41 protein-coding genes and 5 tRNA genes are annotated in these 48,005 nt (G+C 60.2%); 6 read left to right on the forward strand and 40 right to left on the reverse strand.

Annotated elements, in window-relative coordinates; translation table 11 throughout:
* Positions 1-97: 97 nt before the first annotated feature.
* The 11 genes from PMW70_RS06725 to purF form a co-directional block, all read right to left on the reverse strand.
* Positions 98-721: a cytidylate kinase-like family protein gene (locus PMW70_RS06725; protein ID WP_118335718.1), complete on the reverse strand. Its 624-nt coding sequence runs from the start codon at positions 719-721 to the stop codon at positions 98-100.
* Positions 722-888: 167 nt separating this feature from the next.
* Positions 889-1,527, reverse strand: a complete 639-nt coding sequence (locus PMW70_RS06730) for an amino acid ABC transporter permease (protein WP_055285379.1) — start codon at positions 1,525-1,527, stop codon at positions 889-891.
* A 3-nt stretch (positions 1,528-1,530) separates the two neighbouring features.
* Positions 1,531-2,277 carry an amino acid ABC transporter permease gene (locus PMW70_RS06735; protein WP_271744323.1) on the reverse strand — a complete coding sequence of 249 codons (747 nt, stop codon included), beginning with the start codon at positions 2,275-2,277 and terminating at the stop codon, positions 1,531-1,533.
* A 25-nt stretch (positions 2,278-2,302) separates the two neighbouring features.
* Positions 2,303-3,175, reverse strand: a complete 873-nt coding sequence (locus PMW70_RS06740; protein WP_271744324.1) for a transporter substrate-binding domain-containing protein — start codon at positions 3,173-3,175, stop codon at positions 2,303-2,305.
* An 8-nt stretch (positions 3,176-3,183) separates the two neighbouring features.
* Positions 3,184-3,915: an amino acid ABC transporter ATP-binding protein gene (locus PMW70_RS06745; protein WP_117803476.1), complete on the reverse strand. Its 732-nt coding sequence runs from the start codon at positions 3,913-3,915 to the stop codon at positions 3,184-3,186.
* Between the two features lie 253 nt (positions 3,916-4,168).
* Positions 4,169-4,612 (reverse strand): GatB/YqeY domain-containing protein, encoded by a 444-nt coding sequence (locus tag PMW70_RS06750; RefSeq protein WP_006235801.1) that lies wholly within the window; start codon positions 4,610-4,612, stop codon positions 4,169-4,171.
* Positions 4,613-4,666: 54 nt separating this feature from the next.
* Entirely contained in the window at positions 4,667-5,887 is a 1,221-nt protein-coding gene (locus PMW70_RS06755; protein WP_271744327.1) for a peptidylprolyl isomerase, read from the reverse strand.
* Between the two features lie 224 nt (positions 5,888-6,111).
* Positions 6,112-6,576, reverse strand: a complete 465-nt coding sequence (locus PMW70_RS06760) for a PTS sugar transporter subunit IIA (protein ID WP_271744328.1) — start codon at positions 6,574-6,576, stop codon at positions 6,112-6,114.
* 125 nt (positions 6,577-6,701) lie between these two features.
* On the reverse strand, positions 6,702-7,403 hold the full coding sequence (gene purN, locus PMW70_RS06765; protein ID WP_055285383.1) for a phosphoribosylglycinamide formyltransferase: 702 nt from the start codon (positions 7,401-7,403) through the stop codon (positions 6,702-6,704).
* Positions 7,393-8,496 carry a phosphoribosylformylglycinamidine cyclo-ligase gene (gene purM, locus PMW70_RS06770; RefSeq protein WP_271744330.1) on the reverse strand — a complete coding sequence of 368 codons (1,104 nt, stop codon included), beginning with the start codon at positions 8,494-8,496 and terminating at the stop codon, positions 7,393-7,395. The genes purN and purM overlap by 11 nt, the downstream gene beginning before the upstream one ends.
* Positions 8,497-8,653: 157 nt before the next feature.
* Positions 8,654-10,324, reverse strand: coding sequence for an amidophosphoribosyltransferase (gene purF, locus PMW70_RS06775; protein WP_117564038.1), 1,671 nt, complete (start codon positions 10,322-10,324; stop codon positions 8,654-8,656).
* A 286-nt stretch (positions 10,325-10,610) separates the two neighbouring features.
* On the opposite strand from purF, the gene PMW70_RS06780 reads away from it, so the two are divergent.
* Entirely contained in the window at positions 10,611-11,840 is a 1,230-nt protein-coding gene (locus PMW70_RS06780; protein WP_117855488.1) for a putative ABC transporter permease, read from the forward strand.
* 90 nt (positions 11,841-11,930) lie between these two features.
* Here the strand turns inward: PMW70_RS06780 and PMW70_RS06785 are convergent, their stop codons facing one another.
* From PMW70_RS06785 to PMW70_RS06830, 10 genes are all read right to left on the reverse strand, one after another.
* Entirely contained in the window at positions 11,931-12,350 is a 420-nt protein-coding gene (locus PMW70_RS06785; protein ID WP_271744332.1) for a molybdenum cofactor biosynthesis protein MoaE, read from the reverse strand.
* 64 nt (positions 12,351-12,414) lie between these two features.
* Complete coding sequence (locus PMW70_RS06790; RefSeq protein ID WP_117646156.1) at positions 12,415-13,413, reverse strand: class B sortase; 999 nt, start codon at positions 13,411-13,413, stop codon at positions 12,415-12,417.
* 35 nt (positions 13,414-13,448) lie between these two features.
* Positions 13,449-13,913, reverse strand: coding sequence for a 5-(carboxyamino)imidazole ribonucleotide mutase (gene purE, locus PMW70_RS06795; protein ID WP_117776632.1), 465 nt, complete (start codon positions 13,911-13,913; stop codon positions 13,449-13,451).
* A 217-nt stretch (positions 13,914-14,130) separates the two neighbouring features.
* A complete protein-coding gene (locus PMW70_RS06800; RefSeq protein ID WP_271744333.1) occupies positions 14,131-20,544 on the reverse strand; it encodes a discoidin domain-containing protein in 6,414 nt (2,137 codons plus the stop codon).
* 512 nt (positions 20,545-21,056) lie between these two features.
* The gene (locus PMW70_RS06805) at positions 21,057-21,497 is read right to left on the reverse strand and encodes a MarR family winged helix-turn-helix transcriptional regulator (protein ID WP_158550938.1); all 441 of its coding nucleotides are present in this window, start codon (positions 21,495-21,497) and stop codon (positions 21,057-21,059) included.
* A gap of 104 nt (positions 21,498-21,601) precedes the next feature.
* Positions 21,602-21,928, reverse strand: coding sequence for a hypothetical protein (locus PMW70_RS06810; RefSeq protein ID WP_271744335.1), 327 nt, complete (start codon positions 21,926-21,928; stop codon positions 21,602-21,604).
* A gap of 195 nt (positions 21,929-22,123) precedes the next feature.
* Positions 22,124-22,951 (reverse strand): PTS system mannose/fructose/sorbose family transporter subunit IID, encoded by an 828-nt coding sequence (locus tag PMW70_RS06815; RefSeq protein WP_117646152.1) that lies wholly within the window; start codon positions 22,949-22,951, stop codon positions 22,124-22,126.
* Positions 22,951-23,808 (reverse strand): PTS mannose/fructose/sorbose/N-acetylgalactosamine transporter subunit IIC, encoded by an 858-nt coding sequence (locus PMW70_RS06820; protein WP_117843031.1) that lies wholly within the window; start codon positions 23,806-23,808, stop codon positions 22,951-22,953. Before PMW70_RS06820 ends, PMW70_RS06815 begins: the two co-directional genes overlap by 1 nt.
* Positions 23,809-23,880: 72 nt before the next feature.
* On the reverse strand, positions 23,881-24,369 hold the full coding sequence (locus tag PMW70_RS06825) for a PTS sugar transporter subunit IIB (protein WP_089572604.1): 489 nt from the start codon (positions 24,367-24,369) through the stop codon (positions 23,881-23,883).
* A 79-nt stretch (positions 24,370-24,448) separates the two neighbouring features.
* Positions 24,449-24,883, reverse strand: coding sequence for a PTS sugar transporter subunit IIA (locus tag PMW70_RS06830; protein ID WP_089572603.1), 435 nt, complete (start codon positions 24,881-24,883; stop codon positions 24,449-24,451).
* Between the two features lie 308 nt (positions 24,884-25,191).
* Between PMW70_RS06830 and PMW70_RS06835 the strand changes: the two genes are divergently transcribed.
* A complete protein-coding gene (locus PMW70_RS06835; protein ID WP_158550939.1) occupies positions 25,192-25,974 on the forward strand; it encodes a GntR family transcriptional regulator in 783 nt (260 codons plus the stop codon).
* Positions 25,975-26,190: 216 nt separating this feature from the next.
* Here the strand turns inward: PMW70_RS06835 and carB are convergent, their stop codons facing one another.
* The 12 genes from carB to rpsF all read right to left on the reverse strand — a co-directional run bounded on the left by carB (position 26,191) and on the right by rpsF (position 40,983).
* Positions 26,191-29,505 (reverse strand): carbamoyl-phosphate synthase large subunit, encoded by a 3,315-nt coding sequence (gene carB, locus PMW70_RS06840; RefSeq protein ID WP_271744337.1) that lies wholly within the window; start codon positions 29,503-29,505, stop codon positions 26,191-26,193.
* Position 29,506: 1 nt separating this feature from the next.
* The gene (carA, locus tag PMW70_RS06845; RefSeq protein WP_271744338.1) at positions 29,507-30,946 is read right to left on the reverse strand and encodes a glutamine-hydrolyzing carbamoyl-phosphate synthase small subunit; all 1,440 of its coding nucleotides are present in this window, start codon (positions 30,944-30,946) and stop codon (positions 29,507-29,509) included.
* A 207-nt stretch (positions 30,947-31,153) separates the two neighbouring features.
* Entirely contained in the window at positions 31,154-32,119 is a 966-nt protein-coding gene (locus tag PMW70_RS06850) for a hypothetical protein (RefSeq protein ID WP_117584038.1), read from the reverse strand.
* A 19-nt stretch (positions 32,120-32,138) separates the two neighbouring features.
* On the reverse strand, positions 32,139-33,911 hold the full coding sequence (locus tag PMW70_RS06855) for an ABC transporter ATP-binding protein (RefSeq protein ID WP_117756932.1): 1,773 nt from the start codon (positions 33,909-33,911) through the stop codon (positions 32,139-32,141).
* 247 nt (positions 33,912-34,158) lie between these two features.
* Positions 34,159-34,854 carry an NUDIX domain-containing protein gene (locus PMW70_RS06860; RefSeq protein ID WP_187361800.1) on the reverse strand — a complete coding sequence of 232 codons (696 nt, stop codon included), beginning with the start codon at positions 34,852-34,854 and terminating at the stop codon, positions 34,159-34,161.
* 21 nt (positions 34,855-34,875) lie between these two features.
* Positions 34,876-36,180 carry a phosphoribosylamine--glycine ligase gene (purD, locus tag PMW70_RS06865; RefSeq protein ID WP_117756931.1) on the reverse strand — a complete coding sequence of 435 codons (1,305 nt, stop codon included), beginning with the start codon at positions 36,178-36,180 and terminating at the stop codon, positions 34,876-34,878.
* A gap of 118 nt (positions 36,181-36,298) precedes the next feature.
* Entirely contained in the window at positions 36,299-37,585 is a 1,287-nt protein-coding gene (locus tag PMW70_RS06870; protein ID WP_022094075.1) for an adenylosuccinate synthase, read from the reverse strand.
* Positions 37,586-37,678: 93 nt separating this feature from the next.
* Complete coding sequence (dnaB, locus tag PMW70_RS06875; RefSeq protein ID WP_271744362.1) at positions 37,679-39,076, reverse strand: replicative DNA helicase; 1,398 nt, start codon at positions 39,074-39,076, stop codon at positions 37,679-37,681.
* Between the two features lie 218 nt (positions 39,077-39,294).
* Positions 39,295-39,834, reverse strand: coding sequence for a 50S ribosomal protein L9 (gene rplI / locus PMW70_RS06880; protein ID WP_022094073.1), 540 nt, complete (start codon positions 39,832-39,834; stop codon positions 39,295-39,297).
* 15 nt (positions 39,835-39,849) lie between these two features.
* Positions 39,850-40,116: a 30S ribosomal protein S18 gene (gene rpsR, locus PMW70_RS06885; protein ID WP_271744341.1), complete on the reverse strand. Its 267-nt coding sequence runs from the start codon at positions 40,114-40,116 to the stop codon at positions 39,850-39,852.
* Positions 40,117-40,188: 72 nt separating this feature from the next.
* Entirely contained in the window at positions 40,189-40,641 is a 453-nt protein-coding gene (locus tag PMW70_RS06890; protein ID WP_006235830.1) for a single-stranded DNA-binding protein, read from the reverse strand.
* A 48-nt stretch (positions 40,642-40,689) separates the two neighbouring features.
* Positions 40,690-40,983, reverse strand: coding sequence for a 30S ribosomal protein S6 (gene rpsF / locus PMW70_RS06895; protein WP_006235831.1), 294 nt, complete (start codon positions 40,981-40,983; stop codon positions 40,690-40,692).
* Between the two features lie 505 nt (positions 40,984-41,488).
* Here rpsF and PMW70_RS06900 point away from each other — a divergent pair.
* The 4 genes from PMW70_RS06900 (at position 41,489) to PMW70_RS06915 (ending at position 44,088) form a co-directional block, all read left to right on the forward strand.
* Positions 41,489-41,579: transfer RNA gene (locus PMW70_RS06900), tRNA-Ser, on the forward strand.
* A gap of 48 nt (positions 41,580-41,627) precedes the next feature.
* Positions 41,628-41,718, forward strand: a tRNA-Ser gene (locus PMW70_RS06905).
* 428 nt (positions 41,719-42,146) lie between these two features.
* Positions 42,147-42,836: a trimeric intracellular cation channel family protein gene (locus PMW70_RS06910; RefSeq protein WP_233539158.1), complete on the forward strand. Its 690-nt coding sequence runs from the start codon at positions 42,147-42,149 to the stop codon at positions 42,834-42,836.
* 106 nt (positions 42,837-42,942) lie between these two features.
* Positions 42,943-44,088 carry a bactofilin family protein gene (locus PMW70_RS06915; RefSeq protein ID WP_117564022.1) on the forward strand — a complete coding sequence of 382 codons (1,146 nt, stop codon included), beginning with the start codon at positions 42,943-42,945 and terminating at the stop codon, positions 44,086-44,088.
* Between the two features lie 129 nt (positions 44,089-44,217).
* Here PMW70_RS06915 and typA read toward each other — a convergent pair whose 3' ends face one another.
* The 7 genes from typA to PMW70_RS06950 all read right to left on the reverse strand — a co-directional run bounded on the left by typA (position 44,218) and on the right by PMW70_RS06950 (position 48,004).
* Positions 44,218-46,056 (reverse strand): translational GTPase TypA, encoded by a 1,839-nt coding sequence (gene typA, locus PMW70_RS06920; protein ID WP_055287536.1) that lies wholly within the window; start codon positions 46,054-46,056, stop codon positions 44,218-44,220.
* 120 nt (positions 46,057-46,176) lie between these two features.
* Entirely contained in the window at positions 46,177-46,626 is a 450-nt protein-coding gene (locus tag PMW70_RS06925; protein ID WP_089572580.1) for a hypothetical protein, read from the reverse strand.
* 30 nt (positions 46,627-46,656) lie between these two features.
* Positions 46,657-47,013: a hypothetical protein gene (locus tag PMW70_RS06930; protein ID WP_117647793.1), complete on the reverse strand. Its 357-nt coding sequence runs from the start codon at positions 47,011-47,013 to the stop codon at positions 46,657-46,659.
* 30 nt (positions 47,014-47,043) lie between these two features.
* Complete coding sequence (locus PMW70_RS06935; protein ID WP_195535197.1) at positions 47,044-47,544, reverse strand: bifunctional nuclease family protein; 501 nt, start codon at positions 47,542-47,544, stop codon at positions 47,044-47,046.
* A 159-nt stretch (positions 47,545-47,703) separates the two neighbouring features.
* Positions 47,704-47,780: transfer RNA gene (locus tag PMW70_RS06940), tRNA-Ile, on the reverse strand.
* A 4-nt stretch (positions 47,781-47,784) separates the two neighbouring features.
* A tRNA-Ala gene (locus tag PMW70_RS06945) sits at positions 47,785-47,860 on the reverse strand.
* 67 nt (positions 47,861-47,927) lie between these two features.
* Positions 47,928-48,004, reverse strand: a tRNA-Ile gene (locus PMW70_RS06950).
* Position 48,005 lies beyond the last annotated feature (1 nt).

The raw sequence follows: 48,005 nt of genomic DNA on the forward strand, positions 1-48,005 counted from the left end.
GGACCGGGCCCTTGCGGCGTAGTCGCTATTTATTCAGTCCAAGTTTCGGGGCGCAGTTCACTGTCCCCTTTGTGGTGATTTTCTCGGTCGTTTACGGCTAGCCCTCGAGCTGCGCCAGCTTGTAGCGGTAGGCCGCTGCGATGACGTCTTTGCAGCCCTCGCGACCCAGCTTGGCGCGATTGACGACGATGTCCTTGCCGCTCGTCATCTTCCACTTGCCGGCGCTATAGCGCTTGTAAAAAGCCTCGCGCGCCTTCTGCTGCTGTTTAACCAGCTTGGCGCCCTTCTTTTTGTTGAGGCCACGCTTCTTGCGAACGATCTCGACGCGGTCCTCAAAGGGAGCGGTCACCAGCACGGCGATGTGGTTGGGGTTGTTGCGCAGCAGATAATCGGACAGACGGCCCTCGATAATGCAGCTCTCGGTCTCGCCCAAGTCCAAAATCACCTGGCTCATCTTTTGGAACAACTTGTCCGAGTACGAGCGCGCATCGTAGCGGTCGGGCAGGAATGCCATGTTCTCCACGGCCAGACGCTCGTCGTAGGCGGCCATCTTGTCGAGCGACTCGCCTGCGCGCAGCGACGCACGTACCAGCAGCTCGTTATCGTACAGCGGAATCCCCAACTCGTCGGCAAGCATGCGGCCAATCTCGTGGCCCTCGGCGCCAAAGTCGCGCGCGATGGTAATGACCACAGGATTCTTCTTGTTCTCCAGATCGCTCATCGCGATTCCTTTCTAACAAATGAGAAAAGGGCTGTTTATCTCTTATTCCCACGATACCGTACCTGGGTTTTCCTGGTGCCCAAGATTGGCCTGAAAGAGGAGCGACGCGTACTTTGGTACGCGAGCGACGGTTTGAAGGCCAAGGTTGGGTGCCAGGGAAAGCCAGGCTATGCGGCTACGATGCGGCGTTGGTAAGCTCGGACCAGCAGCGAGATACCAAAGTTGAGCACAAAGTACATCGCAAACACCAGGCCGTAGAGCATAAGCACCTGCGACAGATCGATCGCGTGGGCCATCACGACGTTTGCCGTGTACATGAGTTCGGCCACGTTAATGCCCGAAAGATACGAGCTGTCCTTGATGACGGTCGTGCACTGGCTAAACAGCGCCGGAATGATCGTCTTAAACGTCTGCGGCAGAATGATGTAGCGCATGGTGGCAAAGAAGCCAAAACCCTGGCTCTGCGCTGCCTCAAACTGGCCGCGCGGAATCGAGTTGAGACCGCCGCGCACAATCTCGGCCATAACGGCGCTGGTAAACAGCGTAAAGGCGATGGTCGAAATCACAATGTCCAAACCCTGCACCGTAAAGTAGATAAACAGAATCCACAGCAGGTTCGGCGTGCAACGGAACAGCTCGATATAGGCGCTCACCAAAATACGGAACGGGCGGGGCGCATAGCTTTTAACAAGCGCCAGCACCGTGCCAAAGATGAGCGAGAAAAAGATCGACAGCGCCGAGATCTCGATTGTCTTAACAAAGCCGCCCCAAATGTAGAGCAGGTTGGTCGCGTTGAAGATTTCCATGCGCTAGGCCTCCTCTACGTTGTCGAGCCCCAGCTCGGCCAGGCTCACGCCGCGCGGACGCTCCTTGGAGCGGCGCTCGAGCCACTGCACCAGCATGGCGAGCGGAAAGCAGATGATGAAGTACATAAGGCAGCAGACGATGTATCCCTGCAGGTAGCCGTACAGACTCACAAAGTTGTCGGAACGATACATAAGATCGCCGCCGGCCACGAGCGCCAGTACCGACGTGTTCTTGACCAGATTGAGCGCCTGGTTACACAGCGGCGGCAGGATGATCTTGAACGTCTGAGGCAGCACGATGTACCAGTAGGCCTGCGCGCGGGTGAAACCCTGGCTCTGAGCCGCCTCCATCTGACCGCGCGGGACAGCCTCGATACCGGTACGGATGACCTCCGAGATATAGGCCGCGTGATACAGGCCCACGCCCAAGAAGCCCAGCACGAACGGCGCGATGCGCACCGGCTGGTCGGCACCGGTCATGGCCTGCAAAAACTGCGGGCCGGCCATGTACATAAAGAGCACCTGCACGGGCAACGGGGTGTTCTGATAAAACTCCACGTACACGCGGCTCATGCCACGCAGCACACGCGAACGGGTGGTCGAGAACACGCCCAGCAGCGTGCCCAGCACCAGCGACAGCAGCAATCCGGCAACAACCACCTGCAGCGTCACGCCAAAGCCCTCCCAGAAGGGCCCCATGTTTTGAAATGTCGTCGACCAACGGTCGGCGTCAAATAATCCTTCGAGCATTTGATTCCTTCCTTGGACGATGCGCCTATACAAGACCCCAGGTCTTGACCTCTTGGTCGAGCCAGCCATCGGCCAGGCGATCGCAAATCACCTGATCGACCACGGCCGAAAGGTCGCAGCCCTTCTTGGTCGCCACGCCGTAGCCCTGCTCGCCAAACTTGACCTCGGGCTGCAGCAGCTCAACGGTCTCGTTCATGTAGCCGGCCAGCGTGGAGCGGTCCATGGCAAAGACGTCGATATTGCCGGCGTCGAGGGAACTCTTGATGATGGGGTAGCCGCTAAAGGCCCTAAACTCGGGCTCGCAGCTAAAGCCGTTGTCCTTGATCATCTGCTCGATCAGGCCCTGCGTGTTGGCACCCTGGCTCACGCCGATGACCTTGCCGTCCAGGTCCTCAATCGAGGTAAAGCCCGAACGCTTCTTGACCATGAGGCCCACGCAGTCGGTGCGGTACGGCGTCGAGAAATCCCAGCTCTTCTTGCGTTCGTCGGTGATGGTGTAGGTCGCCGCGACCACGTCGAGCTGGCCGTTATCGATCAGCGGGCCGCGCGTCTTGGGCGTTACGTCAGTAAACTCGACCAGTTCCTGGGCACGGGCCTCCTTGTAGCTCACGCCAAAGACAGCGGCGGCGATCTGGTAGCACAGATCGACTTCCATGCCTTCAAAGCGACCCTTGGCGGTGTCGTAATAACCGTAGCCGGGAACGTCCTTCTTAACGCCGGCATTCAGGTGGCCACGCGACTTGATGGCCGCAAGCTTGGAGCCCTTGTCGGAGCCGCCGCCGGCGGAGTTGCCGCAACCGGTAAGCGCGGTCCCCGTCAGCGCAAGCATGCCGGCGCCCGCCAGCTGCAAAAAGTGACGGCGCGACACGGCCGCCCTCGTCATATCCGTCATGTCCATCACCGCGCCTAGTGCAGAATCTTGGACAGGAACTCGCGGCAGCGCGGGTTCTCGGGGTTATCGAAGAAGTGCTCGGGCGTGCCCTCCTCCAGGATGCGGCCGTCCTCCATAAAGATGACGCGGTCCGCCACCTGGCGCGCAAAGCCCATCTCGTGCGTCACGCAGATCATGGTGATGTCTTCCTGCGCGAGCTCAATCATTACGTCCAAGACCTCCTGGACCATCTCGGGATCGAGCGCCGAGGTCGGCTCGTCAAACAGGATGATGGGCTGCTTGGTGCACAGGGCACGGGCGATGGCGATGCGCTGCTGCTGACCGCCCGAGAGGTTCTGCGGATACTCGCCGGCCTTATGCGCCATGCCGACGCGCTTGAGCGCGGCGACGGCGATCTCGGTCGCCTCCTCCTTGCTCTTCTTTTGCAGCTTGATGGGCGCGAGCGTCAGATTGCCCAGCACCGTCATGTTGGGATACAGGTTGAACTGCTGAAACACCATGGAACTATACTTGCGAGCCATCTCCAGGTGATTCTTTTTGGTAAGCGGCGTACCGTCGATGATGACCTCGCCCGACGTGGGCTCCTCCAGATAATCAACACAGCGGATGAGCGTCGACTTACCCGAGCCGGAAGGCCCGATCATTACGAGCTTCTCGCCGCGCTTGACGGTGAGGTTGATATCTTTGAGCACATGCAGGTCGCCAAAGTACTTGTTGAGATGCTTGATCTCGATCATGTCTGCCATGAATGTCCCTTCCCTGCGTTTACACGAGTTGAACTATTGTACGGAAAGAACCACGTTTCCGCAGCCCACACTACATTCCCGTAAAGAACCCGCAATCTTCCACCCACTCATTGGGGACAGACTTAAATGAGTACCCGGGAAGTGGGCACTCATTTAAGTCTGTCCCCAATGAGTGCCCTTCAGCTGCCATCAAAAAAGGGGCGCGACCGCAATGGTCACGCCCCCTCAAAATCAACTATATGCCGCTCGGTCCCTACGCGAGTTTGGCTCCAACGATCTTTGCTGCTGCCGGCTTATCGAAGTTGCCGCCAGTGGCCTTACCCAGAGCGCCCATGACCTGGCCCATCTGCTTCTTGGACGTGGCGCCCAGCTCAGCGATGACCTGCTCAATCAGAGCCTCGAGCTCCTCGCCCGAAACCTGCGCGGGCAGAAGGCTCTCCAGAATCTTGACCTGCTCAGTCAGGTTGTCGGTACGCTCTTGGTCGGTGCCGGCCTTGATGGACATCTCCAGCGTCTCGCTCGTCTGCTTAATCAGACGCTTGATCATGCTGTTGACGTCTTCCTCGGTCACATCGCGGCGCTCGTTAACCTCGATATTCTTCACCTCGGCCTTGACCTGGCGAATGATGGACAGGCGAACCTTGTCCTTAGCCTTCATGGCCGCGATCATTTCCTTCTGCAGCTCTTCGTTGGTCATCTGCAAATCCTCTCTAATAGCGTGGGCGGCACTCGCGCGAGCACCGCCCCATGATTACTCAGTCGTCGACGAATCGTCGGTCGAGCTCTTGGTGACGCCCTTCAGGCTCACGTTGTAGGGCACATCCTTGGGCATGGGGTTGACGGTAATGTCGGCGTCTTTCTTGTACTGCTCCAGCCACTCGCTGTATGCAGTACTGGCCGCCTGCGTCTTCACCACGTTGGAAACGTACTTCTTGATGTCCTTGGGCACCTGCTTGATGTCATCGACCTGGCTATCGACATGGAAGTAGTCGGTGCACTTGATGATGTGGTAGCCATAGGTCGACTCGACGACTTCGCTCACGTCGCCCTTGTTGAGCCCCTCGAGCGCCGTCTGGTAGCTGTCGACAAAGGTGGTGAGCTTATCCCAGCCCACATCGCCCTTCTTCTCCTTGGAACCGGTGTCCTCGGAGTACTGTTCAACGGCATCCTCAAAGCTCAGCTCACCGGAGTTGATCTTGTCCAGGCACTCCTGCGCCTTGGCCTTGGCGGCAGCCTTGTCCTCGTCGGAAGCGTCGGAATCAACCTTGATCAGGATGTTCGACGAGCGACGGGCATCGTTGTAGTTGGACAGGTTCTCGTTGATGTAATCGACGATCTCGCTGTCCTTGGGCTTGCTGGTGGGCGCCACAGCATCCTTAAGCTTTTGCTGCGCCAGGCTCTCCTTGAGCGAGTCCTTGTAGGTGTCCTCGGTGTAGCCGTAGGTCTTAAGGGTCTTCTTAAAGGCCTTGGCACCGCCCGCGCTCTTGCACGCGTCCTTCCAAGCCTTCTCGACCTCCTCGTCCGACACCGTCACGCCGTTCTCCTTCTGTGCCTGTTGAAGCAGAATCTGCTGCGTGTAGGAGTCGATGAGTTGCTTGCGGTACTTCTTGGGCGTGAGGTCGTTGTCGACCAGATACTGTGCCCAGTCCTTGTCCTTGGTGTAGCCGTAGGACGTGCGCATGCTCATGATCTGCTTGGTCACGGTGTCCTCGGTGAGGTTGGTGCCGTTGATAGTGGCAGCTACACCGCCGGTAAGCTTGTAGCCCGAGGTATCCTCTGCCTGCGACATCAGGCCGGAGCACGCCATGGCCGAGACGGAAAGCAGCATTGCCAGCACGCCGATGACCACCAGAACGATCTTGACGGTCTTGGACACGCGGGTCTTGCGCTGCTTCTTGCGAGAGCTGGAGGCGGCGCGAGCCTGCTGCTCGGGCGTCGGCTCGGGTGCGGGGTTCTTTTTCTTATTTGCCATAGTTGGCCTTTCGCATAACGAATCGAACAAACGCCATTGTGTCACAACGCAGCCCCCGCGGCACGCTTGGTGCATTGGGGACAGGTTAATCTGCACCATTTTGGTGCAAAGGGGACAGCTCTGGCAGCCAGCAGTTAGGGACGTTCCTTTTCTGCCGGCAGTTAGGGACAGTCCCCAAGTGCCGGCACATAAGGAACGTCCCTAGGTGCCGGCTTAGCCCCGCCTTAGAAGTGACGGCGGATGGCGTCGACCATGCCCTGGGACGTGGTCTGGCCGAGCACGTCGGCTGCGGCATCGGCGTCCATAAAGATGTTCATGAGCGCCTGCAGGGCCTCGACCTGGCCGCCCGGCTCGGCAATACCCAAATTGATGACGATCTGCGCCGGCACCGGAGCGCCCATGCCAGCCATAGCGTTAAATGTCACGGGCGCGGCGGGCTTCACCACCGCGATATAGGGCTTGGCCACAAACCCCGGATCGGTATGCGGAATGGCAATGTTTGCCGCCGGCATGGCAAGACCCGTGGGATAGGCATCCTCGCGCGTGCGAACGGCATCGAGCCAACCGTCGGCAATGTAGCCGCGCGGGGCAAGCTCGCTCTCAAGCCGCGCGAACACCTCATCCGGCGTCGCACACTCCCAATCAAAAAACACCAACTCAGGCGTAAACAGCGCTTCGTTATCCGCCATGCGCTCACCTCTCTCACCTAGTCATTCAAGAACGTCCCCGATGACTACCCAAAACAAAAGGTGGCCACGCGCGCCTTGGCACCAATGACCACCTTGACCACTCAACTAAATTGTACTGTGCGCCGCTAGCCGCGGGGCGCATCAATTGCGACCTTGCCGCTCTCCAGCACGTGGACGCGGCCGTCGGCGAGCATTTGCACGACCTCGGGATACAGCACGTGCTCAATCGCGTGGATATGCTCCTCGAGCGTGTCGACGTCCCAACCTTCCTCGACAGCCAGCGCACGCTGGGCGATGATGGGGCCGTTGTCGTAAATCTCGTTGGCAAAGTGCACGGTCACGCCGGTCACCTTGACGCCACGCGCAAACGCATCGTCAATCGCATGGGCACCGGTAAAGCTCGGCAGCAGCGCCGGATGCAGGTTGACCACGCGATTGGGGAACGCCGCCAGCAGCGGCGTGTGCACCATGCGCATATAGCCGGCCATCACCACGTACTCGCAGCCACGTTCGAGCAGCTCATGCGCGATGATCTCGTCAGCCGCGATGGGGTCGGCATAGACATCCTTGGACAGCGTGAGCGTCTGGATGCCCGCACGCTCGGCGCGCTGTAGGCCCTTGGCCGAAGGACGGCTCGACACCACGAGCTCAATCGAGGCGTTGAGCTTGCCGGCGGCGATTAGGTCGATCAGCGCCTGCAGGTTGGTACCCGAGCCGCTGATAAGCACGCCAATCTTAAGCGGCTCGGCCGTATCGGTGCCGGTCGGACGGGTGTAGGGCACAAAGCCCAGGCCCTCGGCAGCAGCCATCTGCTCGTTAGCGCTCATCGGAGTACACGACCTTACCGGAACCCTCGACGCACTCGCCCACGCGGAACGGTTTCTCGCCCAGCGCGACCAGGGCCTCGGTCACGGCAGCCTCGTCCTCGGGGGCGACGATCAGGCACAGGCCAACGCCCATGTTGAAGGTCTTGCATGCCTCGTTAGGCGCAAGCTCGGCCTGGCGCGACACGTAGGTGATGACGGGCGGAACGTCCCAACCCATCTCGGCGCCGTTGCGGGTGACCACGGCGTCGACGTCGTCGGCGAGTGCGCGGTTGAGGTTCTCGGTAATACCGCCGCCAGTGATGTGGGCGATGGCGTGCACCGGAGCGCCGCCGCGGAGCAGCTCAAGAACCGGCTTGACGTAGATGCGCGTGGGGGCCAACAGAGCGTCTGCCAGCGATGCACCGCCGAGCTCCTCGAGCGGACGGCTCAGCTCCTCGGCCTTAGCGGCGGCCTCGGGCGTGCCCGGCTTGATGCCGTCGACGCCAATGACCTTGCGCACGAGCGAGTAGCCGTTGGAGTGCACGCCGGTGGAAGGCAGGCCCAGGATCACATCGCCCGGGCGGACGTTTGCGGGATCGAGCATCTTGGGACGGTCGACGACGCCCACGGTAAAGCCGGCGAGGTCGTAATCAGCGGGGGCCATGACGCCCGGGTGCTCGGCCATCTCACCGCCCACGAGCGCGCAGCCCGCGAGCTTGCAGCCGTCGGCCACACCCTTGATGATCTTTGCCATGTGCTCGGCCTCGATGTGACCGATGGCAACGTAGTCCAGGAAGAACAGCGGCTCGGCGCCCGAAGCCAGAATATCGTTGACGCACATAGCGACCAGGTCCTGGCCAACCGTCTCGTGACGGTCCATGATCTGGGCGAGCACGAGCTTGGTGCCCACGCCGTCGGTACCGCTAATCAGGATCGGGTCTTCCATATCCTTGAGCGCGGCGGCCGAGAACAGGCCGCCAAAGCCGCCGATGCCACCGATAACCTCGGAACGGTTAGTGTCCTTGACCATCTGCTTAATCGCGTCGACGGCGCGACCGCCCTCGGCGGTGTCGACGCCGGCGTCCTCGTACGTCACATGCTTGCTGTCGCTCATCTGAGCCTTCCTCTCCCACTACCGTGGCGCCGCACGGGCGCCAAACGGTGCTCATAGTTGCGTTCATTTCGGCGCGCGCCATAACAGCACGCGCCGTCATATCAACAAAACAGCAGGTAAAACCTACCAAAATAAACCTGTCCCCATATGGCAGGTTTTATGCCTCGCCGTGCTCCTCTTCCCAGCTGCGGTCGTCGTATTTCTCGATCACGGCGTCGTCGTCAAAGTGCAGCGGCTTGTCCAGGTTGCGGGGCTTAAAGCCCTCCATAAACTTGTCGCGGCCAAAGCTCTCGGGAATCGCCACGGGGTAGCGGCCGGTAAAGCACGCATCGCAGTAACCGCCCTTGGGCATGACCTTAAGCAGGCCCTCGACCGAAAGGAAGGCCAGCGAATCGGCGCCGATATACTCGCAAATCTCGTCGACCGTCTTGTTGGCGCTGATAAGCTGCGACTGCACGTCGGTATCGATACCGTAGAAGCACGGCCAGATGACCTCGGGCGAGTTGATGCGGATATGAATCTCCTTGGCGCCGGCGTTGCGCAGCATCTTGACGAGCTGCACCATGGTGGTGCCGCGCACGATGGAGTCGTCGATGACGACCAGGCGCTTGCCCTCGATGTTGTCGCGCAGCGGGTTGAGCTTCATGCGCACGCCCATGGCGCGCAACTCCTGCGTAGGCTCGATAAACGTACGGCCCACGTAGCGGTTCTTGATAAGGCCCTCGCCAAAGGGAATACCGCTCTCGTGCGAATACCCCTCCGCAGGCGGCAGGCCGGAGTCGGGCACGCCGATGACCAGGTCGGCCTCGACAGGCTCCTCATGTGCCAGCTGACGACCCATGTCGTAACGGCAGGCATAGACGCTCTTGCCGTTCATGATGGAGTCGGGGCGGGCAAAGTAGACCTGCTCAAAGATGCAGTTGGCGGGCTCTTCGGCTGCAGGCACGCCCTGCTCGGATACCAGGCCCTCGGCGCTGATGCGCAAGATCTCGCCGGGACGGACGTCACGGACGTACTCGGCACCCACGATGTCGAGTGCGCAGGTCTCGGAAGCAACGACCCAGCCGCCGGCGCGCGTGACACGGACGGCGGAGTCGACCGTCGCGGCGCCGTCCTGCGACGGCAGCTGCGAAACGGCTGCGGCATCGGCCTGGTCCAGACCCTCGTCCACCAGCTTGCCCAGCACGAGCGGGCGAATGCCGTGTGGATCGCGGAATGCGTAGAGCGCCTGCTCGTTGATGAGCGTCATGGCGTAGCCGCCGCGCACGAGCTCCATGGTCTTGCGAATACCCTCGCGCAGGTGGCCCGTACGCTGGGTAAAGTAGCCGATAAGCTTGGTCGCGACCTCGGAATCCGAATTGGAGAGGAACGGCACGCCCAGCTCGATCAGCTGACGGCGCAGCTCGTCGGTGTTGACGAGGGTGCCGTTGTGCGCGAGCGCGATAATGACGCTATTGATGGTAGAGAGGTGCGGCTGAGAGGCTTCCCAGCTCTTGGCGCCGGCAGTGCCGTAGCGCACATGACCCACGGCCAGCTGGCCGGAGAGCGTCGACAGGTCGGCGTTGGAGAACACGCGGTCGAGCAGGCCCAGATCTTTGCGGACCATAACCGTGCCGCCGTCACCCACGGCGATTCCAGCCGATTCCTGGCCACGGTGCTGCAGCGCACGCAGGCCAAAGTACGTCAGTCGAGCCACGTCGCGATCGGGCGCCCATACGCCGAAAATGCCACATTCCTCATGCAGCTGGTCGGAGTCCGGATCATACGTCGACATGGTGTTCACCTGTCCCGCGGCACGCTCGGCCGCGCGGATGGTTTCTTGAGACATGGTATCCCCTCAGAGCCTCGTATTTTTGGCGTTACCCGCCTTATTATACGCACGGCGCGACGTGCTCCCCAGCGCATGAGCAGCGCTTTTTAAAAGCCCACCGAGCTAATAATCAGTTTTGTTGCCAAACATTTTATCGGTCTGTCCAGTGTAAGTGCCCGCGCCCCCAGATGGCCGCCGCGTCCGCCGTTGGGGATTACAAAGTTGCAATTGGGACGTTCGCCCTGTCTTTTGGCAGGTCGGCGGCGTATCCTTATAACCTACAACAAAGCGAGAAAGGTTCTGTATGGATCGAAACGAACTCGACCCCAGCGTCCCCAGCGCCACAGAGGTCAAGAAGATTCCCCTCATCATTAAGGTGTACGCCGTCCTGTGCATCCTTTCCGGCGTGGGCACGCTCCCGTCGGTCGCTGCCTTTATGTGGCAGGTCATCACGGCACTTGTTAACGGCAACGCCACCGAAAAGCTCGGCGACAACACGCTCGTCGCAGTCGGCCTTATCGTCGCCGGCATCATGCTCTCTGCGGCAAGTGCCGTCATCTTAATCATCTTTGGCCTGGACCTTATCAAAAACCAGCGCCGCAACGCCGCCCGCCTGTCCTACATCCTTATTGCATTCACCGTCGTCGAGCTTTTGGTCGACGTGATGCTCCAGGGCATCGGGCCCTTCCTGCTGCGTCCCGCGATCCAGCTCGGCATCCTTGTTGCACTTTCGGCAACCGTCGACCCCACGCTGCGTCAGGAGCGCGAACTGCAGCGCCGCCTGCAGGAGATGCTCGACCGCGACGCCGCCGCCGAGGGCATGCTCGGCCGCGATGAAACCGGCGAGGGCTACATCAAGCTCAACTACTTCAACCTGTTCTGGGTGTTCTTTGTCTGCTGCATACTCGGCCTGATCGCCGAGGACATCTGGCACATGACGGTCGACGACCCGGGCGTCTATCAGAACCGCGCCGGCATGCTGTTTGGCCCCTTCAGCCCCATCTACGGATTTGGCGCCGTGCTCATGACCATGGTGCTTAACCGCTTCTACAAAAAGAACCCCATCATCATTTTCCTGGTGAGCGCCCTGCTCGGCGCCAGCTTTGAGGTGTTCGTGGGCTGGTTTATGCAGACCGCGTTTGGCGTGGTCTCGTGGAGCTACTCGCACATAACGCTGTTCGGTTTGCCCGATCCGCTCGTGGTCCTCACGGGCGGACGCACCTGCACGGGCTTCGCCTGCCTGTGGGGCCTGGGCGGCCTCATCTGGATCAAGCTGCTGCTGCCGAGGCTGCTTAAGCTTATCAACAAGATCCCCTGGAAGAGCCGCTACTCGGCCACCGTCATCTTTACCGTTATCATGCTGGTCGACGGCGTCATGACGCTGCAGTCGCTCGACTACTGGTACCAGCGCGTTAACGACACGGAGCCGGACATTCCCGTCGCACAGTTCTACGGAGAGCACTTCGATAACGAGTACATGGAAAACCGCTTCCAGAGCATGACCATGAGCCCCAAGGATGCGACGCGCGTGTAGCGCCCACCGCGCCCAAAACGCAAAATGCCCGCCGGTATCACACGTACCGGTGGGCATTTTTATAAACGATCCTTCTATCGACGCAAGCCTCTACGCCTCGCGCTCGACCTCACTCACGCATTCGTTCTTAATGGTGCCAACGAGCGCCTGCAGCGCATCGACCACGTGCGGGCGAATGTCCCCGCCGATGAGCACGAGCATGATGTCGTCACCTACGGCAAGCTCGCCGCTTGCCAGCCACACACGCACATAGCCGATACCCGGCATCGCACGCGTCGCCTCGATAGCAGCCTGCACCTTCTGAGCATCGAAGCCAAACACCATGCCGCCCACCTTATGCCCAGGCGCCACGCCATCGGCCTCGACTCCGCGCACCTCAGCCTTGGGCGTCGCGCGCACCACACCGTTATGCGTCAGATACATCCCACAGCCTGCCGCCGAAGCATCGGCCTTGGCCTCGCGCAGCCAAGCATCAATCGAAGGCATCAATTTGCCACTCTCGAGCATCATTTCTCCCTTACCGTCGTCGAGTAGCCAATTTGGGACGGGGCCTTTTTAGCTACTCTCGAACAACTTATTCCTCGACCGGCGTGAGCACCATGACGGCGCGTGTGTTGCTCAGCGACAGCGAACGACAGGTCACAAGCGTTACAACCTTAGTTGCCGAAGCGGCACGATCGGTGGCATCACTCGCCACGGCAGAAGCGCCGTCGAGCATCTCGGACAGGTAGTTCTTGAGTCCGTCGTCGCCCTCAAAATTGGTCGTGCGCGCCTTGGCATACGTGTCCTCGACCACCTTGGTCGCCAGCGGACGCAACTTATACGTCGCATCGCGCGTGATGTAGTACACATATTCAATGCTATCGAACGTTGCCTGGTCAGTCGTATCCGAAATCACGTTGAACATCGACCCATCGTTCATATGGTGGCCGTAGATCGTGGTCTGCTGGTCGACCATTCCCGGCGCGGTGTCATCGCTATCCAAGAAGATGGCACCCGAGGCGTTAGACGTGCCATCGAACAGCGTGTTGAGGTATTTGGAGTTGTTGTTGGTCTGCACCACGGGATAGTTGATGTTGGTTCCCGGCACGTAAATCCAACCCACAATCTCGGGGTTCGTCTGAGCAAGCGCATCAAAGTCGATAATCGGCACGCCGCTGGCGTCCTTATCGCTTACATATTGCTTCTCGATTTTCTGATACGAATCGCTCGCCTGCTTATAGCCAATCTGGGCATTAATAAAAATAGCGGCGGCGGCGACAATCAGACCGATACCGATGATGATGAGCAGAATGGGAATAATGGAGTGGCGCTTTTTGCGCGGCGGCTCGGTGCGATCCGACGGCGCGGCATGCGATGAAGACCGGGGCGGCTTCTTAGCGGAGCTATAAGACGAAGGACGATATGCGGCCGGCGCGTCCTGTCGACGATGCGTCGCCGGTGTCACGGGGCGCGGCGCGCGCGGCTGCTGAGGAGAGGATGTCCGACCCTGCTGTGCCGCACGGGCAGCACCCGGCTTCGACGGATCGGGAATCTGAGAAGCCTTGAATCGTTTTCCCTGATAATCGGACATGGCTCTCCTTATACTGCGGTGAAACGGCGGAACGCTTAGGCGTCAGCCATCTCCTGCTTCATCTTCTCGATAACCTTGCGGTACTCGGGGTCGCAAGCACCCAGAATCTGTGTGGCATAGATGGCGGCGTTCTTGGCACCGTTGATGGCAACGCAGGCCACGGGCACGCCCGAAGGCATCTGCACCATCGACAGCAGCGAATCCATACCGCCCAGGTCACTCGTCTTCATAGGCACGCCGATAACCGGCAGCGGCGTAAAGGCAGCCACGACACCACCCAAGTGAGCGGCCTTGCCGGCGGCGGCGATAATCACTTTGATACCGCGATCGGCGGCAGTCGAAGCCCAGTCGTGGACCTTCGCCGGCGTGCGGTGCGCGCTCGCAATGACGAGCTCATAGGGCACACCCAGTGCCTCGAGCTCGGCGGTGCAGCCTTCCATAACGCCCAGATCGGACTTGGAACCCATGATGATCCCGACAACCGGCTTCTGATCTGCCATAAACATAGACCTCCTGTTGAGAGCGGTGACGCAGCGAATCCGCGACCCTTAACTGCAAATAATTCAAGTATAGCCACCGATGCCGATGTGTTCGGTGAGAGACGGAATGCTTTGCGAGATTAAGGCCGAAGGGTCGGAGCTTTCCGCCTACATTCAAAAAGCATGCCCACCGTCCTTGGGTGGGACGGCGGGCACGCTTGCTTAGCTGTTGCTGGGGCTACTTGGCCTTGCTGCGACGATGGAAGAAAGCGCCGATCGCGGCGATGATGGCGCCGAGACCACCGACGGTCACGACGGTCGCCGCCGTCTGGTCGCCGGTATTGGGGATCGCCGAACCGTTCTTCTTGCTGCCCTGGGCCTTGTCGCCTGCGGGCTTGCCCGCCTGGTTGCCGCCGTTCGAGCCATTGCCGGAACCCTGGTTGCCCGAGCCGCCCTGGTTGCCGGAGTCGGCATCCCTGAGGCTCTCAATGGCCAGCTTGAGCTGGTCATAGGCCGCCTGGAGCTGGGTGTCGGAAGCATTCTCATCACCCAAGATGTCCTCGGCGTAGGTAATGGCATCCGTCAGGGCCTTGACAGACTCGTCCGTCTTGCCCCTGGTGTCAGTCTCCTTCGCCTGCTTGACCAGGGCCTTGAGCTGCTTCTTAGTCGGATTCTCGACCGGGACCACCGGGGTCTTCTCGAGCGCGCCGCGGGCGCTCTCGAGCGCCCTGAGCGCCTGGTCGACCTCGTCCTGCGTGGCGTCCTCATCGCTCAAGATGGCGCGGGCGCTCGCCAGGGCGTTCTCGAGCGCCGTCCAGGAGGCCTCGGTGTAGTCACCGGCCTTGAGGTCGCCGGCAGCAACCTCGGCATCAACCTTTTCGATCGCGGTAGCGAGATCATCCTTCGCCACCGGATCGGGGACGGCCGTACCGTAGAACTTGAGCTCCGCCATGCTGCAGTAGGCATCAACGTCGCCACCGCCGGCGTGAATCACCTTGACGGTCACGTAGCGACCGCGCGCGGCGCCAAAGCTCATCTGCTTCCAGTCGCCACGGTCGGTGAGCACGCGGCCGTCGTTGTCGAAGGCGAACGTACCCATCGACGCGGCGGTGCCCATCTCATAACCGTCGGCAGTGTCGGAGACCAGTATCTCGGCCTCGAAGATATCGCCGTTAGTGCCGCCGTCCTGGCGCGGCAGGAATGTAACGTCGGTGAGATCGTAGTCGCGGCCCAGGTCGACACTCAGATACTGGGGCATACCGGTCCCATGGGCCCAGTCGCTGTGCCAAAGCGTCCGCTCGTCGCCGTCGAGAGCGTTGACGGCGTTGCTGCCCTCGTAGTCGGCCTCACTCGAGAAGTCGGCCACCTTGACGTTCTTGCGGTTCTCGGGCGTGTTGATGAGGATCTTCTCATCGACAGGGCGCATCTTGAGGCCGTCGATTGCCTTCTCGATCTTGGCAGTGGCGTCTGCGACATCCTTCTTGCTATAGCTGCCCTGGCCGCTGTCGAGGAGCTTCCGAGCCGCCTCGACCGCAGTGGTGAGAGCTGCATAGGAATCCTTGGTGTAGACGGACTCGCTGTAGCCCGCGGCCTTGGAAAGCGCTGCCACGAGCGCAGAGGTATCGACACCAGCCTTGACCTCGACCTCATAGGATGCGGTCTTGGAGGGGTCGAGTACCGACGCCACCGTGATCTTTGCCTTGCCGGCCTTGTTGGCACGCAGGTAGTAGCTCACGCTATCGCCAGCCTGAACAGCGGAGACGCTTACCACAGAGGGGTCGGAGCTCTCGACCGTCACATAGGGGTAGCCAGCGCTCTCAGGCGTAGCCTTGGCGTCGACGGGCGTAATGTCGCCTTCAAAGAACTCGGTCTGGTTCTTGCCTAGCTCGACACCCTCGATGGCCTCGACACCCTGCGTGTAGTTGAAGTTGACCTCACGCAGTGTGAGCATCTGGTCACCCGATGCCTCAAGCGGCGTGACCTCGACCTTGGTCGCCTTCTTGCCCTTGTTCTCGGCAGAGAGGTCAAAGGCGTAGCGAGCCAGGAAGGAATCGTACTCCCCGCCCGCGAACTCTTGGATCGAGCCATCCTCGAACGTCACGACGGCCTTGATCTTCTGTACGGTTCCGTTGCCGCCGTTGCGGTTAACGACCTCGACGCTATCGAGTTTCGACGGCGTCTTAAATGCGAATGTCATCGTGGTGGGAAGCTTCACGTAACTCGGTAGCTTACCCTCGCTGTCCCAGTTGCCACTCCAGTTCCACAGGAACTCAAAGCCGTTGTCGCCCTCGTTATTATCGAACAGCGCGTTATAGCTCTTCTGCTGGATAAGTTTCTCGACGTTGGTCCCGTCGTCGGTCGTGAGCTCATCGTTGGTCATCGTGATGTTGAAGGCATCCTGGGCGTACTCGGCGACCGTTGGCTGAGGAACGTCCGGCATCGTCACCGTGCCGTCGCTCGCAAACTCAAGTGCGTCGCATGCCGGGCCGATAAGCCAAGATGTCGAGGGCAGTTCGACCTTTCCAGCGGTCTTGGCCTTGAGCTTGAAACTCGCCACCGCGCCAGTACCGTTGTAGAGCTTGCCATCGCCGCGGTTGGCAAAGGCGAGATTGATAGTCTGCGTTCCGTCCACGAACTGGACCTTCTCGCGAGACAGGTTCTCCATGCCGGCAGTCGAGCCGTCCTGCGCGATGCTCTCGGACACAAACTCGAACTGGTCGCTCTTGAAGTTGACGAGGGCGCCCAGGGCGTTGACGTTCTTGGCGTCGGCCGCATAGACATCAACGGTGATCTCATCACCGGCCTCGACCTCGGTCTTGCTCGGAATCACCGCGAGCGAACCTGCGACCTTGCCCTTTTGTTTAGTGCCGCCGTCAAGACCCGCCATGGTGAACGAGTAATCGTAGACGTCGTAAACGCCGTTATCGTTGAGGTCGGCGAAGTGGTCGCGGATCTGCGAACCGAACGTCGGGGTATCGGGCTCGCGATTCTCGAGGCCCAGATAGTTCTTCATGTTGGAGTAGTCTCCGTCGGAGATCGTGGCCTTGTTGAGGTTGGAGCCCACGGCGAAGCCATCCGTGCCGTCGGTCTTGTAGATGGCAATCTCGGACGCGGAGAAGAAATTGCCGACCGAGGCGAGCGGTGTCATGCGCACGTAACGGGCGGCCACGGTGCCGTCAAACGCTACCGTCTTACAATCAGCGGAACGTGCCCAATCGACCTCCTGGCTCGTCCAGTGGACGCCATCGAGACTCGTCTCAACACGCATCTTGGTCACGGTGCCGTTGCCGGCGTCATCGCGCGGATAGTACTCGAGCTTATCGAGCTTGTAAGCGCGTCCATAGTCAACGGTAAGCGCCTTGCCCAGATCGTTGCCACCGGAGTGGAAACCGCCGTCGCCCGACTGGAACTCATGGTCGAAGGCGAGCTCGGCCTTATGGCTGCCGTAAAGTGAGCCCTCCCAGGTGATTTCCTCGGCGTCGGGGACGTTCCGCCACGGATCGAGTGCGGAGTTCGCCTCGAGCACATCGCTCCAGGCGGAGTAACCTTCGGCGTTGCGCGAACGAATCTGGTAGGTGTGCTTGCTATTGTAGGCGAGGTCGGTGTGCGTGAACTCGGCCGCATCACCCACGGCAAACACAGTGCCGTCGACCTTAAGGTCGTAGGAGGTAGCACCATCGACCTTTCCCCAGGTGAGCTTGATGCTCGTTGGGGTCGTGGCGTCCTCGGGGGCAGCAAGGTTCGTGGGTGCGGAGAGGTTCTCGTTGAGGCGATCGGCTGTGAGCGTGGCGTCGGCGTTCACGAAACCGCCCAGCTCAAGCGTCTGCGCCGCTGCAGCAACATCGGTCTTCGCGAACTTGACGTAGACCTTGGGGTTCGTGGTGATCTTGGTGTTGTTGAAGCTCTCGCCCTGCTCGGCCTCGGTGCCGTCCGCATCGCTGCCGTAGTGGTTGAGGTTGGGGGTCTCGCTGTAGAAGTAGACCGCCTGGCCGGCCTCGGGGGTCGCGGCGTCAAAGGTCTCCTGCGAGTCGACCTCAACCACGTTGAGTGCGGATCCGCCGTTCTTGGCGACAACGCTCGTGGGCTTGGCGGACACATTGGCCACGAAGGTCGTGGTGCGGTTGGAGTCGTAGCCGTTGTAGCCGCCCTGCGAGGCCTCGGCGGTAAAGGTCGCGGTGCCGCCTGCGGCCTTGGAGCTGTAGACGGTGCTCACATGCTCACCGTAGGAGATATTGTCGCTCGTGCCGTAGGAATCGTCCTCAGTCGTGTTGTTTTCGATGGAGGAGCCGTCGTCCTCGTACTGCGTAAAGGTGCCGTCGCCCTCGGTGGCGAAGAACTCGACGATACGCTGACTGCGGTCGGTACCCTTGGTGTTGGTGTCGCTCACTGCCTCGGGGTTGTTGTTCTCGGCGTACATCGGCACGATAGCGTTGGCCTTCACAAACAGCGGCAGCTTCCAAAGCGGAGCCTCGTAGTTGTTGAGAACCTGGCCGCCGCGATACTGCTTACCCGAGAAGTAATCGATCCAGATGGTGGGATTCTCGTCGGTGCCGTAGTTGGGGAGGTAAATCCCATTGCGAATGTCGTTGCCGTTCTCGTCTGCCTGGGTATCCTGATACACCGGTGCCACTAGGAAGTTCTCACCGAACATATACTGGTACTGCGTCGAAGTGCTTGCGGCGTACTCGGAGTTGTCGGAAAGCAGCATGGCGCGGATCATGGGCAGGCCGGCATCGCCGTTACCCGTGTCGATGTTGGCCGCCGAGGCCGCGCTCGTGTAGATATAGGGCATGAGCTGCGCCTTGAGCTTGAGGTAGAAGCGCGAGATGCCTGTGTAGGGATCGCCGTGCGTCATGGGCGATTTACGGTAGGTGCCCCAACCGTCCATGTCAAGCATAGAGGGCGTGAACGTCTTCCACTGGTAGTCACGCGCAGAGATGATGGGGTCGCCGCCAAAGATGCCATCCATGTCGGAGCCGATGTTGGGGTTGCCCGAAAGACTCTGACCGATATACGTGGGGATATGGAAGCGAATGTACTCCCAGTTACCGCCATACTGGTCGCCGGTCCAAATGCCACCAAAGCGCTGCGTGCCGGCCCAACCATCGAGCGTGATGATGTTGGGGCGCTTGTTAGCGCCGGTCGTCACCGTGTCATAAGCTGTCTTGATGCCATTAAGACCAAAGGAGTAGCCAGATCCAACCCAGGCAACGTCGGTCTTAAGGGTAGTGATGCCTCCCGTCTTGACCTCGGCGTCGAAGTCGCGAAGCAGATGCCACGGGGTCTCGGAGTTGCTGTCGGGCTCAAGGTTGGACTGGGTCCACAAGCCCGTGTTCACACCCTTGGAGTTGGCATACTCGGTGAACTTCTTAAGGTTGTCGACATTGGCACGCACGGCGTTAAGACGGTCAGCCGAGCTCGTTCCGTCGGAGTTGACGCCGCCGGTCTTGTAGTAACCGTTCTGGCCATAGCCGGCGCCGTAGCCGTCGTTCGGCAGGAACCAACCGAGCGGCATGTCGTTGTCCTCGTAGTCATCGATAACCTGCCGAGCAGAGAACTGGCGGTCGAAATCGGTCGCTTTCATGTTCTCGGTATCAACCGAAGGGCCCTCACCGTTGAGCGTCTCGGCCGCAAGTGTGCCGTCGAGCTTGTAGCCCGTCGACATGCCAGACTCGTACTTAACGTCGCCCTTCTCGCTCGAGGACTTGCTGCCCTTGGTCTCCCACTTCTTTTGACCCGAGGTCGTTGACCAGCCATCACGGTTATAGGCATTAAGATGACCAAGGTAGAACCCGTATTCGGGCAGCAGTACCGGGTTACCGGTCACCTTGTAGTAGTCCTGCAGCATCTCGGTTGCCACGTTCGAAGCGCCCTCGTTGGTCGCCACGAAGTAGTAGGCATCAAACTCATTCTCGCTGTGCAAAGTCGTGACCGTCGATGAGTCCGTGGACCCGAAGTCGTAGGAACCCTCTGCAAACGTGTTTCGGAGTACGCCGTAGCCGTCACTCGTCCAATAAAACGGGTTGGGCGAGGCAACGCCGCCATCGGTCCAGTTGTTCGTGTTGGAGATGGCGATGGTCTGGTTGGTGTGCAGGAAGCGTCCGTTCTGGGTGCCGCCGCCAAAGAAGTTCTCGGACTTCTCCTTGGCGAGCGTCTGGACGGTACCCTTCTTATCAAGGTCGAGGGACGCGGACTCGGAAACCACGACACGGTCGCCTGACTTGATACTCATCTTGCCAGTCGCCTTGTCCAGGATCACGGTCGCCTTTCCGCCGGTGATCTCGATAGCGTCGCCCTTGTCGGCAACCGTCGCACTCGGCTTGCTGTAGGTGTCCGAGGTATCGGGCTGAGCCTGGATCTTAGCCGTGTGGGACTTACTGCGCGGTGTGGCGTAATCGGAAAACTCACCCTTGGGGTCGACGTTATAACGGAAAATACCGTCCTCGAGGAACGTAATACGGCCCTTGATGCCGTCAGCGAAATCGATGTCGACGACATTCGAGGCAGACTGGGACACGGTCGCCGAGTCGACGCCCTTGAGTGGCGTGGCAATCGCCTGCTGGGGATTGGCAAACACGAGCGTCGCTGCAGTGGCAACGAGGACCGCGCTTCCCTTCACCCACCGTTTCGTAAAAATGGAATTCCTGCGCATCTGGTCTCCTTTCTTCCGACATGCTGAGGTGCCGAGGACGCCCCCCCGGCAGCATGGGAAAACGTATCAAACGGAGATGTTCGGTACATTCCGCACAATGGGGGCCACCCGTTACCAAGGGGCCAACTGGTAGTAACCAGATAGCCACCTACTAGGTCATATCAACATATGGGAGCACTTGCGCACCCAAGTTCGGAATTCTCCCAGCGGCAGTAAAATAAGCGTCAACGGCAAGGTGGGCTTAATAAGCCATACCAATTGGTTCTTCAGTCAAATACCAATCTAGCAAAAATGTACTGTTTATCTGGTATTACACAGACCATACCTTTCCCTCGGGAACTGGGCTTCGCGAAGTTTTCCGAGGGAAAGGCTCAGCCGCCATCCTGCGACCTACCGGGGATTGCCATGACGTACGTTGGCTGATTTGGTTTGGAATGAGATGTTGACGGTGGCTGATGGGCACAATTGGCCCGGATGCATTTCAAGATGCACCTAAATGTCTGTCTTTATCCTTATAGATTGTCCAGGTAGTCGTCGGCATCATAGGTAAGGCTGTAGGCTTTATTCAGGATGCGCACGAGCTCCTGGGCATCGTGCTCGCCGAGCGCTGAGAGTTGTTTCGAGAGCGATGCCACACTCTCGGCATTTTTTTTCGCCGCGAAATCACGGCCTTCCTCGGTGATGCTCACCAGCACACGCCGACGATCGTTTGGATCGGTCCTGCGCTGAACGTAACCCTTGCTCTCGAGTGAATCCAAGATATGCGACATGCGCGCACGGGAGAATTTCAGCTTCTTGGCAATCTCGGAGGGAATGACATCACCGTCAATACCCGATAGATACTGTAAAACCGGTGCCTCGCCCACACTGGCGCCGCCGGCAGCACTCAAGGATCCCTTGGCAAGGGAACGTGAGTACACGATCAGTTTTCGAGCGACGTCATCGTAATCCACTGGGGATATTGTCCTTTGCAACTCTAGAAGGGCCATAAAACCGTCATTTGCCGTACATTAGTTAACATTCGCAACAATTATTTATGATACCCCAACGCGGAAGTCTATTGCCCGTCCTTCTTGCGTCGCATAAGCTCCTCAACGTCGACACCAGCGGCCTCGAGCATGCGCTCGACATTCTTTTTGGCGTTGGTCGTGCCGACCTTAAGCACGATCGAAAGCGGAGTGCCCACCACCAGGCACACGATGCCCACGGGGACACCCCAGCCGGGGCCGCCCTGCATACCCCACATCCCCATCAAAAAGCCAATCGCCACGAGCGAATAGCCCAGGCGCAGCCAAACATTGAGCCGCTGAATAGCATCGGTCTGCATCTTTGCCTCGCGAATCAAGTCGTCGCGCGAAAGGTCGTGTCCATGTTTCTCGTGCATATGGTCCTCCTCGTGCAAAGTGTGCATCATGCGCAAGTGCATCGTTTATCGAATACGTCATCTTTCAAGAGCAATATAGCGGGTGTCGTGTAGGCGATGGAGGTCGCTGGCCATATTGCCCTTGAAGGGCGGCGTAAAATCAGAAGGCCGTGCGGTTGAGGCCGCACGGCCTTGCAGGGGGCCAGGGGATGATGACTAGTAGCTCAGCGCCGGATCGAAGAAGCCAATGAGAACGCCCACAAATGCGATCACGACGAGAATCAGCATCATAACGATGGGGTTGACCTTCTTCTTGGTCATCATGTACCAGCAGAAGATGATGAAGATCATCGGCAGCAGGTGCGGATAGATGCCATCGAGGGTGTCCTGGAACTTACCGCCGCCGGGCAGCACCAGGTTGGGGCTGCAGGTGATGGAGACCCAGGTGGCGCCCACGGCACCGATGACCATGGTACCGACCATCACGATGGAATCACGCAGAGCCTTGGCTTTGGGGCCGACGAGGGCCTCGACCGCCTTGCCGCCGAGCTCATAGCCCTGGTTGTAGGCAAAGCGCATGCCAAGGAACATGAGCAGGTTCCACACGACAATATAGAAGATGGCGCCGAGCGGGGAGCCGCCGGTCGAGAGACCGAGGGCGATACCGAGCAGGATCGGGATCAGGGTACCGACGATCAGCGAGTCGCCAAGGCCGGCGAGCGGGCCCATGAGGCCGGCGCGGATGCCGTTGATGGCGTCGTCGTCGATGGCCTCGCCGTTTGCGCGAGCCTCCTCGAGGCCGGCGGTGACGCCGACAATCATGGTGCCGATCTGCGGCTCGGTGTTGAAGAACGCTGAGTAGGTCTGGAGGGCCTGCTTCTGCTCCTCGGGCGTGTCGTAGAGCTCCTCGACAATCGGAAGCATGGCGCACAGGTAACCGAAGGTCTGCATGTGCTCCTGCGAGAAGCAGGTCAGGTTGCCATAGGACCAGTTACGGAACGACTTGGCAAGCGTTTTCTTAGAGAGCTTTTTCTTCTCTGCCATTAGATGTCCTCCTCTTCCTCATCATCTGAGCCCGAGGCGATAGCTGCCTTGGGAGCGTTTGCGAGGTCGATCTTGAGCGAAGCGATCTCATAGTTGATCAGGGCGAAGAAGCAGCCGATGCCGGCAGCGGCAATCAGGTTGCATCCCATGACAGCGGACAGGGTGAAGCCGAAGAAGAACGTGAGGAAGTCCGTCGGCTTGGAGATGACCTGCTTGAGCAGGATGGCGATACCGACGGTAGGCAGCAGCGAGCCGACGGTGAACAGCGTCTTCATCGCGATGCCGTCCATGGGCATGTAGGTCTTCATGAGGTCGACCATGGCGGTGCCGCCCATGGTGATGATGAACGTCGGGAGGAACGAGCAGACGATGTGACCAATCCAAGGCAGAACGTTGTTGACCAGGTAGAGCTTGTGGAGATCGCCCTTCTCGAGCCACTTCCACCCCATGCCCTGCCACACCAGGTTGATGGTGGCGGTGCCATAGAAGAGCACAGTGCCGAGCGTGCCGACGGCGGCACCGAGGGATGCGGCCATGCCGGCAGCCTCAGCGGAGGCGGGATCGATGCCCGAGTTCTTGATGGCGAGGATCGCCAGCGGGATGCCGATATAGGACACGGCGCGGACGTCGGCGGAGACGGTTCCGCCAGGGGTCACGAGAGCGATGTAGACAACCTGGATGGCAGCGCCGACGAGGATGCCCGTCTGCATATCGCCCATGATGATGCCGACGACGAGGCCGGCGACCAGAGGACGACCCAGAGTGTAGTTGCCGATCGTCGTGCCGCCCATGCCAGGCAGTGATGCCAGGCAGGCGAACAGGCCGAACAGCGCGGCTTGGAATGCATTGATTGCCATGCTTTCCCCTTTCTTTATTCCTCAGCCCCTTTCACCAAGGGCTGTAGATACCAAAATGCGGCTGGCGCCTAACTAGAAGCCAAACTGACCGCGGAACTTGGGCCACTCACCGATGGACTTCTCCTTGATAAGGGCGAACTCGACCGTGTAGCCGGCGTTGGTGAGATCCTCGAGCGCCTGGGCCTCTTCCTGCGTGATCGACTGGTTGTTGCCGAGCTTGGTGGTGCCGGGACGATCGTTGCAGGGACCGACGATGATGCGGTCCATGCCGGGCTTAAAGCCAAAATCGACGAGAAGTTCCTTCATGTCGAGCGGGTTCTTGGTGATCAGGAAGTACTTGGTGTCGGACTTGAGAACCTTCTCGGAGACCTCCTTAAAGTGCTCCTTGGTCCACACGAACGTCTTCTTGCCCGAGGCACTCTTGTAGGCCTCCTTGAGCACGGGGTTGGACGCTGCAGCGTCGTTGACGGCGATAAGACCGTCGCAGGGATACTCGAGGGCCCAACGGGTAACGGTCTGTCCATGGATCATACGGTCGTCAATACGGATGAACGAAATCATGCGTTCTCCCTTTCTTTATCACCGGGGGTCTTTCCTCTTAACCCCCGCTCCATCACAAAAATTTGGGCGGATGCGCTGCCTAGATGTCGTCGTCCTCGTCATCGGCGTCATCGGTCGGGACAACGAGCTCGGACATACCGTTCTTGCCCTCCTGCAGCATCATCTGCTTGAGGGAATCCAGGTCCATGGTGGCAAGCCCCATCATGGCGGTCATAGCCATGGGCAGATTCATACCGCCGAAGGCAATGGTGTGGGCGAGCAGGCCCTTCTCGGCCAGCGTGTTCATGGCATTGGTGAGCGGCGATCCGCCCAGGATGTCACCAAGCAGGACAACCTCGTCATCGGCGGTAACGGGAGCGAGCATCGCCTTGACGTTCTCGACATACTCGTCAGCGCCCATGCCGTCCACGAGACTCGTCGACAAGATGTTCGGGGCGTCATTGCCGAGCATCTTGAGGACACTGTGCAGTCCGGGAGCGAGCGTTCCGTGACTGACCATTACCAGATACCGCATGCGGTCTCCTCTCGACCTGCCGTGTGTCGCACGGCTTTGCTTTTTGCTGAGATTATTGTTGCGCCGGGGCATGTTCGGTACAAGAAAATAGTTGCGAACGGCAACTATTCATCGGTTAACGGTAGCAACTATTTTTGTGCCTAAATTATTTTTTCTTCTAATTATTTTTAAAATAGCAGGTAGATTGTCTGATAAATGTTTTATGTTCCTTATGCACCATACATACCAGCAAGAATCGGGCCTGGCATCTCCGGTTTGCCCCGCAGTGTCAGACCATGTCACGTACGCCCACGACATGGAGGTACCCCATGGATATGATCTCGTTTCTCGCCTCCGAACCCTTCGACCGCAGCGGTGATACGCCGCTCTATGTCCAACTTAAACATCGAATCGCCCTGCTTATCGCCAGCCAGGCGTTCGACACCAAGACGCCGCTGCCACGCGAGCTCGAAATCTGTGAACGGCTAGAGTTATCGCGCGCGACCGTGCGCCGTTGCTTCCAAGATCTCGTCATCGAGGGGCGCGTGGTGCGCAAACGTGGGCAGGGCACGTTCATCAAACCCCAAACCTCAGCACCCGGCATCGACCTGGCCCTGAATTTCAGCGCGCGGATGCGCGAAGCGGGACGGGTTCCGAGCTCGCAGATTCTCGCCTTTTCAAGCATACCGGCCGTCCGCGGCATCGCCTCTGGGCTCAAAGTGCCCGAAGGGACACCCGTCTGGGAGATTCGCCGCCTGCGTCTCGCCAACGACAAACCCATGGAGCTCAACTACGTCTATATCCTCGTGTCACTTTGCCCCGAGCTCACACGCAAAGACGTGGATGGCTCGCTCTACGCCTACATCGCGGAAAAGACCGGCATCCTGCCCGCAAGCGTCGATGCCGTCTACGAGACGGTCAACCTCGACAAGCATGAGGCGCGCCTTTTGGGACAGAACACCGGTAAGGCGGCGATGCGCATCGTGCGTTCGACCTACGACAAGACGGGAACCCCGTTCGAGGTAGGCGTGCTCATCAGCTGCGACGGTCAGGCAAAGCTACACGTGCACATCGCCGCCGACAAAACAACCTTCACCGCCACAGCCCAATAAATCCAAAACGTGGGCTCCGCCGTTCGAACGAACGGCGGAGCCCACACTCACTTTCTTTTTCAGCCCTAGTCATCGCGCAAAGCCCCTTCGGCAGCACACGGTGCAGCCGAGTCACCGTAGGCCGGGGCGGGAGGCGGTCCTTTCTCTCGGATAACTTCGCGAAGCCCAGTTTCCGAGAGAAAGTGTCCGGCTGCCGCCCCGACCGACCAGGTCACATTACACCGTGTGCTGCGGCAGGTCCTGCAGGGCGATGACGTCCATGCCCATGTCGTTGGCGCTGCCGTGACCCTGCTGGTCCTCGCGCACCGCCTCGATGGCACTCACATACGTGTTAGCGGCAGACATCGCGGTCACGCAGGTCACGCCGCGGCGCACCGCCTCGGTACGCAGCAGATAGCCGTCGCCACGCGAGCCTGGACCGTACGGCGTGTTGATGATCACCGCAATCTTGCCATCGGCGATGAGATCGCCGATGTTGGGGCGCTCGCCGTCGTGCGGGCCGCTGATCTTTTCCACGATCTCGCACGTCACGTTGCCTCCACGCAGCACGCGCGCCGTACCCTCGGTAGAGCAGATGTCAAAGCCCAGGTAGCGCAGGATGCGGGCGACCGAAAGGATATGGCGCTTGTCGCGGTCGCACACGCTGATGAACACCTTGCCGACGCTCGGGTCGGGCAACTTGTAGTCAATCGCCAGCTGCGTCTTGGCGTATGCCTCGGGATAGCTCTTGGCGATACCCATGACCTCGCCCGTCGACTTCATCTCGGGCCCCAGGATGACGTCGGCACCGGGGAAACGGCCCCAGGGCATAACGGCTTCCTTCATGCAGAACCAGTCCAGCTGACGCTCATCGCTCGGCAGGCCCAAGCTCGCGATGGAATCGCCCGCCATGATACGCGCCGCGCACTTGGCCAGCGGCACGCCGGTGGCCTTGGAGATAAACGGCACGGTACGGCTGGCACGCGGGTTGGCCTCGATCACGTAGACGGTCTCGCCCTTGATGGCATACTGCACGTTGACCAGGCCGCGTACGCCCAGCGCCATCGCGATGCGGCGCGTGGTCTCGCGGAGCTTCGCCTGCAGGCTCTCGCTAAAGCTAAACGGCGGAATGCAGGTCGCAGAGTCGCCGGAGTGAATACCGGCCTCCTCAATATGCTCCAGGATGCCGCCGATGTAGACCTCTTCGCCGTCGCACAGGGCATCGACATCGGACTCAATCGCACCCTCCAGGAAGCGGTCGAGGTACACCGGGTAGTCGGGGCTAATGCGCGCAGCCTCGGCCATGTAATCGCGTAGATGCCCGGCATCGTAGGCGATCATCATGCCGCGGCCACCCAGCACGTAGCTCGGACGCACCAGCAGCGGGTAGCCGATGTGCGCGGCCACGGCCTCGGCCTCCTCAAACGAGGTGGCCTGACCCGCCGGCGGGTACATAATGCCCAGCTTGTCGAGTAGGGCGGCAAAGCGCTCGCGGTCCTCGGCAAAGTCGATGGCGTCGGGCTTTGTGCCCATAATGTTGACGCCGCTCTCCTCGAGCATGCGCGCCAGTTTAAGCGGGGTCTGGCCGCCGAGCGTCACCACGACGCCGTCGGGGCGCTCGACATCGATAACGTCCATGACGTCCTCGTAGGTGAGCGGCTCAAAGTACAGACGGTCGGACGTGTCATAGTCGGTCGAGACGGTCTCGGGATTGCAGTTGACCATGATGGTCTCGAAGCCGCGGGCCGCCAGCGCGTAGCTCGCGTGCACGCAGCAGTAATCGAACTCGATACCCTGGCCAATGCGGTTGGGGCCGGCGCCCAGGATCATCGCCTTGGGCTTGTCCGCCGGCGTGGTCTCGTCGGGAGCCACGCACTTCTTGGCATCCGGGCTCGTGCGGTAGATGTTCTCGTACGTCTTGTAGTGGTACTCCGTGGCGCTCGAAAACTCCGCAGCGCAGGTATCGACCGTCTTCATGCTGGGAACCACGCCCAGACCCTTGCGATAGGCGCGCACAAAGCGCTCGTCCGAGCCGGTCAGCGCGGCAATCTCGGCGTCGCTCGTGCCGTACTGCTTGAGCAGGCGCATCGCGTCGGCGTCGATATCCTCCACACGCAGGCCGCGGATGCTCTCCTGGACCTGCACCATGTCGTTGATACGGTTGAGGTACCACGGATCGATACCGCAGATGGCATGGATGTGGGCGATGTCCCAGCCACGGCGCAGGGCCTCGACCACAAAGAAGATGCGGTGCTCGGTCGGGGTTGCCACGGCCTGAGCGAGCTCATCGTCGCTCAGCTTGTCGGCACCCTCCTTGCCACCGGCGCAGATGCCCTGGTGACCGTCCTCCAGTGAGCGCATGGCCTTGCCGAAGGCCTCCTCAAAGGTGCGGCCGATCGCCATAATCTCGCCCACGGCCTTCATGCGCGTGGTGAGCGTGGGGTCGGTACCCTTAAACTTCTCGAAGGCAAAGCGCGGCACCTTGACCACACAGTAGTCGATCGTGGGCTCAAAGCAGGCGGGCGTTGCCTTGGTGATGTCGTTGACGATCTCGTCGAGCGTGTAGCCCACGGCCAGGCGAGCGGCGGCCTTGGCGATGGGGAAGCCCGTGGCCTTGGAGGCCAGTGCGGACGAACGGCTCACGCGCGGGTTCATCTCGATGACGATCAGACGGCCGGTCTGGGGGTTCACGGCAAACTGCACGTTGGAGCCGCCGGTCTCGACGCCAATCTTCTCCAGAATGGCGAGCGACGCGACACGCATGCGCTGGTACTCAAGGTCGGAGAGGGTCTGCGCTGGCGCCACGGTGATGGAGTCGCCGGTGTGCACGCCCATGGGGTCGAGGTTCTCGATGGAGCACACGATGATGCCGTTGCCGGCGTGGTCGCGCATGACCTCCATCTCATACTCTTTCCAACCCTCGATGGACTCCTCGACCAGCACCTCATGGGCAGGCGAGAGCTCAAGGCCCTGGCTCACGATGGAGACGAGCTCCTCGTGGGTATGCGCGATGCCGCCGCCGGCGCCACCGAGGGTAAAGCTCGGACGCAGTACGCAGGGATATCCCACGCGCTCGGCGATAGCCTCGGCGTCGGCCACGCTGTAGGCATAGCCCGAGCGCGCGACCTCCAGGCCGATCTCGGCCATGGCCTCGTTAAAGAGTTTGCGGTCCTCGCCGCGCTCGATAGCGGCCAGGTCGCAGCCGATCATCTCGACGCCGTACTTGTCGAGCGTGCCGTCCTTTGCCAGCTCGACGGCGGCGTTCAGACCGGTCTGGCCGCCCAGCGTGGGCAGCAGCGCGTCCGGGCGCTCTTTCTTGATCACGCGCTCGATAAACTCGGCGGTGATAGGCTCAACATAGGTGCGGTCGGCCAAGCCCGGGTCGGTCATGATGGTCGCCGGATTGGAGTTGACCAGGATGACCTCAAAGCCATCCTCCTTGAGCACCTTGCAGGCCTGGGCGCCGGAGTAGTCGAACTCGCAGGCCTGGCCAATAACGATGGGGCCCGAACCAATAACGAGGATGCGCTTGATGTCAGTACGTTTAGGCATGTTAGTTCTCCTCGGTCGCAGCGTTCTCGGACTCGGCGAAATTCCAGCCGGCGAGGCGGTCCTTCGCGGTGTCGATGTCCAGGTAGTTCTCCTCGCCGTCCATGAGTCGCGTAAAGGCGGTAAAGAGATAGTGGGCATCGGTGGGGCCGGGCGAAGCCTCGGGGTGGTACTGGACCGAGAAACACGGGGCGTCGAGCAGCTGGATGCCCTCGGCGGTGCCGTCGTTGAGGTTCACATGTGTCAGGCGAATGCGACCAAAGCGCTCGTTCATCACGACCGGCGCGACGCCGCGACGCACCCAGGCGCGCAGGTCGCCATCGGCCGCATGCTCGGTTTCGCCGCCGGAAAGCTCCGGAATCAGTTTGCCCAGACTGGGGAACAGCAGGCCAAAGCCGTGGTTTTGCGCGGTGATCTCCACGCGACGGCTCACCAGATTCATAACCGGCTGGTTACCGCCACGGTGACCGAATTTAAGCTTTTCCATTTGGGCGCCGCAGGCCAAGCTGATCATCTGGTGACCCAGGCAAATACCAAAGACCGGCACCTTGCCGATCAGCTGCTGCACCTGCTCGTAGGTCTCCACCACGGCATCGGGGTCGCCGGGGCCGTTGGACAAAAAGACGCCATCAGGATTCATGTCGAGCACCTGCTGGGCGGGCGTATCCCACGGCACGACGGTGAGGTCGCAGCCGGCACGGACCAGGCCCTCCAGAATACCGCGCTTCACACCGCAGTCGTAGGCGACCACTTTGTGACGGGCAGGAGCGGCAGCCACAAGCGCAAAGCCATGCGTGGCAGGCAGGTCGGCGGCCACAAGCTCGTGAGGCGCGGGACAGCTCACGGTCTTGACCAGGTTCTCGCCCACCAGCGTGGGCGCTGCGTCCAGACGCTCGGCGAGCTCGTCGACGTCGAAGATCTCTGTCGAGATAATGCCCATCTTGGAACCATTGTCGCGCAGATGGCGCACCAGAGCGCGGGTGTCGACACCCTCGATAGCGACGATGCCGTGAGCGCGCAGGTACTCCGGCACGCTGACGGCCGAGCGCCAGTTAGAAGGCGTGGCGCACATGTCGCGAACGATCATGCCGCGCATAGCCGGAGCGCTCGCAGGGCGCACGGCGTCGCCGGGGAAGGCCGACTGGACATCGGTCTCGTCGATACCGTAATTGCCGATCTGCGGATAGGTCATGGTTACAATTTGGCCGGCATAACTCGGGTCGGTCATGACCTCAAAGTAGCCCTCAAGCGAGGTGTTGAAGCAGACTTCGCCGGTCGCGGTGCCCTCGGCGCCGCATGCACGTCCATAAAAAATGGTCCCATCCTCAAGATACAGGATACAGGGACCGCAGGCGCCCTTGCTGGTTTTGGCCAGCATACGCTGGCAAAGCTCGCTGGGCGCGAAGGTGCGGGCGGCAGCGCCCGCGGTATGGTTGTTCGCCATAATTCTCCTTCCCGGTCTCACAGGACCGGCTTAAAGGTGTGTAGTTAGGCCTCGCGGTATTGTAACCGCAAGCATGCCTCATGGCGTTAATTTCATCGAAATGTTTACGAAATGATAATTATGACTTTCTATGCATAATGATTTTTTAATCCCCGTCCCGGAAAAATCATCCCGCGGGGCTTGTGGCTCACGCGGGATGATGGCGTCTTATTTTATCTTGTCCTGCTCCAGCAGTTCGGACGGTGTGCGATCGGGCTTGCCGCCGCGGAAAATCTCGCGGCCATGCAGACGATGCTCCAGGTCACGTTCGGCCTTTTCCTCGTCAATCTTGGTCTGGCTCACCACCGGGTCCTCAATCAACGACGACACCGAGTTCACCTGCTTCTGAATGCGCTCGGCGATGGTGTCATCCATACTCACGATGCGCATCTTCCAGTCGATACTCGTAGCGTTGGATGAGCTCTTGGTCCACACGAACGTCAGGATGGCGCTCTGGTGGCCCTGGGCGGGAAACATGCCAAAGAAGGAATCGTGCTGAATGTTGCTATCCTCGTCGATATAGGCGTGAACGTTATACACCACGCGGTCGATCTTATCGTTGAGCAACGCGTTGGTCGCAAGCGCCGCGGCCTGAATCTGCCCGTTGGACAGCAGCTCGAGCTCGTTGGCAGACGATGTGTCCAACACCGTCACCTCGACCGTGCCCGTACGCTCATCGGCTTCATCGACGGTAAAGTCGAGCGGGAACTGCGTAAAGCCGTTGCCCCACTCAAGGCCGCCCTTCAGCGCCGTCGAAACGGTATCGACCGAAACGCTCTCGGACAGGTTGGCGGTGTTCAGGCGACGCATCACGCCGTAGCCAATCTGCATGCCCACAATCAGCACCAAGATGCCAATGACCACGGCCATCGCGGTCTTCGTAATGGTATGACTCACCTGCGAACCCGAAGGATCATCCTCGGACAGCGGGTCGATATGTTTTGCCTGGCTCGCGCGGTCCTCGCTGCGCAGCTGCGCTAGCGCCGCTTTGTCACCGCGCTTGGCCGCAGCCTCCTTCTCACGCATGCGCTCGGTTCGCTTTTTGGCAAGCGTGGGATCCAAGACACCGGATGCATCGATTTCGGAGAATAACTCCGTCACTTCTTCCGGAGTCAAAGGGTTCTTGTCAGCCATAAACTTCCTGTCATATCAATCAGTCGAGCTCGTGCGCACGCGCACCTTCGAACTGCATTCGATAGTAACGGGCATAGGTGCCGCCACGGGCGAGAAGCTGTTCATGCGTGCCACGTTCCACAACGCGACCATGCTCAACGGTCGCAATCTCATCGGCGTGTTTAATGGTCGAGAGACGGTGGGCGATGATGATTGTGGTACGGCCGCGTGCCAGCTCTTCGAGCGACTCCTGGACCGCCTCCTCGCTCTCGTTATCCAAAGCACTCGTCGCCTCGTCCAAAATCAGGATCTTGGGGTTCTTGAGAAACACGCGCGCAATGGCAACGCGTTGCTTCTGTCCGCCCGAAAGACGGCTGCCACGCTCGCCCACGACCGTGTCATAACCCTGTGGAAGCGACTCGATAAAGGCATCGATGTTGGCGCGACGGGCGGCCTCGGCGATCTCTCCTGCCGTAGCGCCCGGCTTGCCGTAGGCGATGTTCTCGCCAATCGTGCCGTCAAACAGATAGACATCCTGCTGCACCAGGCCGATGGCGCGACGCAGGCTCTGCTGCGTCACATCGCGCACGTCCTGGCCGTCGATGCTAATGGATCCGGCAGCCACGTCATAAAAGCGCGGCAGCAGCGAACAGGTCGTGGACTTGCCGCCGCCCGAAGGGCCAACCAAAGCGATGGTCTGCCCAGGCTTGATGGACAGATTCATATGGTCGATAACGGGACGCTCTTCGGCATCGCCCTCGCCCAGCTCAACGTCCTCGTAGTTAAAGCACACGTCGTGATACTCCACGGCGCCGGCAGTCACCTGCAGATCCGTAGCGCCCGGCTTGTCCTGGATATCCGGCGCGGTCGAGAGCACCTCGTCCATGCGCTTAAAGCCGGCGATGGCCTTCTGATACGTTTCGGCCGAATTGACGAGTGTCTCGAGCGGCGTGCAGAACAGCGAAATATAGAGTGCAAAGGTCGCCATATCGACCGCCTGCAGCTGTCCCTGGGCGACCAGCCAGCCGCCCAGCAGCACCACGATCACATAGAGCACACCCGAGAGCAGGCCATACGTCGCGGTATAGACGCCCATGGCGTGATACATGTTCTCCTTGGACGAAAGATAGCGATTGTTGGAGGCGCGGAACTTGAAGCGTTCGGTCTCCTCATTGGCAAAACTCTTGACCACGCGCATGCCCGCCAGCGAATCCTGCAGCTGCGCATTGATGCCGCTGATCTTTTTGCGGTTGTCGCTAAAGACCTCGCGCATGCGCATGTTCTGCCAAAACATGATGACCGCAAACGCCGCCGTCACCACGGCCATGGCGAGCGCCAGCACCGGGGCGATGGTAAAGAGGATCACAAACGAGCCGATAATCTCGATGCCGCAGATGATGATCCACTCGGGCACGTGGTGCGCCGCCTCGCAGATATCGAACAGGTCGTTGACCACGCGGCTCATCATGTCGCCCGAGCTGTTGCGGTCAAAGTACGCAAAGCTAAAGCGCTCATACTGGTCAAACAGGTCCTCGCGCATCTTGGACTCCATACGCGCGCCCATCACGTGACCCCAATAGCTCACAAAATAGCGGCAGGCGCAGCGGGCGGCATACATCAGCACCAAGCCCACCGCAATCATGCCGAGCGCCTGCATAATGACAGCCTGACCCTGAGTAAAGAGCCCACCGGTCAAATTGCGCAGGATAATGGGGAACGCCAGGTCAATGGCGGCAAGCACCAGAGCACAAACAGTATCAGCAACAAAAAGCCCCATCTGGGGCTTGTAGTACGAAAGAAACCTTTTAAACATGCAATCCTCGAAGAGAAATAAATAGCGTGAGAAATCCGGTTGAACCGGTCAGGCTGAAAACAAAGCGTCCCAACAAGCATAACGCCGATGTTCTGGCAGCGTCAGCGAAAACGTCCCTAAGCGAGCAAGGTGCCTTGAAAGAGGAGCGACGCGTACTTCGGTACGCGAGCGGCGATTGAAAGGCAGATTGCCGCTTAGGGGCGTTTGCAGCGTCGACTCGTTACGCGGTTTGGTAAAACCGCGTAACCTAGAGCTCCGCGCCCCCAAGGCGATGCGCGATGCTATCGCAGGCCAAGGCGCCCACGACGGTCTTGGCGTCTTCGATCTTGCCGTCGAGCACGGCGTCGATCAGCTCGTGCAGCGGCACCAGGTCAACGTTGACAAACTCGTCATCGTCGGGGCTGGGCGCATCAAACTCCAGCTTGGTAGCCAAGTAGATGTGAATGATCTCGTCGCAAAAACCGCAGGACGTGACAATCGACGTCAAAAAGCGAATGCGACCGGCCCTAAAGCCCGTCTCCTCGTGTAGCTCGCGCTTAGCGCAATCGAGTGGGTCCTCGCCCGGGTCGAGCTTGCCGGCGGGAATCTCGACCGTCACGCGGTCGATGGCGGTGCGGTACTGACGCACCAGTACGATCTTGCCGCTCTCGGTCAGCGCCACAACGGCCGCCGCACCCGGATGGCGAACGATATCGCGGGCACTGCGGCGACCGTTGGGCAGCTCAACCTCAAGACGGTGGACGTCGAGGATCTTGCCCTTCCAGGCGCACTCCTCCGAAAGAATCTTCTCGTGCAGCTCGGCATCGTGCGGGTCGTCGTCGCCCAGCACCAGCGCCGGCTCGTCAGCGACCTCGCCACCAGGTTCGCCCTCGGCGTGCCCATACATGCGGCTGTCCTCCTCGACGATCTGTGCGTCCACGAGCTCTTCGTTCTTCTCGTCCATCCGTCTCATTCCTCTCGGATTTTAGGCATCCCAGGCGTCGCGGCCGCGCAGCGCACGCAGGCCGATGTCGTGGCGCAGGGTCTTACCCTCAAAATCAATCTTCTCGCAGGCCTCGTAGGCAAGGTTGCGAGCGTTCTCGAACGTGTCGCCCAGAGCGGTCACGGCAAGCACGCGGCCACCATTGGTCACGAGCTGGCCGTCCACCACGGCAGTGCCCGCGTGGTACACGGTCACGTTCTCCATGGCCTCGGCATCGGCAATACCGGTGATGACCTTGCCCTTCTCGTAGCTGCCGGGATAGCCCGCACTCGTCAGGACAACGGCCACGGCCCACTCGTCACGCCAGTCGAGCTCAATCTGATCGAGCTCGCAGTTGGCGCAGGCCAGCATGACCTCGACCAGGTCGTTCTTAAGGCGCGGGAGCACGACCTGCGTCTCGGGGTCGCCAAAGCGGGCGTTGAACTCCAGCACCTTGGGGCCGGCGGGGGTGAGCATAAAGCCGCCATACAGGCAGCCGCGGTAGTCGATGCCCTCGGCAGCAAGCTCGGCAACGGTCTGCTCCATGACCGCCACCATGGTGGCGTGCTCCTCGTCGGTCACGATGGGCACCGGGCTGTAGACGCCCATGCCGCCGGTGTTGGGACCCTTGTCGCCCTCGAGCGCGCGCTTGTGGTCCTGCGAGGTGGCCATGGGGCGCACGGTCTTGCCGTCGGTAAAGGCCAAAAGCGAGCACTCGGGGCCGGTCAGCATCTCCTCGATAACCACGGTGTTGCCGGCATCGCCAAAGGTGCCGCCAAAGCACTCGCGCACGGCCTCCTCGGCCTGCTCAAGTTCGATCGCCACGATGACGCCCTTGCCCGCGGCAAGGCCGTCGGCCTTGACGACCAGCGGGGCGCCCTGCTCGCGCACGTAGGCGAGAGCCGAAGCCTCGTCGGTAAACGAGCCGTAGGCTGCCGTCGGAATGCCCGCGCGCTCCATGAGCTGCTTGGAGAACAGCTTGGAGCCCTCCATCTGGGCGCCCTCGGCACCCGGGCCAAAGCAGAGAATACCTGCCGCGCGCACGGCGTCGGCCACGCCCGCCACGAGCGGAGCCTCGGGGCCAATTACCACGAGTCCGCATCCGTGGCTCTGCGCAAACGCCGCCACGGCCGCAGGATCGCAGTCGTCGAGAACAACGTTCTCGCCGCAGCTCGCGGTGCCGCCGTTGCCCGGCGCGATGTAGAGCTTGCCGGCGCGCGGTGATGCCGCGAGCTTAGCTGCCAAAGCATGCTCACGGCCGCCGCTGCCCAACAACAGGATGTCGATGGTTTGAGTGTCCGCCTTCAAGGGTGCCTCCTCTATGGATGAATGGCCCGCTCCGCGCGAGCCCTTTGCAAGCAAATATACCCCTCGGCCGCCCGTCCGGGCTGCAAAGGGGTATATCGCAATAACCAAATAGTCCCGATTACTTCCAGAATCGGTTGATGATCTGCTCGCGACCAGCGCCAACGCCAATAAACGTCACGCGGGTGTGTGCCAGATCCTCGATAAACGCCACGTAGTCCTGAGCCTCTTGCGGCAGCTCATCAAAGCTGCGGCAACCGGTGATGTCGCACTTCCAGCCGGGGAGTTCCTCGTAGATGGGCTTGGCATGCTCAAAGCGCACCTGATGCTCGGGCACGCTGGTGTAGCGCTCGCCATCGACGTCGTAGGCCACGCACACCTTGATGGTGTCGAAGGCCGAAAGCACGTCGAGCTTGGTCACGGCGATGTCGGTGAGGCCGTTGACGCGCGAGGCATAGTTGGCGATAGGGCCGTCAAACCAGCCGCAACGACGACGGCGACCGGTGGTCACGCCGTACTCATAGCCCTCCTCGGTCAGCGTGTGGCCGGCCTCGGACTCATAGGAAAGCTCGGTGGGCATGGGGCCCGAACCGACGCGGGTGATATAGGCCTTCATGACGCCCAGCACGCGGTCGACGTTCTTCATGCCCACGCCAGAACCGGTGATGGCGCCGCCGGCGGTGCAGTTGGAAGACGTCACGTACGGATAGGTGCCGTGATCGATGTCGAGCAGCGTCGCCTGGGCGCCCTCAAACAGCAGGTCCTTGCCCTCATCGATCATGTTGTTGAGCAGCAGGCTCGTCTCGGTGATGTAGGGACGCAGGCGCTCGGCCATGGGCAGGTACTCGTCGCAAATCTGGTCCACGGTGTAGGTGGGCAGGTTGTAGATGAGCTCGAGCTCGGGGTTCACGCGGGCAAGAGCGGTCTCCAGCTTGTCGCGGAACAGTGCCTCGTCCAGCATGTCCTGCATGCGCAGGCCGATGCGGGCCATCTTATCCTGGTAGCACGGACCGATGCCGCGCTTGGTGGTACCGATGTTCTTCTTGCCGAGCTTCTGCTCAAAGGCGCCATCCAGATCGATGTGGTACGGCATGATGACATGCGCATTGCCGCTAATCTTGAGGTTCTTGGTGGTGATGCCGTCGGCCTCGAACATGTCGATCTCCTCAAGGACAACCTTGGGGTTGACGACGCAGCCGTTACCGATCACCGACACGTGGTCGGAATACATGATGCCGGAGGGCACCTGGTGCAGGCCGTACTTCTTGCCGTTGACGACGATGGTGTGGCCGGCGTTGTTGCCGCCCGAGTAGCGCACGACGGCATCGAAGTCGCCGGCGACCAGGTCGCAAATCTTACCCTTGCCCTCATCGCCCCACTGGGCACCGACCAAAACGGTTGACGGCATGTTTACTCCTTACATTCATGGACTGTCTACGCGCCACGCCGGCACGCAGAAGCACAAAACATTCCCAGTATACCCGTGCAACGGGCGCCTGTCCTACTCCTCGGCATGTGCCCCATCAAGCTCATAGAACTTGGTGGATGCCGGCAGGAACATCAGGTCGACGTCGCCGATCGGGCCCGAACGGTTCTTGGCCACGACGATACGCGTAACGCCCTCGTCGGGTCGATCGTCGCGCGAGGCTTCGGCCTCGTCGGCGGAGCGGTCCAAGAACATAACGATATCGGCGTCCTGCTCGATGGAGCCCGATTCACGAAGGTCGGAAAGCTGCGGGCGCTTGCCGGTACGGGATTCGACCTGACGCGAGAGCTGCGACAGCGCAATGAGCGGGATCTTGAGCTCCTTGGCCATGATCTTCAGACCACGCGACATCTCGGAGACCTCGACGGTACGGCTCTCGGAGCGGCGTCCCGGCGGAGGACTCACCAGCTGCAGGTAGTCCAGGATGATGATGGCCTTCTCCTTGTTGTGGAGCATGCGGCGGCTCTTGGCGCGAATCTCGGTCACTGTGGTGCCAGGCGTATCGTCAATCAGAATATCGAGCTTGGACAAGGTCTGCGTGGCCTCGTTGATATTGGCCCACTGCTCGGGGCTAATGCGGCCCATGCGGAAGTCACTGATCGAGATCATGGCGTAGGCGCAAATCAGGCGCTGGGCAATTTCCTTGCCCGACATCTCCAGCGAGAAGAAGCCGACGGTATAACCGGCAGCGGCAGCGTTGAGCGCCAGATTCAGGGCGAACGACGTCTTACCCACAGCAGGGCGGGCGCCGATGATGATGAGCTGACCCTCGCGGAAACCCATGAGCATGCGGTCGAGCGATGGGAAACCCGTGGGCACGCCCGCAGCCTGGCCACCGGCCTGGCACACTTCCTCGGCCTCGTTATAGGCCTCGACCATAAACTCGGTCAGCGTCTTGTAGCTCGACTTAACCTCGCGCGCCGTGACCTTGAGCAGCTTGCTCTCGGCTAGCTCCACGACCTCTTTGGTGTCGGTGGGGGCGTTATATGCCAGCGCGTTGATCTCGTTGGTGGCGCCGATCAGCTCACGCAGCATCGAATCGCGGCGAACGATGGCGGCATGGTGCTGCCAGTTCACGAGCGAAAGGGTCTGACCCATCAACTCCAAAATGTAGGCCTCGCCGCCCACGGCATCAAGCTTGTTGATGCTTCGCAGGTAATCGATCAGCGAGATGGAGTCGATGGGAATGCGGCTGTTGTACATATCGACCATCGCGGTATAGATGGTCTTATGAATGGGCCGGTAGAAGTCATCGGGCTGCAGCTCGACCTGCGCCTCTTCGACCACCTCGGGCGATAGCAGCATAGCGGCCAGCACATTGGCCTCTGCATCTTGGTTTTGGGGAAGACCCAACTTTGAGCCGCGGTCCTCAACCGTCAGCCCGGCCTCCCTATCGTCATACGCCATGAGCATCCTCATTCATATCGCTTGCGAGCATCCATAGTATCAGCCACGGTCCCAAAACGCGCCGCGCGCCGCCAATCATCACCGAACCAAACGGATGAACGGTCCTGTATATAGGACTTCGACGCAACGTTCACCATGACACTCACTCAGCGCAAAAAACAAAAGGGCGCCCTGGTTTCCCAGAGCGCCCTTCTTAGAACAAGATTGTTGCGTTGCAGCAAATGCTACTCGGCAGCAGCCTCAGTCTCGACCTCGGCGGTCTCGGCCTCGGCGACCTCAGCGGCCTCCTCGACCTCAGCCTCGGCAGCGAGCTCCTCGGCGGTAACGCCGACGAGAACGACAACCTCGGCCTTGATCTCGCGGTACAGCGAGATGGCAACGGTGTGGGCACCGGCAACCTTGATGGGCTTACCGAGTTCGACGCGCTTGCGGTCGATGTCCATACCGAGCTGAGCCTTGATGGCGTCAGCGATCATAGCGGCGGTAACGGAGCCAAAGAGGATGCCCTCGTCGCCGACCTTGACGTCAACGGTGACCGTCTTGCCCTCGAAGGCAGCCTTGGTCTCGTTGGCGGTAGCCAGACGGACGGCCTCGCGCTTGGCGATGTTGTTGCGACGCTCGTCAAGCTGCTTGAGGTTGCCCTTGGTGGCGGCAACAGCGAGCTTCTTGGGGAACAGGAAGTTCTCAGCGTAACCCTGAGCGACCTCTACGACGTCACCCTCGCCGCCCTTGCCCTTGATCTCATCGAGAAGAATAACCTTCATGATGCGTCTCCCTTCTTAGCCGCGGTCGCGGTTGCCACGAGAGGAAACCACGGGGACGGTGTACGGCAGGAGTGCCATCTCGCGGGCGCGCTTGATGGCATTGGCGATGTCATGCTGATGCTGCGTGCAAGCGCCAGTGACGCGACGGGGCTTGATCTTGCCACGGTCGGTCATGTACTTACGGAGAAGCTGAGTGTCCTTATAGTCGATGAACTCAGTGTTCTCCTTGCAGAACTGGCAGTACTTACGACGCGGCTGACGTGCAGAAATATCATTAGCCATGTCAAAATACCTTTCATTTGGCAACTTCGGCGAACCGAAGCCGCCTCTCACTCAAAAATAGGTGAACAACCCTTAGAACGGGATGTCCTCATCGTAGACGTCGACCGCGGGCGGCGTAGCCACCGGTGCGGCAGGACGTGCTGCGGGCGCGGGAGCTGCGGGGGCGTAACCGCCCTGATCGTAGCCACCCTGGCCACCACGGGAGCTCATAAACTCGATCTCATCGACGATGACCTCAAGCTTGCTCCGGCGCTGGCCGTCGCGCTCCCAAGAGCTGTAGCGCAGCTTGCCCTCGATCGCGACCTTGTTTCCCTTTGCCAGGAAACGGCTCACGGCCTCGGCGCGGGTGCCGAACATGGTGCAGTCGACAAAGTTGGGATAGTCCTCCCACTCGCCAGTCTGCGCGTTGCGGCGACGATCGTTCACGGCGACGCCAAAGGACAGAACCTGGGTTCCGCCGGCGGTGGCGCGCAGCTCGGGATCGCGGGTGAGGTTACCGGTGATGTTCACTCGATTGATGCTCATAACTCACTACTTCCTCTTGGGGCACAAGCCCAGTCCAAAACGACAGTCTTACTCCTGGTCGTCACGACGGACGATCATGTGGCGGACCACAGCGTCGGTGATGCGCAGGACGCGATCAAGCTCGGCGATCTGGGTAGGATCTGCGTGGAAGTTGATGAGGGTGTAGTCACCATCGGTGAGGTCGTTGATCTCGTAGGCGAGCTTGCGCTTGCCCCACTCGTCAACGGAGTCGACCTTGCCAGCGCCCTCAGCGATCGTGGTATCGATACGCTTCATAACAGCGAGACGAGTCTCGGGGTCGAGCGACGGGTCAACAAAGAACAGCAGTTCATAAGCCTTCATATTGTCACCTCCTCTGGGCAAATGTGGCTTCAGGTCGTGAAGGTGCGCCTGAAGCAGGAAAAGACTTGGTAATAATATCTTTCAACCTCCTAGGCCGCAAGAATATGCAGCTACAACCTCATGACCTCCACATATGCCCATATTCGCACGACGTTTCATGCGCATTCCAACCAAATGCCGACCAAGAGCTTGACGGATTTGTGGACAAGATACGGTGCCGCGGGGACAAGCTGAGCCAAGCCGCAGGTTAACGGGCACAAGGCTGTGGTCGCAAAATGCATACCAGTGGCCCACAGCACCACCCAAAGATTTTTAAATTCATTGCCAAGTCGCTTATGAATACCCTTTTTTGAACAATTGAGTTGATCAACCACGCTGGTCGGAAGCCGTTTTTTGGCACTTTAAACCCCACTGCAACGTCAAGCGCGGCAAGGCGTTTTAAAAAATGCCAACTTTTCTGTTTGCACTTTGCGATTCCTCGTGTATACTGACTTTCGCATTTAACGGAGAGTTGTCCGAGTGGCCGAAGGAGCACGATTGGAAATCGTGTAGGCGTCAAAAGCGTCTCCAGGGTTCAAATCCCTGACTCTCCGCCAGTTAATTCCAAAGCAGGCCTTCGAGCCTGCTTTGTTTTTACCCCACGCGGAGGGGTGGCAGAGTGGTTGAATGCGGCGGTCTCGAAAACCGTTTGGCCTGTATAAGGTCACGAGGGTTCGAATCCCTCCTCCTCCGCCATTTTGGTTGAGAAAGCTCCCGAAAACGGGGGCTTTTTTGTTTAGAGTCCCTTACAAACAAATACGGCGGAGGAGGAGGGATTCGAACCCGTCAGGACGCGGAGCGTAAAGAAAACGCGCCAGTGGCGCGTTTTTAGCGCAGCGCGGTCGGCATAAGCCGACCGAATAAATTTTGAGCTCCGCTCAAAATTTGGACATCCCTCCTATTCAGCCACGTCCCCCATTGCTTTCGATTTCACCTTGAATCTCAAACATGTACATCACCCTCCAAAAACAACATTTTTCGGCATCTTTGGAGGCTGATGTACATGTTTGGTACCCATGACCGTTCCCAGTCCCTACCGTTTGCCGAGCAATAGGGTCTCAATCGCCGCCAACCATGTACTATGTACGGGCATTGTTCAAACCCGAGAATCAAAGGACCTCATCTTGCCCGTCGTCGCCGCTATGACTGTTACTTCACACGCCTCGGATGCCATGGTCGCTATCCCATTTTGGCTCGAGATGTTCGCCGTTGTCGCGGCATCGATCTCGGGCGTGCTGGTCGCTCGCGAGCACAAGCTCGACCTGGTGGGCGCGGTCGCGCTCGCGGTGGTCTGCGGTCTGGGCGGCGGTCTTTTGCGCGATATGACGCTCCAGGTCGGCAACGTCTACATCCTCAACCAGCCCATGGCACTACCGCTCTCCATCGCCACAGCCGCCATCATCTATATCTTCCCGGCAATCGTCGATAAGCCCGAAAAACTCATTCCCCTGCTCGACATCATCTCGGTCGGCATCTATGCAGCAACCGGCGCGGACAAGGCGTTGGTGTACGGATTTGCGCCCGCCGTATGTATCATGATGGGCTTCTTTACCGCCGTGGGCGGCGGCATGCTGCGCGACGGCTTTATGGGCGTGGTCCCGGGCATTTTCCAACGCACCAACTTCTATGCCATCGCGGCCATCGCCGGATCGGCAAGCTATGTAGCCCTCGTCATGAGCGGCCTCATGAGCAATGTTGCCGCGCTGGTCGTATGCGTTGTGGTGACCATGGGGCTGCGTTGGCTATCACTGCGCTTTGACATTAAAAGCCCTACCGAGGAAGACATCGCGCGCTTTTTGCACCGTAAAAAGTAGGTAGCACAGCACAACCCCTCGAAATGCAACCGAGAGATTCTTTTAGAGCGCCCGCGCGTTGGGTACCCTGTTAGATACCTGTCGAGTATCTAACGAAGGATTCACTATGCCTTGCAACCAAGTACCGTCGATCCGGCGCCACAAAGCGCAGGCCCGCATCACCATCCTATTCGCGCTGATTGCGCTCGCGCTCACCGCACTTCCCACGGTGTCGTTCGCCGGCACCGACACCGCGGGAAACGTGCTCGCAACCGAAGTTGACTCAACTCCGTCCGGTATCGAAGGCGACCTGTACTGGGCCGGCCAAAGTCTCAACCTAGACGACGCCTCCATCGGCCGCGATATTATCGCGGCGGGTGAGAACCTGTCGATTCGCGATTGCACCGTAGGCGGCGCCGTTCGTCTGGCGGCACGCACCATCGATATCGCCAAAACCGCAATCGATGGCAGCGTCACGGTGGCCGGCCAGCACGTCGTGCTCAACACCGGCAGCACCGCCAACTGTTTTTACGCGGCAGGCGAAACGGTCGCCCTGCGCGGCTCCGCCAAATCGGCGGCGCTTGCCGGCGACACCGTAACCATCGACGGCACCGTCGATGGCGATGTTGAGGTCTGGGCCGACAAGCTCATCCTGGGTAAAAACGCCCGCATCACCGGCACGGTGAACGCCCACGTCTCACAGGACCCCGAGCGGGCCGAGGGCGCCCAGGTCGGAGCTCTCAAGATCGACCGGACCGAGAACGAGAACACCTCTACGGCCAACGACATTATCGGCGGCATCGTTGCCGCGGCGCTTTCCACCTGCTTTGTCGCCATCCTGCTTGAGCTTGTCTTTCCACGCGCAACCGCCAGCGCTGCCGGCATGCTCCATCAGCGTCCCATGCCGCTGTGGGTAAGTGGTCTTCTGGGCACGGTCGCCGTCGCTCCCGCCGTGCTGCTGCTCATCATCTCGATTGCAGGCCTGTCGCTCGCCGCCGCCCTCATGTGCGGCGTCATCGGCATCGCTTTGGTCTCGGCGGCATTTACGGGCACCGCGGTCGCGCGCATGGTCGGACACAACCAAAACCGCTACGCCATGGCCGCCGTGGGCGGTATCGTCGCGGGCGCACTCACGGCACTTCCTCTTATGGGCAACTTTGTCAGCGGTGTAGCCTTCGTCTTCACGCTCGGCTACGCCATCCAGATCATCTGGCGCAACGCCCACCTCAAGCCGCAGCAGCCGGCTAACACGCCAGGACTCCCCACCGCCTAGCCGCCAACCACCACAAAAGGGCCAGGCACCTTTGTGGTGGCGCAAAGCAACCTGATCCCATTGCACCAAAAAGGGCGCCGACCATTGCGGTCGACGCCCTTTCTTATTGGCAGTTATAAGCCCCAGCGCTTATTTGTTGACCTGGCCGGCGCGGACGGCTGCCTTCTTACGGTCGGTGGCGTTGAGCAGACGCTTGCGCAGGCGGATGTTCTTGGGAGTAATCTCCACCAGCTCGTCGTCGGCGATGTACTCCAGCGCCTCCTCCAGAGAGAAGGTGCGAGGCGGCACCAGCTGCACGGAGATGTCGGAGGTCGAGGAACGCTGGTTGCCCAGGTTCTTGGTACGGGCGATGTTGACGACCATGTCGCCGGCCTTGCTGCGCTCGCCCACGATCATGCCCTCGTAGCACTCGGTGCCCGGCTCAACAAACAGCTGGCCGCGCTCCTGCAGCGTGCCCAGGGCATAGGCAACGGCCTTCTCGGTGGTCATGGAGATCATGGCACCGTTCTGACGGTTGCCGATCTCGCCGGCGTAGGGACCGTACTCCAGGAAGGTGTGGTAGAACACGCCCTCGCCGTGGGTGACGTTCATGATGCGGTTCTTAAGGCCCATGATGCCACGCGTCGGGATCTTAAACTCAAGGTGCGTCACGATGCCCGAGGTATCCATGCTCGTCATGATACCGCCGGAGGTACCGAAGACCTCAACGACCTTGCCCGAGTACTCGTCCGGGCACTCGACGACGGCCTGCTCGACGGGCTCCATCTTGTTGCCGTTCTCGTCCTTCTTAAACAGAACGCGGGGACGGCCGACCTGGAACTCAAAGCCCTCGCGGCGCATGGACTCCATCAGGACGGACAGGTGCAGGATGCCGCGGCCCGAGACCTCGACGCCGCTCTTGTCCTCGAGCTCCTCGATCTTCATGGTCACGTTGTTCTCGGCCTCGTTGAACAGGCGCTCCTTGAGCTGACGGGCGCCCACGATGTCGCCGTCGCGACCGACGAGCGGGGAGGTCGAAGCCTCAAAGACGATGGACAGAGTCGGCGGGTCGATCTCGATGGGCTCGAGCTCAACGGGGTTCTCGGGGTCGGTGTAGACATCGCCGATATCGGTGCGGTCAATACCGACAACGGCGGCAATGTCGCCGGCGCCGACTTCCTGGCACTCGGTGCGGCCCAGGTAGTCGAAGGTAAAGAGCTGCTTGACGGTAGCAGTTGCGCTGGAGCCGTCGTTCTTGACAACCAGGATCTGATCGCCCTGGTGAATGGCGCCGGAATACACGCGACCGATGCCGATGCGGCCGACAAAGTTGGAGTGGTCGATGGTCACGCACTGCATGGCCAGCGGGGCGTTCTCGTCAACCTCGGGGGCGGGCATGTCGTCGATGATCATATCAAGCAGCGGATACATGTCCATGTTGCCGTCGTTGGGGTCAAGACGGGCAAAGCCGTTCATGGCGCTGGCGTAGACCACGTGCTCCATGGCGAACTCGAGCTGGTCGTCGGTGGCACCCAGGTCGGCCATAAGGTCCAGGCAGTCGTTGTAGGCCTTCTCGGGGTTGGCGCCCGGACGATCGATCTTGTTGATAACGATCATGATCTTGAGGCCGGTGTCGATAGCGTGACGCAGCACGAAGCGGGTCTGGGGCATGGGGCCCTCAAAAGCGTCAACCAGCAGCAGGGCGCCGTCGGCCATACGCAGCACGCGCTCGACCTCGCCGCCAAAGTCGGCGTGGCCCGGGGTGTCGATGACGTTGATCTTGACGTCCTTGTACTCGATAGAGATGTTCTTGGCGAGAATCGTAATGCCGCGCTCGCGCTCCTGGTCGTTGGAGTCCAGGACGCGGTCCTCGACCTGCTGGTTGGCACGGAAGGCGTCCGTGGCACGCAGGAGCTTGTCGACCATCGTCGTCTTGCCGTGGTCGACGTGGGCGATGATGGCGATGTTCCTCAGATTGTCTACGCGCATGTAGTTCCCCTATCTTCTATCCATAATATACAAACGGCACGCGTATGCGGCCCGCCCAGCGATACAACGCTCAGCGGGAATATTGAGCCTTTTACCGAAAACTCGTTTATTTTAGCGATTTTAGATAAGAGGGGTTTCCTCACCTGCAGGTTCAGGGTCGCTCCACATAAAACCATCGCCGGCACCCATGCCCTCATACAGCACGTATGCCGAAAAACCGCTCTCGAGCGTGGTTTCGAAGAAGCTCACGAGCAGGGCGTCGTGATAGCCGCCGTCAATTTCGACACAACCGGTGTAGCCGATGGCATAGCGGGCGATGCGGCCCAGGCCCTCGTCCTTAAGACCCATCTTGTGCTCGGAGATAAAGTTGGTGGCCGCCTCGAGGCACGCCTCCTCGCCATCCTCATCGAGCGCCGCCAGATAACGGTTGGAAGCAGCGTCCTCGATCGCCACAACTACACCCGGATTCTCGCCGGCGGCAAGGTCGTCCAAGAACGCACCAATCAGGTCACACACCATGGCGTCGAGCTCGGCGGAGACGTTACCGGCGTCCTGCATATCCTGTGCCATCTTTAGACCTTCCCATCGAGTCTGGCGTCGTTACAGTTCTTGTGCCTCGGCAGCGATCTTGGCGGCAGCGTCGCGGGCGCGCATCATATCCATCGCGCGCTTGTCGAGTACCTTGATCTGGCTGGTCAGCATTACTGCATCGACCACACCCCAGATTACCAAGCCTGTTGAAATCGAAAACCCAAGCGCACCAACTGTACCACGAAGGCGCGAACAGATTGCCGCGACAAGGACGGAGACGACAACCATCTTGATAAACGAGCCGCGGCGCTCGCGAAGCGTGCGGGCCTGCGTCACATAGGCAATGCGAGCCGCCTCAGAAGCCTCCGAGCGCATCTGGGCTTCACGCGCGATGGCGGCCGCTTCAGCCGATACGCGGGTACCCATCAGCGACCTCTCCGCTCGCGTGCCAGACATTTAGAAGTCATCGGGGGAAAGCGTATGGACGAACTCGTCGAACTTCTCGAACTCCTGCTCGTCGTCGACATCCTCGGCGTGGGTGGAAACAGTGCCCAGGCGATTCATGATGTCGTCCTCCACAAACATGGGGGCATTGCTGCGCACGGCAAGGGCAATGGCGTCACTGGGGCGGGCGTCGATCTTGCGCTCGGCGCCATCGGCCAGTACGACGATCGTCGCGTAGAACACCGGCGGCTCGGCGCGAACGATCTCGATGCGCTCGAGCTTGGCGCCCAGGGCGTCAACGGTATCGAGCAGCAGGTCATGGGTAATCGGGCGCTCGGCGCGGCCGCTATCGATGCCGCGGCTGATGGCAGCAGCTTCAAACGAACCAGTCTGAATGGAAAGGGAGCGCAGTGGCGCGGGCGAGTCCGATTTGCTGCTGCGCTCACGAAGCACGATAAGCGATGGCACGGGACCGGCGGCCATGACGATGGTCTCTATGTCGACACGAACCATGGAACACCTCCGGTACGTAGCGGTTAACACGCGGCAGCCCGCCGCATTGAATAGCTATACTACCCAATCTTTCGCCCAGCACACAAAACCAAAATGAGATTTATCGCAGACAAGAAAAAAGCCCCGAGGCAATTGCCCCGAGGCTCTTCACAGTTTTGATGGTGGACCTGACAAGATTCGAACTTGTGACCTCCCGGTTATCAGCCGGACGCTCTAACCAACTGAGCTACAGGTCCATCATGGTGGAGGTTAGGGGGATCGAACCCCTGACCTCAGGCTTGCAAAGCCCGCGCTCTCCCAGCTGAGCTAAACCCCCACGGAGACAGTAATAAACACCCCAGCGGCGACTCGGCTCTCGCTGGGGTGTTTATTGCGAAAGAAAGTGGTGGACCTGACAAGATTCGAACTTGTGACCTCCCGGTTATCAGCCGGACGCTCTAACCAACTGAGCTACAGGTCCA

Source organism: Collinsella aerofaciens, assembly GCF_028209625.1.
Taxonomy (GTDB): domain Bacteria; phylum Actinomycetota; class Coriobacteriia; order Coriobacteriales; family Coriobacteriaceae; genus Collinsella; species Collinsella aerofaciens_AM.

Coding starts and splice junctions, on each gene's coding strand:
- PMW70_RS06725 (WP_118335718.1), bottom strand. CDS start 721: ATGAGCGATCTGGAGAACAAGAAGAATCCTGTGGTCATTACCATCGCG.
- PMW70_RS06730 (WP_055285379.1), bottom strand. CDS start 1,527: ATGGAAATCTTCAACGCGACCAACCTGCTCTACATTTGGGGCGGCTTT.
- PMW70_RS06735 (WP_271744323.1), bottom strand. CDS start 2,277: ATGCTCGAAGGATTATTTGACGCCGACCGTTGGTCGACGACATTTCAA.
- PMW70_RS06740 (WP_271744324.1), bottom strand. CDS start 3,175: ATGGACATGACGGATATGACGAGGGCGGCCGTGTCGCGCCGTCACTTT.
- PMW70_RS06745 (WP_117803476.1), bottom strand. CDS start 3,915: ATGGCAGACATGATCGAGATCAAGCATCTCAACAAGTACTTTGGCGAC.
- PMW70_RS06750 (WP_006235801.1), bottom strand. CDS start 4,612: ATGACCAACGAAGAGCTGCAGAAGGAAATGATCGCGGCCATGAAGGCT.
- PMW70_RS06755 (WP_271744327.1), bottom strand. CDS start 5,887: ATGGCAAATAAGAAAAAGAACCCCGCACCCGAGCCGACGCCCGAGCAG.
- PMW70_RS06760 (WP_271744328.1), bottom strand. CDS start 6,576: ATGGCGGATAACGAAGCGCTGTTTACGCCTGAGTTGGTGTTTTTTGAT.
- purN (WP_055285383.1), bottom strand. CDS start 7,403: ATGAGCGCTAACGAGCAGATGGCTGCTGCCGAGGGCCTGGGCTTTGTG.
- purM (WP_271744330.1), bottom strand. CDS start 8,496: ATGAGCGACAGCAAGCATGTGACGTACGAGGACGCCGGCGTCGACACC.
- purF (WP_117564038.1), bottom strand. CDS start 10,324: ATGTCTCAAGAAACCATCCGCGCGGCCGAGCGTGCCGCGGGACAGGTG.
- PMW70_RS06780 (WP_117855488.1), top strand. CDS start 10,611: ATGGATCGAAACGAACTCGACCCCAGCGTCCCCAGCGCCACAGAGGTC.
- PMW70_RS06785 (WP_271744332.1), bottom strand. CDS start 12,350: ATGATGCTCGAGAGTGGCAAATTGATGCCTTCGATTGATGCTTGGCTG.
- PMW70_RS06790 (WP_117646156.1), bottom strand. CDS start 13,413: ATGTCCGATTATCAGGGAAAACGATTCAAGGCTTCTCAGATTCCCGAT.
- purE (WP_117776632.1), bottom strand. CDS start 13,913: ATGGCAGATCAGAAGCCGGTTGTCGGGATCATCATGGGTTCCAAGTCC.
- PMW70_RS06800 (WP_271744333.1), bottom strand. CDS start 20,544: ATGCGCAGGAATTCCATTTTTACGAAACGGTGGGTGAAGGGAAGCGCG.
- PMW70_RS06810 (WP_271744335.1), bottom strand. CDS start 21,928: ATGCACGAGAAACATGGACACGACCTTTCGCGCGACGACTTGATTCGC.
- PMW70_RS06815 (WP_117646152.1), bottom strand. CDS start 22,951: ATGGCAGAGAAGAAAAAGCTCTCTAAGAAAACGCTTGCCAAGTCGTTC.
- PMW70_RS06820 (WP_117843031.1), bottom strand. CDS start 23,808: ATGGCAATCAATGCATTCCAAGCCGCGCTGTTCGGCCTGTTCGCCTGC.
- PMW70_RS06825 (WP_089572604.1), bottom strand. CDS start 24,369: ATGATTTCGTTCATCCGTATTGACGACCGTATGATCCATGGACAGACC.
- PMW70_RS06830 (WP_089572603.1), bottom strand. CDS start 24,883: ATGCGGTATCTGGTAATGGTCAGTCACGGAACGCTCGCTCCCGGACTG.
- PMW70_RS06835 (WP_158550939.1), top strand. CDS start 25,192: ATGGATATGATCTCGTTTCTCGCCTCCGAACCCTTCGACCGCAGCGGT.
- carB (WP_271744337.1), bottom strand. CDS start 29,505: ATGCCTAAACGTACTGACATCAAGCGCATCCTCGTTATTGGTTCGGGC.
- carA (WP_271744338.1), bottom strand. CDS start 30,946: ATGGCGAACAACCATACCGCGGGCGCTGCCGCCCGCACCTTCGCGCCC.
- PMW70_RS06850 (WP_117584038.1), bottom strand. CDS start 32,119: ATGGCTGACAAGAACCCTTTGACTCCGGAAGAAGTGACGGAGTTATTC.
- PMW70_RS06855 (WP_117756932.1), bottom strand. CDS start 33,911: ATGTTTAAAAGGTTTCTTTCGTACTACAAGCCCCAGATGGGGCTTTTT.
- PMW70_RS06860 (WP_187361800.1), bottom strand. CDS start 34,854: ATGGACGAGAAGAACGAAGAGCTCGTGGACGCACAGATCGTCGAGGAG.
- PMW70_RS06870 (WP_022094075.1), bottom strand. CDS start 37,585: ATGCCGTCAACCGTTTTGGTCGGTGCCCAGTGGGGCGATGAGGGCAAG.
- dnaB (WP_271744362.1), bottom strand. CDS start 39,076: ATGCTCATGGCGTATGACGATAGGGAGGCCGGGCTGACGGTTGAGGAC.
- rplI (WP_022094073.1), bottom strand. CDS start 39,834: ATGAAGGTTATTCTTCTCGATGAGATCAAGGGCAAGGGCGGCGAGGGT.
- rpsR (WP_271744341.1), bottom strand. CDS start 40,116: ATGGCTAATGATATTTCTGCACGTCAGCCGCGTCGTAAGTACTGCCAG.
- PMW70_RS06890 (WP_006235830.1), bottom strand. CDS start 40,641: ATGAGCATCAATCGAGTGAACATCACCGGTAACCTCACCCGCGATCCC.
- rpsF (WP_006235831.1), bottom strand. CDS start 40,983: ATGAAGGCTTATGAACTGCTGTTCTTTGTTGACCCGTCGCTCGACCCC.
- PMW70_RS06915 (WP_117564022.1), top strand. CDS start 42,943: ATGCCTTGCAACCAAGTACCGTCGATCCGGCGCCACAAAGCGCAGGCC.
- typA (WP_055287536.1), bottom strand. CDS start 46,056: ATGCGCGTAGACAATCTGAGGAACATCGCCATCATCGCCCACGTCGAC.
- PMW70_RS06925 (WP_089572580.1), bottom strand. CDS start 46,626: ATGGCACAGGATATGCAGGACGCCGGTAACGTCTCCGCCGAGCTCGAC.
- PMW70_RS06930 (WP_117647793.1), bottom strand. CDS start 47,013: ATGGGTACCCGCGTATCGGCTGAAGCGGCCGCCATCGCGCGTGAAGCC.
- PMW70_RS06935 (WP_195535197.1), bottom strand. CDS start 47,544: ATGGTTCGTGTCGACATAGAGACCATCGTCATGGCCGCCGGTCCCGTG.